Below are 44,420 nucleotides of genomic sequence, written 5' to 3' on the forward strand. Positions count from 1 at the left end.
TCCTCCTTGCAACGCGGGCTCGAAGCCCAATCAACCGTTCGAGCGAAGACATGGCGACGGAGATGCTCGCTGAGGTACGAGTTCGAAACCCAAGGATGACACGCATCCCCGCCGCGCAGCCCGTTTATACACCAACGGCAACGTACAAGGATGAGGCGGGGGAGAAGTCGCGGCCAACGTTCCTCATCCTGACGCGCAGGCCAAGGGCCGGAGCCTCGAAGGACACGCCCTGGCATTGCTTCCTGCATCCATCCAACCCCGCCTCGCAGAAAAACAAAAAATCGATTTTCATTAAGGATCCCGCGCAAATTGCGGACTGCCGACGTCTCGTGCCGGAGACGGGTGGTTCTTACCCGAGTTAGCGCCTTGCACTCGGTCGCATGGTCGGGCAGGTTGGCGGCGCGAAGATCGATTCAAGGAGGCCGATGTGGCGCGAAGCTACAGCGTCTATGACGTGTTCACCGATCGAAAGCTTGCGGGCAACCCGCTGGCGGTGGTTTTCGACGGCGACAATCTCAGCGACGAGGCGATGCAGGCGATCACCCGAGAGATCAATCTCTCCGAGACGGTTTTCGTGCAGCCTTCAACCAATCCCGCCTATGCGGCGAAGCTCAGAATCTTCACGCCGGGCCGCGAGCTGCCCTTTGCCGGTCATCCCACGGTCGGCACGGCGGTGGCGTTGGCCGAGCGGGCTCACGGCGCAGCGGCGCTCGATCTCGTTACGGTGCTCGAGGAAAATGTCGGGCCGGTGCGGTGCGCGGTGCGGCTGCGAGAAGGTGAGGCGAGTTTTGCCGAATTTGACCTGCCGCGAAAATCGCAGCAGGCGGTCATGCCGCTCGACAAGCTCGGTATTGCCGATGCGCTGTCGCTGAAGGTCACCGAAATTGGCTTCGAAAATCACGTCCCCTCGGTCTGGAGCGCCGGCGTTCCGTTTCTGCTCATTCCGGTGCACGATGTCGGCACGGCGCAGCGGGTGGAATTCGATCCGCAGCTTTGGGAAAAGATCGTGCCCTTCGCCGATGGCGCGCTTGCCTCGGCCTATGTCTATTGCCGCGGCGGCGTCAATCACGTGGCGAAGTTCCATGCGCGCATGTTTGCCAGCGGTATGGGCATCGTCGAGGATCCGGCCACCGGCGCGGCGGCGGCCGCGCTCTCCGGCGCAATCCGCCATTTTGACCGGCTGACGGACGGGCACCATCCGATCATGATCGAGCAGGGCGTCGAGATGGGCCGTCCGTCCTTCATCCACCTGCATATCGATGTTGAGGGCGGAACGATTTCCAACGCACGGATCGGCGGCCAGGCGGTGCGGCTGGCGAGTGGCACACTCGATCTTTGAGCTATGCGAGCGCCGCGCTCCGGCAGGCGGGACGCTCTATCATCTCGAATTGGCGCGTCATCCCTCTCCAAGATCGATTCCGATTTCAGGATTGTGCGCCGCATTTCGGCACTGCGGAAAAATGTTTGAGATTAACCAAAGAATTTTCGCTGATGCGCTGGACAAGCCTGCCGATCCTGTTTATACGCCCCGTCACACCGCGCAGCCAAGCGCGAACGGGTGATTAGCTCAGTTGGTAGAGCAGCTGACTCTTAATCAGCGGGTCGTAGGTTCGAGCCCTACATCACCCACCAAATCTCTTGATAAGATTGATTGAATCGCGTCAGGGCATGGTCTCGTTTCGAGGCCGGCGGCATGTTTCGGCATGACTGGCTGCGTCGACCTGCGCACCCTATCTCTCCCTCGTTAACGGGAGGGGTCCATGAGAACCGTCATCTTCGTCGTGGCTTTATCCTTGCCGCTGCCCGCCTTTGCTGTCAGCGCAATGGAGGTCAGAGCGGGGGACCACAGCAGCAGCAAGCTTGCGCAGATCATCCGGCAGAACAAGAAGGTCTTTGTCCGTGTCGGCTTCGGTGGCCGCAGCTTCCGCTACCCGCCGGCGCAGTGCGACATGGGAGACAAGCGCAGCACCACAAGCGTTCGCGATGCCGAAGGGAGGGCTTGCGTTCTGGACTATGCCTGCGTGTTCGACCCGGCGTCGCCCTATAATTTTCCCTGAAATCAGAATTCGTTCTCAGTTGCGTGGGATATCATCCAAAACCGCTCACGTTTCTGCCGTTCATCACGCTCTCACATTCAGGAGTTTCCATGAAAAGCGTCTTCTTGGTCTTCGCCCTGTTGTTTCCGTCCGCAGCCCTTGCCGTCGAGGCGGTAGAGGTCAATGCCAGGGATCACAGCTGCAAGGAGCTTGCGCAAATCATCCGTAAGGACAAAGCCGTTTTCGTGCGTATGGGCATCGGCGGTCGCAGCTTCCGTTATCCGCCGGCCCGATGCAACCTGGGTGACAAGTACGACACTGCAACGGTGAGGGATGGAGACGGGAACATGTGCGTTCTCGACTACGAGTGCGTGTACGATCCGCAATCCTTCTACAATAGAATTCCCAATTAATCGGGCTGCAGGTTCCGCTTCACGCGGCGACCGTGAAATCGCTCGGTCTTCCCCGATAGACCAAGAAAAAAGGCCGGGCGAAACTCGCACCGACCTTCCTCGATCTGTCTCAATGACGGCTGCCAGTACATCCGTGGTCAGCCGTCAGAGACAAATTTAATAATCTCTAAATAAGTGCCGATTGCGGTTATTCAAGGGCTGGCCGTAGAAAAGAAGCTGGTGCCGATCTCGACTTTGAGGTTAGGGTCGCCCCAGTATCTTACGCTATTCAATGCATAGATCCTCCTTGGCGTGTCCTGCAGGATACGCCAAGGAGGCATCTAGCGCGGCTTCTTACGACCGGAGCGGTTACTGCTGGGCAGGAGCGGCCGGCGGGGTGGCCGGTGCAGGTGCCGGAGCAGGCGTTGCGCTGTTATCGGTCGGAGCGATCGGTTTAGCCGGGGCCGGCTCGGACTGGGTCGTGGAGGCTGTCGTATCCGGCGAAGTGCCGGGAGATGTGCTGCTCCACTGCGAATAGGCGAATGCAGCAACAGCGATCACGGCCAATGCAGCAACCCAAACAACCCACGTATTGCTGGTGCGCGCCGGCGGCGTCGTGCGCAGGTCCAGGTTCGGGTTCAGCGGGCGATTCGGATCGTTGGGATTATTGGGGTCGTACGTCATGGTACTTTCTCCTCTTTCGGTAAGGGAAGAAATGGATGAGTGGGACTTTTGTTCCATTCCGGGGCCGAAGCGTTTGTATTGGCGTGGTTTTTGGGGCTGGAGGGGTTCCCGGAGCGCTAGCGACGAACGCCTTGAGCGGCAAGCGAAAGGCATTGCGGAGGAGACACCCGAAGAGATCTTCGGCTGCCATATGCACGGCACAGCCGCCGTATAGACGGAAACAACCGCAGCGGAAGCGTTGTCCTTGACAGGGCGGGGTGTCTTTGCCAATGCTTTGGGTCTGGGGCTGCGATCACCCCACGAGGCGACATGCTGAAGAATCGCGTCCGGTAAAACCGATCAACGGAGGGACGCGTCATGCCGTCATTTCTCGAAATATCTCCCGACAAGCTCAGCCGGCTCATCGGAACTCCTGGGGCGCCTTGCATCATCGACGTCCGCACGGACGAGGATTTTGCGCTCGATCCGCGCCTGGTGCCGGGTTCGATCCGGCGCGAGCACTCCGAGGTTGCGTCCTGGGCCGATAGCATCGATGCCGATGCCGTCGTCGTGGTCTGCCACAGGGGAGCCAAACTCAGCCATGGTGTCGCCGCCTATCTCAGGCATGCGGGAATTGAGGCGGAAAGCCTCGAGGGTGGCTTCGAAGCCTGGGCCGCGGCCGGACCAGCGGTGCCCGAGGCAAAGCTGCCGCGCCGCGACGCGCAGGGACGCACCGTCTGGGTGACCAGGGCGCGGCCGAAGATCGACCGCATCGCCTGTCCCTGGCTGATCCGGCGCTTCGTCGATCCGAATGCCGTCTTCCTGTTCGTGCCGGCGCCTGAGGTTGTCGCCGTCGGCGAGCGCTTCGGGGCTGCGCCGTTCGACATCGAGGACGTGTTCTGGAGCCATCGCGGCGAGCTCTGCACCTTCGACGTGATGGTCGAGGAGTTCGGGTTGGCGTCCGAACCGCTCTTGCGCCTGGCGCAGATCGTCAGGGCGGCGGATACGGCCAGGCTCGATCTCGCACCCGAGGCGTCCGGTCTGCTTGCCGCCTCCCTCGGCCTCTCCAGAATGTATTCCGACGATCTGGAGCAGCTCGAGGCCGGAATGCTTCTCTACGATGCCTTCTTCCGTTGGTGCCGCGATGCGACCGAAGAGACCCACAACTGGCCCGCGCCGAAAAAGAGGGCATGAGATGGTCGATATGACGGAGAATGCGCCCGCCGGACAGGCGGGCAAGAAGGACGCGGGCGAGGGGCATCACCACGGCGTTTCGTTCGGGGAGGCCTTCCGGGTGTGGCTGCGCGTCGCCGCCTTGAGCTTCGGTGGCCCGGCCGGCCAGATCGCCGTCATGCACCGGATCATCGTCGACGAAAAACGATGGATCGGCGAGCACCGCTTTCTGCATGCCCTGAATTATTGCATGCTGCTTCCTGGGCCCGAGGCCCAGCAGCTCGCCGTCTATATCGGCTGGCTGATGCATCGCACATTGGGCGGTCTCGTCGCCGGCGTGCTCTTCGTGCTGCCGGGCTTCCTGTCGATCCTCGGCCTCAGCTATATCTACGCGGCTTACGGCAGCATCGGCATCGTCGCCGGCCTATTCTTCGGCCTGAAGGCGGCTGTCCTGGCGGTCGTCGTGCAGGCCGTCATCCGCATCGGCAGCCGGGCGCTGAGGAACCGCGTCATGCTTGCCGTCGCGGCCGCAGCCTTCGTCGCCATCTTCTTCTTCCACGTGCCGTTCCCGCTGATTGTGCTGGCCGCGGGAATTATCGGCTTCTTCGGCGGCAGGCTCGGCCTCGACGCCTTCAAGGCGGGCGGCGGCCACAAGGCCGCAAGCGGCGCGGTGCTGTCGGATGCCGAATCGGCGCTGGGCGAGGGTATTCCGGCGCATGCGCGCGCCAACCTCGCCTGGTCGCTGCGCATATCGGCTATACTGCTCGCCCTCTGGCTGGTGCCGGTCGCCGCCCTTTACACGTTCTTCGGACCAGGTGACGTCTTCAGCCAGATCGGCCTCTTCTTCAGCAAGATGGCGGTCGTCACCTTCGGCGGCGCCTATGCCGCGCTCGCCTACGTCGCGCAGCAGGCCGTGCAGCATTTCGGCTGGCTGAAACCCGGCGAGATGCTGGACGGTCTCGGCATGGCCGAGACCACGCCGGGGCCGCTGATCATGGTGCTCCAGTTCGTCGGCTTTATGGCCGCCTTTCGCAATCCAGGCTCGCTCGATCCGATGCTTGCCGCCACCCTTGCCGCGATCCTGACGACATGGGTAACCTTCGTGCCCTGTTTCCTCTGGATATTCCTTGGTGCGCCCTTCATCGAAAAGCTGCGCGGCAATGTGGCGCTTGCCGGGGCAATGTCGGCGATCACGGCGGCGGTGGTTGGGGTCATTCTCAACCTCGCCATCTGGTTCGGGCTGCACACGCTGTTTGCCGAAGTCGCGCAGGTCAGTTTCGGCAACCTGCAGCTCGATATTCCCGAGCTGCAATCTGCCGTACCGGCGGCAATCGCGCTCGCCGCCGCCGCCGCCATCGCACTCTTCCGCTTCAAGACCTCAGTTATTGCGACGCTCTTCGGCTGTGCGATCGCAGGCATGCTCTGGACGCTGGCGATGAATTGATCAGGCCTCTGCTCCCTCGGCGGGAATGCGGGTCGCGAGCATCTTGTCGATGCGCATGCCGTCCATGTCGAGCACCTCGAAGCGCCAGTCTTCGAAGAGGAAGGTTTCACCGGCTTCCGGGATATGCTGAAGCTGATGCAGCGCGAAGCCCGCCAGCGTATGGAAATCGGCGTCGGGGCGATCCTTGAGGCCCAGCCGTTCGAAGGCGTCGAAGGCCGGCATCATCGCGTCGATCAGCAGCGAACCGTCTTCACGTACGACGATGTCGGGCTCCTCGTCGGCGCCCGGCAGATCGCCGGCGATGGCTTCGAGCAGGTCTGTCTGGGTGACGATGCCCTCGAGACTGCCATATTCGTCGACGACGATGGCAAGGCGCACGGGCGACGCCTTGAAGCTGTCGATGACGCGCACGACCTTGCTACCCTCATGCAGCACCAGGGGCTGCTTGATCACCTCCAGCGGCCTGACCTTGCCGCCGTCGAGGACCTGATCGAGAAGATCCTTCTTCAGCACCATACCGATCGGCTCGTCGATCGAGCCGCGGGCGACCAGCAACTGTTCATGGCTGCATTCTCGGATCGTCTTCAGAATCTCCGCCTCGCTGTCGTCGGCATCGAACCATTCGATGTCGAGACGCGGGGTCATGATGTCGGAGATCGGCCGGTCGCCGATATTGAATACCCGTTCGACGAGCTGTTGCTGCACCTGGTTCAGAAGACCCGCCTCCTGGCTCTCGGCGACCAGCAACTTCAACTCCTGGGGCGAGTGGAACGAGGATTCGCCGGTTCCGGCGCGCAGGCCGACCGCCCGCAGCACAAGGTTGCCCATACCGTTCAAGGTGAAGATCGCCGGCTTGAACAATAGCAAGAAAAGGCCGAGGGGGCGCACGACCGCAAGCGAGGTAGCCTCGCTGCGCTGCAGCGCCAGGCTTTTAGGCGCGAGCTCGCCGAGCACGATATGCAGCGCCGTGATGATGACGAAGGCGATGACGATGGCGATGGTATGGGCGCCGGTCGTTACCCATGGCTCAGGCAGCCAGGAGAGCAACGGTTCGATCAGATGGGCGAGCGCCGGCTCGCCAACCCAGCCCAGAGCCAGCGACGAGATGGTGATGCCGAGCTGGGTGGCGGCGAGATTGGCGTCGAGATTGTCGATGGCGCGCTGGAGCGCGGAGGCATTCATGCGACCGGCCGCGACAAGCTCGGCAACACGGCTGCGCCTCATCGAAACCAGTGCGAATTCGGCGGCGACGAAGAAGCCATTGGCAGCGACGAGAAAGAACACGGCTAGTATCCCGACAAAGTCGAAGAGCCCGCCCGCGGATTCGGACATATTTTGCTTACCCCTGAATTGATGCGAGTCCGAAACTACACGCTCGCGCAGAGCTGGCAAGGCGCGGCCGCCATTCTTGCGATGCCGCGGCGCTTATCGCTTCGGCGCTTCGAAGAGCTCGACAGGGTTTCCGGCCGGGTCTTCCAGCAGGATCTGCTTGCCGCCGATGCCCTGGACTATGTCGTTGCGAAAATGCGCGCCCGCCCGGCGCAGCTTGGTGACTTCGGCTTCGAGGTCGGCGACTTCGATCTGGATGCGGTTCCATCCGCCGGGCTCCGGCTTTCGTCCGTCGGGCATTGCCTGGGAGGCGCCGCCCGGTCCGGTCGTGCCGCTGACGAGCAGACGAAAACCGTCCCTCGTCAGAATGGCGAAGCTCGTGGCCGGGTGAAGCGCGACCGAGAAGCCGAGATGCCGCGTGTAGAATTCCAACGCGGCGTCGACGTCGTCGACGATATAACGCATGCTGATGCCGGGCATGATTTCCTCCATCATCTCTTAAGTCGGGCGATGCCATGCGGCGGGTCCAACGGCCCGGCGCTCGATCGAAAGCGCGGAGCAACGCTCCGTCGTTTGAATCTGCGCCCAATTCTGCAGAAAATCGAATCCGATCTTCGGAGTATGCGTCGATTGCGTCGTGTCGGAAAAAGCGGCTATTCACCGGGAAATATAAGATTAATCTAAAATATGAGACCCACCCCGCAGGCATTGGATTCGATTACGAAAGTTTAATTTAAGTTTCAGTTTCGGTTCATCTTTTTGGACCTAGTTTGCTCCTGTGCCCAACACGAGGAACCCCACATGAAAAAGCTCTTCGCAGCCCTTCTTTCCGCTTCCTTCCTTCTCTCGCCGATCGTCGCCTCCCAAGCCAGCGCGGATGATTTTCGCCGCCCGCCTGTCGTCGTCCAGAAGAAGGTGATCGTCAAGAAGACGGTCGTGCGGCCGCATTGGAAGAAGGGATATCGTGTCAATGCCCGCGAGCGCCGTCATTTTCGCGACGTCAACGACTACCGCCGCTACCGCCTGGCGCCTCCGCCCCGCGGCTATCGCTGGGTCCGCGCCGATAACGATTTCCTCCTGATCGGCGTTACCAGCGGGGTGATCTCCAGCATTATCGTCGGACGCTGATTGGCGCGGCTTCGGCCGCCCTTTCGGTCTTGAGAATGGGGTTTGGTGGCCCCGCTTCGCGAATAGAATGAGCGAGGAGAGGGCGTGCCGTGTGGCACCCCCCTCTGGCCTGCCGGCCATCTCCCCCACAAGGGTGGAGATAGGCAAGAAGCTTGGCCTTCCTGCCTATCTACGGTTTCGTCGACCGCCACTTTAATTGTTTGGGGAAGCAGTTACGCCCAGTCGATCTCCCCACTTGTGGGGGAGATGCCCGGCAGGGCAGAGGGGGGTGCCAAGCACACCGACCTTTGTCTATTTCTCCCACATCATCCCCGCCGGTGCAATGGCACTATCTGTTCCGCGATAACCCTGAGCAATCCCCTGGCTTTTCGCGGCGTCTCATCGACAACGTCATGCGTCAACGGATGCAGCCCCTCGATCGGCGGCAATGGATCGCATTCATCGCAGACGCAGCGATAGCGTTTGATCGCTGTCGCCTTCATGCCGCCCGCCGGCTCCAGCTGGCGAAGGGGTCGGGCAGGTTGCGCCAGCGTTTGGGCGTGAAGGCATCGCTTTGCACCAGACAGGCGTCGAGTTCGCTCCTGATCCAGGCCTCGTCCATCGGGTCGGCGCCGATGAAGACGATTTCCTGGCGGCGGTCGCCCCAGACGGGGTCGAGATAGGGGCCGATGGCGCTGAGGAAACCGGGCGCGTCGGGCCATTGTTCGCGCGACACGGAAGCCCACCACAGGCCCATCTTGCCGGTGCGCACGATCGCGCCGGCCTGACTGATCTCGCCGACATGGTGCGGTCGGGTCGCCAGCCAGAAGAAGCCCTTGGTGCGCACCACGCCCGGCCATGTCCGATCGAGAAAAGCCTGCAATTTTGCCGGATGGAAGGGCCGTTTCTCGCGATAGACGAAGGAGCGAATGCCGTATTCCTCGGTCTCCGGCACGTGATCCCTGAAGCCGTGCAGCTCCTTGTACCAGAGCGGGTGGGTCTCGGCCCTCCCGATGTCGAAACGGCCGGTGCCGAGCACTTCCGCGAGCGGCACCTCGCCGAAATCGGCCTCGATCAGCTTCGCATCCGGATTGAGGCCGACGATGATCTTGCGCGCGGCGTCGCGCTGTTCCTCGCTTGCCGTGCCGATCTTGTTCAGCACCACGACATCGGCGAACTCGATCTGTTCGACCAGCAGGTCGACGATCGTCCTGTTGTCGCCGTCACCTGCGGTCTCGCCGCGGTCGGCGAGGAAATCGGCCGAGGCATAGTCGGCCAGCAGATTGGCCGCATCGACGACGGTCACCATCGTATCGAGCTTTGCGACGTCGGAAAGGCTCTGGCCATTCTCGTCGCGGAATTCGAAGGTGGTGGCGACGGGCAGGGGCTCGGCGATGCCTGTGGATTCGATCAGCAGGTAATCGAAGCGGCCCTGATCAGCGAGAGCGCGCACCTCCTTCAACAGGTCGTCGCGCAACGTGCAGCAGATGCAGCCATTGGTCATCTCGACCAGTTGCTCCTCGGTGCGCGAGAGATTGGCGCCACCATCGCGCACGAGTCTGGCGTCGATGTTCACCTCGCTCATATCGTTGACGATGACGGCGACGCGCAGGCCCTCGCGATTGGTGAGCACATGGTTGAGCAGGGTCGTCTTGCCGGCGCCGAGAAAGCCGGAGAGCACCGTGACCGGAAGTCTGTTGTCCATGGGAACCTCATTGGTATTTATGTTATATCATTACATATCTGACGCCGAAAAAAGGCGGAACGGGGTCATCCGCCTCTTTCCGCCTCAGCTCTTTCCAGGGCGTCGCATGAATCTCATGCGCTGGAAAGGCAAGCCTTCATGCTATCGGCAATGCCGCGCATGAGGGTGAAGTAGAGATCTGGGCCGGCCTTGAGCGTTGCCGCTTCCGGGTCGAGCACGCCTGATTTGGCGCTCGTGCCCTCGATGACGACCTTGACGAGGCGCGGCTCGAATTGCGGTTCGGCAAAGACGCAGGTTGCGCCGAGTTCGCCGACCTTTCGGTGGATTTCCGAGACGCGCTCGGCGCCGGGAATGGTTTCCGGGCTGACGGTGATCGAACCGGCGACACGGATGCCGTAACGATGTTCGAAATATTGGTAGGCGTCGTGGAAGACGACGAAGGGCTTGTCCTTGACGGGGGCGACGGTGGCGGCGATCTCGTTGTCCAGCGCCGTCAGCTTGTCATCAAGCGCCTTGGCATTGGCCTGATAGGTCAGCGCATTGGCGGGATCAGCGGCGACCAGCGTGGTGGTGATGACGGTGGCCATCGCTTTCGCATTCATCGGGTCGAGCCAGAGGTGCGTGTCGAAGGCGCCATGCCCGTGCTCATGTTCTTCATGATCGTCGTGATGCGCTTGGTCACTGTCATGTCCGGGCTCAGCCGCATGATCGTGATCATGGTCATCTCCGGCGGCATCCGCATGCTCGGGGGCGCTTTCATGGTCTCCGTCGTCATGTGCCTCGAAGGCGCCGCCTTCGCGGAAGGGCAGCTTGGTCAAACCAGGCGCATGGTCGAGTTCGACGACACTGGCGTTCGAGCCCAGAGCCTCGAGCGGCTTTTCCAGAAAAGCCTCCAGGTTCGGGCCGACCCAGAAGATGACCTTGGCCTCCTGTAGCGACCGCGCGTTCGAAGGCTTCATGCTGTAGGTGTGCGGAGAGGAGGCGCCATCGACGATCAGTTCCGGCTCGCCGACGCCCTGCATGATCGCCGCAACCAGCGAATGGATCGGCTTGATCGAGGTGACGACGACGGGCGCATCGGCTGCCTGCATCGTGCCGGCAAGGAGCAACGCAGGGATCGCAAAGGCCGGGATGGCGAGGGTAGCCGGAATTCTGAGGGCCAGGCTGTGCAGGACAGGCCCTAAGGCGCGTTTCATCATATGCTCCGCTTGAATTGCAAGTGTTATGTTATTACATCAATTGCGTTATGCTATAACGTGTGCAATAGCAGGATGCAACAGCGCTTTCGGAAAATTTGATGCTCTCTCCCGCAAATGCCAAGGGCGAACGGCTGGTTTCGCTCGAAGATGTCGGTGTCCTGCGCGGCGGCCGCTGGCTGGTGCGCGGCGTCGAATTTTCGGTCTCGCGCGGCGAGATCGTCACGCTGATCGGGCCGAACGGCTCGGGCAAATCGACGAGCGCCAAGGCGGCGATCGGCGTGCTGAAGCCGGACGAGGGCAGGGTCGACCGTCTCTCCGGCCTCAAGGTCGGGTATGTCCCGCAGAAGCTTTCGATCGACTGGACGCTGCCGCTGACGGTGCGCCGGCTGATGACGCTGACCGGGCCGCTGCCGGAGCGCGATATGCAGGCGGCGCTCGAAGCCGCCGGCATCGCCCATATGATCGGCGCCGAGGTGCAGCACCTTTCCGGCGGCGAGTTCCAGCGGGCGCTGATGGCCCGCGCCATTGCCCGCAAGCCCGACCTGCTGGTGCTCGACGAGCCGGTGCAGGGGGTGGATTTCTCCGGCGAGATCGCGCTTTACGACCTCATCAAATCGATCCGCAATGCCAGCGGCTGCGGCATCCTGCTGATCTCCCACGATCTCCATGTCGTCATGGCCGAGACCGATACGGTGATCTGCCTCAACGGCCATGTCTGCTGCCGCGGCACGCCTGAGGCCGTCAGCCGCAGCCCGGAATATGTGCGCCTGTTCGGCAGCCGGGCGGCCCAGACGCTCGCCGTCTACAGCCATCACCACGATCATACGCACTTGCCGGATGGGCGCGTGCAGCACGCGGACGGCTCAGTGACCGATCATTGCCATCCCGAAGACGGGCATCACGCTCATGCCGCGCATGAGCACGCTCATGGGACTCATGAGCACGGGCATGACCACGCTCATGACGCTCATCATGGGCACGATCATGCTCATGAACACGCCCATTCCCGCAGCGGGGAGGGCCGCCATGCTTGACGATTTCTTCGTGCGCGCGATCCTTGCCGGCGTCGGCCTGGCGCTGACGACCGGGCCGCTCGGCTGCTTCATCATCTGGCGGCGCATGGCCTATTTCGGCGATACGATCGCCCATTCGGCGCTGCTCGGCGTCGCATTGTCGCTGCTCTTCGAACTCAACCTGACGCTGGCGGTCTTCGCCGTCGCCGCGCTCGTCTCGGTGCTGCTGCTCTTCCTGCAGAAGCGCCAGGCGCTGTCGGCCGATGCGCTGCTCGGCATCCTCTCGCATGCGACACTGGCGATCGGCCTCGTCATGGTCGCCTTCATGAGCTGGGTCAGGATCGATCTTATCGCCTTCCTGTTCGGCGATATCCTGGCCGTGTCCACCACCGATATTGCGCTGATCTGGGGCGGCGGGCTGTTCGTGCTGGCGGCGATCGCCTGGCTGTGGCGCCCGCTCTTGGCTGCCACCGTCAATGCCGAGCTTGCCGAGGCCGAGGGGCTGAGCCCCGAGCGGGCGCGGCTGTTCTTCATGCTGCTGATGGCCGTGGTCATCGCCATTGCCATGAAGATCGTCGGCATCATGCTGATCACCTCGCTGCTGATCATTCCGGCGGCGGCGGCGCGGCGCTTCTCGGTCACGCCGGAGATCATGGCGGTGCTCGCTTCGCTAATCGGAGCGGCCGCCGTCGTCGGCGGACTGTTCGGCTCGCTCACCTACGACACGCCGTCAGGCCCCTCGATCGTGGTCGCGGCGCTGATCCTCTTCATTCTCAGCCTGCTTCCCGTCAGGCGCCGCGCGCTCGCGCAAGGACAAGGCTCATGACAACACCGCAGCTCACCAAGAACCAGTCGCTGGTCTTCGAGGTGCTCGAGAAGGCCGAGGGGCCGCTCAGCGCCTATACCATCCTCGACAAGCTGCGCGACCATGGTTTTCGCGCGCCGCTGCAGGTCTACCGAGCGCTGGAGAAGCTTCTCGAATATGGCGTCGTGCACCGGCTCGAAAGCATCAATTCCTTCGTTGCCTGCGCCCATCCCGGCGACAATTGCCACAGCCACGGCATCGTCGCCTTCGCCATCTGCGAAAGCTGCGGCCAGGTGATGGAATTCCACGACCACGAGGTCGACCACCGGCTGATGAGCTGGGTGCGTGGGCAGAAGTTCAAGCCCGAAAAGACCACGATCGAAATCCGCGGATTGTGCCAGGCCTGCGCGGCGTAAGACGGGGAGCCCGTCCCGTTGCAAACGATAGGGCGATCAAAAAGATAAGGCCGGCAAACCGGCCCTGCATTTGTTGACAATCTTTTTCCGTCCGAGTCATCCTCGCGCTGGCTTCGAGGATCTGCTTCGTGTCGAACGCAGGGAGATGCTCGCGACAAACGCGAGCATCAGGATAGAGGGTTCGCCGCTCTGCCGGCCAGCGGAGTGGCGCTGGCAAACCGCCTTAACCGTTCCGATCAGTTTTTGCCCGAACCGCCTTTGCCGGAACCGTCATTACCGCCCTTTCCGGCCCCATCGCTGCCCGCGCCGTCGTTGCCACCCTTGCCAGCACCGTCATTGCCGCTGCTGCCCGCGCCCTCGTTGCCGCTCTTGCCGGCATTGCCATTGCCGCTGTTGCTCGCGCCGTCGTTGCCGCTGCTGCCCGCGCCGTCGTTGCCGCCCTTGCCGGCACCGTCATTGCCGCTGCTGCCCGCGCTGTCATTGCCGCCCTTACCGGCACCGTCATTGCCGCTGCTGCTCGCGCCGTCGTTGCCGCCCTTGCCGGCATCGCCATTGCCGCTGCTGCCCGCGTTGTCGTTGCCGCTCTTGCCGGCATCGCCATTGCCGCTGCTGCCCGTGCCGTCGTTGCCGCCTTTGTCGGGACCGTCGTTGCCGCCCTTGCCATGGCCGTGATCTTCCCCGTCCTTGCTGCCGCCGTGATGGTCTTCTCCATCCTTACCGGGTTCATCCTTGGCGTGGTCGTGATCCTTCCCGTCTTTGCCGCGGCCGTGATCATCGTGGTCCTTGCCGCCCTTGTCGCCCTTGCCGCCCTTGCCGCCCTTGTCGCCTTTGCCGCCCTTGTCGCCCTTGTCTCCCTTGTCGCCTTTGCCGCCTTTGCCGCCCTTGCCGCCTTTGTCGCCCTTGTCGCCCTTGTCGCCTTTGCCGCCCTTGTCCCCTTTGCCGCCCTTGCCGCCCTTGTCTCCCTTGTCTCCCTTGTCTCCCTTATCGCCCTTATCGCCCTTATCGCCCTTGTCGCCCTTGTCGCCTTTCTCGCCCTGGTCGCCCTGGTCACCGCTGCCGCCCTGGTCGCCGCTGCCGCCCTGGTCGCCGCTGCCGCCCTGGTCACCGCTGCCGCCCTGGTCGCCGCTGCCGCCCTGATCGCCGTTGCCGCCCTGGTCACCGCTGCCGCCCTGATCGCCGCTGCCGCCCTGATCGCCGCTGCCGCCCTGGTCGCTGCTGCCGCCCTGATCGCCGCTGCCGCCTTGATCGCCGCTGCCGCCCTGATTGCCGCTGCCGCCCTGGTCGCCGCTGCCGCCCTGATCGCCGCTACCGCCCTGATCGCCGCTGCCGCCATTTTGGCCGACGTCTTTGCTGTCCCCGTCATCGCCACGGTTGCCATTGCTGGCGTTCGAGCTGGTGCTGGATGTCTTCTTGTCGCCGGCGTCATGGCTGCTGCGATCTTTATCGTTCGGACCGAACTTGCTGTCGGTCTGTATTGCCCGCGTGGGCATGCACAGCCTGTATTCGAGCGTGCCGCGAACTGCGGCCTTGCAATTAACGACTGTGGGGGCTGCCGTTGCCAAGCTGCTGCTTGCCAGAAGGGACGCCACAGCGAGGCTGAATTTTGCTGCTCTGCTGATCATTTCACTCGTCTCCCAAGGTTAATTAACCGTTAATGGGAAGAACGTTTATACTAACAAGGGATTAACATGAAGAATAAACAATGGTTAATCTGTTCCAATCACCAAATACAGTTAAATTCACAAGTATAAAATTTTAATAAATTTTTATACTGGCTGTGCTATTCTCCCGTTACGAACAGAGGGAATCGGCCATGAAGCGTCTCCTTTCTCTTGCGGTATTTTTGGTGATTGTTCCGCATTTTCAGGTAGTTGCGGGATCGTCGCTGCCCGTGACGCGAAGCATCGGCGCACCGGTGGGATTCGCTGCGGCCTGCGCCAAGTACAAGTGGCTGTGCGGCAGGACGGTGGCGCAAGAGCCGAACGATCAGGCGGGAATAGCGCTTCTTCAAAAGGTCAATCGCTCCGTAAACGGACGTATCGTTTCGGCGGAAGATCGCTCGTCATCCGGAAATGGGGATGTCTGGTCACTTCCGGTTGCCGGCCGTGGCGACTGCGAGGACTATGCGCTGCAGAAGATGAAGGACTTGATCGAGGCGGGTTTTCCATCGAACAGGCTGGCGCTTTCCGTGGTGATCGGACCGCATGATCAGAACCACGTCGTTCTGATTGCCCGCACGGCCGGCGGCGATTATGTGCTCGACAATCTGACCAGCGCTGTGAAGCCCTGGCGCACGACGGGTTACACGTTTCTGGCCACCCAGGATTTCCAGTCCCGCACCGGCTGGCGCGTGACGCTTGCCGGCCCCCGCGCCGGCGAGTTCTCCTGAGCTGAAAGCCGCAAGGCGGCGCGCTCGCTGCCGAAGGCTTCAGCCGCGCAAGGAATTCGTCCGTGACCAAAACCGAACTTGCCGATCTCTACCGAGGCTACATCGCCTGCCTGAACCGGCAGGACTGGCCCGATCTCGGCCAGTTCGTCGACGAGGATGCGGTCCATAATGGCCGGCGGCTTGGGCTTGCGGGCTACGTCGCCATGCTGGTGCGGGATTTCGATCTGATTCCCGATCTTTCTTTCAATGTGCGGATGCTTCTTATCGATCCGCCTTACGTCGCCTGCCGGCTGGGCTTCGACTGTTCGCCGAAAGGAAAATTTCTCGGGCTGGATGTGAACGGCAGGCGCCTTTCCTTCACCGAAAACGTGATCTACGAATTTCGCGGCGGAAAAATCATCGAGGTCTGGTCGGTCATCGACAAGGCGGCGATCGAGGCTCAGCTTGTGGACGGGCTGTGACACGGCGGAGCTGGACTTCGTCAGAGGATGGCGACGCGCTCGCCGAAAGGCGTATCCTCGTCGAAATTGCGGGTGCCGATCCGCTCGCTTTCACCAGACAGGAGCGGCTGTTCCGCTGCTTCCCCGGCCTCTTCTCCTTCGCCCGATCGCGCATGCCCATGCTGCTTTCGTGGATGCTCCTCGTGGTCGACGAGCAGATTCGCATGCGGAACAAGATTGCCCGCACCATTCGTCTCCGCGGCTCCGTTCGATGCCTGCTGATCGGCAGTGATCTGCGACTGGCGGGCGGCAATCCAGGCATTGTCGGGTTCCGAGCCGATCGAGGTGCTGATGCCGACCTTGGTGGGCTCGGACGCGGCCGTGGAGGAGATGCGGTTGACGGCTTCGACCATGGGGCACTCCTGCTGGTGTGAACCGGCGGACCAGTTGAGCCGTCATCCGACGGCTGATTGGCCGATCCAAGATTCAAATATTGGGCCTCAGCGGGAAAACGCAAGGCGGCATGGCTGCCCTCTGGAAAAGGCGGATTCAGGTGCGAAGGCGGGAAATTCGACGATGGATTGCATGGGCGGCAAGCTGCCTAGCGCGTGCAAGATGTAAGAATCAGAAACACTTTGTGACTAAGCTACTACAAAAGCTGCACTTTTCGACTTGCGAGGGAAGTAGAGATAACGGATATTGCTCTCATGTTGAGGACGCTCTCATGATCCGAATGATAGAAGACCCTGCCGAACTGGCTGGCGAAGACATCACTGGCAAATATATTCTCCGTAAGCTGAATTATCATTGGTTCGCTTACGGCAAGGCGGCCATCGTGACCGCCTGTAAAGGCACGATCCTCCATCTCGATCGGGAGGAAACGGTCTATTCCGAGCGCTGGGGCCGTCGCGCCTATACAGGGACCGGTAAGCGTTATCCCGGCGGCATCTGTCCCATTTCAGCGGTCGCCTGTGTTTGCGATACCCCCGAAGACGTCAATGCCGTCATTCAGCTGGATGTCGAAGCGCAGGACGAGTTCTATCAGCTGATCGCCAAGACCGAAGCCAGGGTTCGGGCGCTTGCCGCTTCGTCGGGAGAGAACCAGTTTTTGGAAGCGGCCGAATAGGCGTTTTTCAACAATATCCAACACTGCCGCAACGGCAGTCTCCGGCCACGCAACTGCGGAAACACTGATGTCTGTTATTGGAGAGTTTCATTTGCCGCCTTGCCACGGTTGTTGCGCGCGTTTACTTCCTAAATCAGGCGTTGGACTGTCGGATTTTTGCCGCCGCTGCTGACAGCAGAAGGCGCTTGCCCGGTGGAGCGGAAAACGGTCATGACGCAGGAACACAGCCAGCTGCGTCGCTCGTTTGCGGCGGCGCCGTCGCTCGGATCGCTCGCGATAACCGTCGCAGTGATGGTTGTTGCACTGTTCTGGCCCGCCGGCACGTTCGCCTGGCCGCGCGGCTGGATTTTTCTCGGCCTCTTCCTGGCGCTGACTGCAATCGCGCTCGTCTGGATCTCGCGGACGAATCCGGAGTTGTTCGCGGCGCGCAGCCGATATCAGAAGGGAACCAAGCGTTGGGATGCCGTGGTCGCGACGCTGACGATCATTCTCTTTGCTGCCGTTCTTCCGGTCGGCGCGTTCGACGACGGCCGTTTCCACTGGGCGCCGCAACCCTGGTGGGTCGTTCTCCTCGGTTATCTCGTGATGAGCGCCGGCTATCTCGGCCTCACCTGGGCGCAATCGGTCAACCGGCATTTCGAGCCGACGGTGCGCATCCAGACCGACCGCGACCACAAGGTGATCGACAGCGGGCCCTACGCCGTGATCCGCCACCCTGGCTATGCAACCGCCATTCTGCTCGCCGCCGGGACAGCGCTGTCACTCGGGTCGCTCTATGCGTTGATCCCCGTGGGGCTGCTCGTCGTCGTGCTCGTCGGCCGGACGCTTGGAGAGGAGGCGGAGTTGCGCAAGGGGCTTGGGGGATATGCGGAGTATATGGCTCGGGTGCGCTGGCGGTGGGTTCCGGGTGTTTGGTGAGGGTACCGTAATATCCGATTATTTGCCCTTCAATTGCGCTCCGTGCACTCGCTCCTGTCGTCGCTCACCCCCTCATCTGCCTGCCGGCATCTTCTCCCCGCTGGGGAGAAGGGACTCGTGGCAGCGCCTCGAGCCATTCCGGTAGGAAACGATGGTCGGCGGCTCGCTCCCTCTTCGCCCCAGCGGGGAGAAGATGCCCGTCAGGGCAGATGAGGGGGTGAGGAGCGGAAGCGACGCACGCCTTGAGCGCAAGCGAAAGGCAAATAAGGCATATTTTCCTGGAAGAGGCGCCCTCTCAATCACCCAATCACCCTGAGATCCCGCGCGAACCGCTGCCAATTCGCCACATAATTTTCCGCCGAGCGGCGAATACCCTCGACAGCCGCCTCGTCAAGCACCCGCACCACACGGGCCGGTGCGCCGACGATTAACGAATTGTCAGGGAATTCCTTGCCCTCCGTCACCAGCGCATTGGCGCCGACGAGGCAGTTGTTGCCGATCTTGGCGCCGTTGAGAATGGTCGCGCCCATGCCGATCAGCACGTTGTCGCCGAGCGTACAGCCGTGGAGGATGGCGTGGTGGCCGATCGTGCAGCCCTTGCCCGTCGTCAGCGGGAAGCCCATATCGGTATGGGCCATCACCCCTTCCTGGATATTGGTGCCGGCGCCGATGGTGATCCTCTCATTGTCGCCGCGCAGCACCGAGCCGAACCAGATGCCGACATTCTCACCGAGTTCGATATCGCCGATCACATGCGCATCCGGCGCGATCCAGTGAAAGCCGGCGGGCGGCAGTTTCGGCGTCAATCCGCCAAGCGCGTAGACGGGCATGGACCTCTCCTCAGACGATGTCGACCGAGAGCCTCGCAACACCCTCGATGCCGCAGGTTACGCTGTCGCCCCTGGCAACTGCGCCGACGCCGGCCGGTGTGCCGGTCATGATCACGTCTCCGGGCGCCAGCACGAAGAGCTTCGACAGTTCGGCGATGATCTCCGGCACCTTCCAGATCATCTGGTTGAGGTCGCCGTCCTGGGCGCGCCTGCCGTTCTGCTCCAGCCAGATCCGGCCGTCGGCGGGATGGCCGAGGCGGCTTGCCGGCACGATCGCCGAGACGGGGGCGGAATGCTCGAAGGCCTTGGCGAGCTCCCAGGGACGGCCGAGCTTCTTGGCTTCGCCTTGCAGGTCGCGGCGGGTGAAATCGATGCCGACGGCATAGCCGTAGATGCAATCGAGCGCTTGCTCGGCCTGGATGTCCGCGCCGCCCGATTTCAGCGCCAGCACGCATTCCACCTCATAATGCACGTCGTTCGACAGCGGCGGGTAAGGGAAAGGGTTGCCCGCTGGCAGCAGATTATCGGCGTTCTTCTGGAAGAAGAAGGGCGGTTCGCGAGAGGGATCATGGCCCATCTCGATCGCGTGATCGGCATAATTGCGCCCGACGCAATAGACGCGGCGCACCGGGAAACGCTCGTCGCTGCCTTCGACCGGCAGCAAAACCGGTGCGGGACGCGGAATGACGGTGGCGGGATGGGGCATGGCGGGCCTTCCTGTTCAACGAGTCTTTGAGCGCATCCTAGACGGAAAACAGTGCGGCGGGGAAGCGTGCTTGGCGGATTGACGCTGTTGCCGGCGGGCGATAACTTACGTCTATGAGCAGGATTTTCGCAGTCTCCACGACGTCTACGACCACCGTTTGGCGGTGGGTGGCAGACGCGTGAACTGAATTCCATTCATTGCAGAAGACACCAACCCGCCGGAAACGAGCGGGTTTTTGTTGCCGCTCGTCTCCCGCATTCGAGGACGAGAACGTGGACGATATCCAGAAACAGATTGTTGCAGAGCGGGCGCTCGCCGCCGCCCGCCGCTCTCTCGCCAGCCGCTATGCCGGGGCTGCCTTCGCCTATGTCTCCGGCTCCATCATGCGCGGCGAGGGGACCGACTTTTCGGATATCGATCTCGTCGTCGTCTTCCCGTCGCTCGATAGGGCCTGGCGGGAATCCTTCACCGAAGACGGTTTTCCGGTCGAAGCCTTCGTCCATGATCCGCAGACGCTGGCGCATTATCTCCATCAGGACGCGGAGAGCGGCTGTCCCATCATGGTCAATATGGTTGCGACAGGCAGCATCGTCGGGCCTGACATCGAGCGTGCGCGCCTCATCCAGGCGAAGGCGGCGAGCGTTCTTGCCGCAGGGCCGAAGCCTCTCGATGGTCCGAGCTATGACATGCTGCGCTATCAGGTCACCGATCTCGCCGATGACCTGCGCGGCCACCGCCCGCCCGAAGAGATCGCCGCCATCGCGGCCGCTCTCTACCAGAAGCTCGCCGATCTGATGTTGCTTGGGCGCGGCGCATGGGCCGGCCGCGGCAAGTGGGCGCCGCGTCTCCTGAGGGAGCTCGATGTGGAGCTGGCAACAGACTTCGATGCCGCGTTCAGACTGGCGGTGCAGGGTGACGGCGCCCGGTTCCTCGCCTTGGCCGACCGGGAGCTTGCCTTGCATGGCGGGCGCTTTTTCGACGGCTTCAGGCAGGAGGCTCCGCTGGAGGCGCGGCGGCTGGAATAGGTGCGAGCGGTGCGCCGGCGTCGGATGTAGACAAGAAGCAGGTTGCGGCCTGTCCTTCGAGGCTCCGGCCTTTGGCCTGCGCGCCTCAGGATCAGGGGATGTTGGAGGATGCCGCGCCTAATAAAAAGCGTTGGAGAATGCCGCGCGTTAAAACAGACGTTGGGCTATCGCGTGACAGCCTTGGAAGCCGATGCCTCGCAAACAGGGATAGCTTTTTTGAGCGTATGTCCTGAATTGGTGCGGAGGCATATCTGGTGGGAAGGAAGGGTGATTATCATATCAGACCCATCAAGGGCTTGGAGGATGATTTCTACCGTGACGAAAAAGAAGCAATCAGCTGTGGGCCAGTTGATATCACTGGTGGGGATCGTGTGGGACATTTCGGTCACTGTTACAGCTACCGCAGCAGGTGCCTATTTCGGCTGGCAAAGTCACGGGCTTGTGGGAGCGTTGGCACTTGGTCTTGTAGGGCTCGTGATGGGAGGGCTCCTCCGTTCGCCCTCGGCTCTTTTGGAGATGCTGACTTAAATTCTTTCTGACCTTGAGCCTCAGCCCTAAAGAGCAGACCTAACCAAGAGCACTCTGCTCCGCACAAATCCTATCGATCAGCGCATCCAGTTCCCCCTTCGGTGGCCGGCTCTTCGCCAGGCGCTGCTTGAGGTGCATGATCGAGTCGGCCAGGATTTCATCCAGGCTTTCGGCGCAGGTGAAGTCGCCAGCCACACGCTTGACCTTCGAATTGTCGAAGATCGCAGTCCAGGCCTTGTCGCCGAGGAGCGGGCCGATCCATTCCGGATTGTATCTGATCAGTGTATCCGTTGGCACGTGGACGATCTTGGCCTCCACGCCGAGCAATCTTGCGATGGTCTTCTGGATATCGTTCCAGATGTGGGCGCGGTCCGAGGTGATGTGGAAAATCTCACGGAGCGCCGCCGACTTGCCGAAAAGGCCGACGAAAGGCACGGCGAAATCGACCGAGCGGGTGAGCGTCCAGGGCGTGTGGCCGTCACCCGCTACGATGATGGGCTCGCCGTCCAGCATGCGCCTCGCCATGATATCGCTGTCGCCCATCATGATCGGCAGGCCGGTGCGGACGGTGTGGCTGGGGCGGACGATCGTCCAGGCAAGGTTATCGGACTTCTTGAGTAGTTCCTCGCAGGCGATCTTGGCCTGGCTATAGGGCCAGTAGGGATTGATCGCCGGCGTCTCCTCCGTGATCACGTAGTGACGCGGCGGTTTTTCGTAGACCGAGGCTGAGGAGATGAAGATGTACTGGCCGCAATTGCCCGAGAACACTTCGATATCACGCACCACCTGAGCCGGCGTAAAGGCGATGAACTGGCAGACGACATCATAATGGGCTTTGGCGAGATCGGCATAGACGCTCGATCCAAGTTCGCCCACGATCGAGGTCACCCCGGCACGCAAGGCGGTGTTCCGCAAGCCGCGATTGAAGACGCTGACATGGTGGCCCTCGGCAACGGCGCGTTCGACGCACGGATGGGAGATTTGGCCGGTGCCGCCAATGAAGAGAACTTTCAAAGCCATGGGAGTGACCTCGGGGTCTATGGGCGGGAACTGTGATCACTCTTAATAGCGCGAAAGAAGGGGGGCGTCTCCCGCAAATCTCGTGCCATCGAGAGTACGGAATGCGTTGCCTCCGGCGGCGCCAATACCTTCAGTTTGCCGCCGCGCCGGCGCCTATGCATGTGCCTTGCGATGGGCTGCGACGACAAGCCAGATCGAGGATAGCAGGAAGTAGAAGGCGCCGAAGCCGGCATAGGGCACGATATCGAGGATCGTCGGCGGGGCGGCGGCAAAGGACTGGCTGATCATGTAGCCGCCGGCGAGGGCCGATTGTGCGCCGCTCAGGATCATGACCCATTGGGCGCCGTAGATGCGCCAGCGCCTTACGCCGGTATAGAGCTGCAACAGGCCGGAGAGGATCGCCCAGGTCCCGAATGCGGCCAGCACCGCGTAGGTGCTGTGGCCGAGCGCGATGGCGACGGCGAGCGCCGTGACGGTGCTGACCACGACATTCAACGTTTGAGACGGGTTTGTCTGCAGGCCGCCATTGACCCGGGCGTCGATCAGATTGGCAAGTGCGTCCCACAGGGGATAGACCACCAGCAAAAAGGCCGCGGCGCTTGGCTCCCCGGCAAGGAGAATGGCGGCGGCAATCCAGACCATCGAGAAGGCGGCGCGGGTAAAATAATAGGATCTCAGCCAGTTGGACTGGATAGCGGGGTGAGTTTGCATCGGCAGATTCCTTCGTTTTTGCCTTCCTACTAGTAGGTAGAATAAAAATGAGAGTCAACGCGCCCTCCGCACACCTTCTTGTGATGCCAACGGTGCAGCGAAAGACTTGACAATCAGCCTACCAGAAGGTAGGCGACGCTATGAAATCAATGGCTTCGACTTCCGACAAAATCCTCGACATCGCGAAGTCGCTCATCGTGGCGGGAGGCTATAACGGCTTCAGTTATGCCGATATCGCGGCTGCAATCGGCATCCGGAAGGCGAGCATCCACCATCATTTTCCGACAAAGGCCGAGCTGGTTTCGGTGCTGGTGGATCGCTATATCAAGCAGGCGGAGGCGGGTCTGCGCTCGCTGCGCGAGCAGGCTGCAAGCCCTGCCGATCAGCTGCAATTCTACATCGATTTTTGGAACGCATGCATCCGCGACGCCTCGCAGCCCTTTTGCGTCTGCGCGATGCTCGCCAGCGAAATGCAGATGCTGCCCGAAGAGGTCGCCTTACGCGTCCGCGCCCATTTCCAAGGCCTTGCGGCATGGCTGACCTCGGTGCTGCAGGCGGGGGTCGAGCAGGGTCTGTTCCGGCTGGACAAGCGGCCGGAAGAGCAGGCGCAAATGCTGATGGCCTCTGTTCACGGAGCCATGCTCTCGGCTAGGGCTTTCGGCGAGCCCGGGCTGTTCATTGCGGTCGTTGCGCCTGAAATTGCAAGGCTGCGGGCACCGGATCGCTACGGAACTGTCCGATAAAAATCAGCGCCTGATCGCCACCGAGGCCGCGGCTTATGGCTTCGAAAGTATGATTGTCACTCCTTGCCATCGGCGGCCAGCGCATCCCGGACGATCGCATAATAGCCGGCAAGCTCGGGAATATCGGCAGCCAGCTTGTCGAAGACCGGATCGGAGGGCGCGAGCGTGCCGGCATATTTGGCGTCGATGAAGGTTTGGTGCGCGGTCAGCGCTCCGGCGTCGGCCTTGTGCACGACGGTGAAGACGGGCGAGGGGACAGTGCGGCCCTTGACGATGATGCGGTCGAGTTCGACGGCGATGTAGGTGTCGGAGACCAGTCTTGCGGTTTCCTCGCCGAGCAGCAGCGCCACGCCATAATTCTTCGAGGCGCCTTCGAGGCGGGAGGCGAGGTTGACGCTGTCGCCGAGGCAGGAGTAGTCGAAGCGGCGGGTCGAACCCATATTGCCGACGATGCATTCGCCGGTGTTGATGCCGACGCCCATCTTCAGCACGTGCGGCTTGCGGCCAAGGGCTGCCGCCTCCCGCTCCAGCTGGCCGTTCAGCCGCGATATGGCCGCCTGCATGGCGAGCGAGGCGCGCACGGCGTGAAGCGCATGGTCGGGATCGTCGAGCGGCGCGTTCCAGAAGGCCATGATGCAGTCGCCCATATATTTGTCGATCGTGCCGCCGTGATCCATCACCACATCGGAAAGCGGCGTCAGCAGCCGGTTGATCAGACCGGTCAGTTGCTCCGGATCGTCCTTTAGCGTCTCGGCGATGGTGGTGAAGCCGCGTACATCCGAGAATAGCACCGAAAGCGTGCGCCGCTCGCCCCCGAGCTTCAGCTGCGTGGGATCGCTCGACAGGCGCTTGACCAGATCGGGCGAGATATATTGGGCGAAGGCGCGGGTGATCTGGCGCTTGTTGCGGCGCTCCTCGGCAAAATCGAAAGCGGCCTGACCGAAAACGACAGAGACATAGGCGACCGTCGGGCCGAGCGGCGAGACGAAAATATGGGCAAGCCGGATGCCCGCAAAACTGACGGCCGCAAAGGCGAGAAGGGCGGCCGCACTGGTGACGATCATCAGCCATCCGGTCGAGCGCCAGACTGTGGCAGCGGCAAGCAGCACTGATATCAGGATGCAGACGGCAACCGTCGGCAGGCGCGCCTCACGAATCGACAGGCCGCTCCGGATATTGTCGTAGATCGTCGCCTGGATCTCGACGCCGGAGACCAGCTTGCCGGTGTGGACGGTATAGGGTGTGGCAAAGGCATCGACGCCGCCTTTGTCGATTTCAGGCGCATTCTGCAGGCTGAGGCCGACCAGCACGATGCGGTCCTTGAAATAATCCGGCGGCAGCAGGCCCTTCGGGTCGAGCGCCTGATAATAGGAGACGGTGGGATAGCTGCGGGCCGGGCCGAAGGATTGGATGAGTTGGCCGGCCGGCAAGGTTTCCGTCGCTGCGCCCGAAGCCTTGGCGAGCATGGCGGCAAAACCGTCCTCGTAACCCGGAATGCGGCGGAAGATGCCGTCACCGCTGAGATCGATCGAGGCGATGCCGGTCACGGCGCCCGCTTCGGTCAGCGCTGGCAGCGGTGTGGCGCGGATCAGCTGTGAGGCCTGTGGTGTCTCGATCAGCGTCTCGTCGCCGGCTAGCACGACATCGGGGCCGACAGCCTTGGCTATCGCCGCATCATTATCGGGGTTGGAGGGTTCGGCCATAATGATGTCGAGGCCGATGACGCGGGCGCCGGCGGCGCGCAGCTGGCTGATGAGTTCGGCATGCAGGCTGCGCGGCCAGGGCCATTGCGCGTTGATATCGGCAAGCGAGGGTTCGTCGATCGCGACAATGACGGGCCCGCCGGGTGGCGGACGCGGGTCGTCGACGGTCGAGAGATAGTCGAAGCTTCTGAGCTCCAGCAGCGACCAGGCGGGTAGGCGCGACAGAAGCGAGATGGCGACCAACACGGCGAGCGACAGCACGAGCAGCCTGAGGCGACGGCTTGCGATCTGACCACCGTTCAGTCCGGTCTGCCGAGGCGCGCCCTGTGCTGGCATCAGAAGCGGACTTTAAGCGTGCCCTTGAAGGCGCGGCCCCAGCCGGGCACGCCGGGGGTGATCTCGAAGTCCTCGTCGAGCAGGTTATAGGCGGCCGCCTCCAGCTCCATGCGCTTGTCGAAGGGCTCCCAGACCAAGTGGGCGTCGAGGCTCCAGTAATCGTCGAGCTTGGTGCCGAAGCGATCGCCGTCGCGCTCGCCGATATAGTTGGCGGCAACTGTCGCCTTGACCTTGGCTTCGTTGACCCAGGTCAGGGCAATCTGACCTGAATTCTGCGGTATGAAGGGAAGGGGGCCGCCATAGATCGGCTCGAGCGGGTCCCTGTTCTCCGAATCCATATAGGCATAGGTGGCTGAAAGACCGAAACCGTTGCCGAGCGCGACGTTGGCAGTGACGGAAGCGCGATCGATGCTGCCGCGCGAGATCGGCAGGCTGGTATCGGACGGAAGCGAGATCAGCGGAAAATCGATTGAAAAATCATGCAGTTCCTGATGCTGGTATTCGACCGAAGTGAAGAAACGGTCGGTCCATTCTGCATCCCATTGCAGGGCGACCGTATCTGTATAACCTTGCAGATTGGTCGAAAACTGGTTGGCCTGCAGCCCGAGTATGCCGATCGGGGCAAGGGTCGGCACGGTGGTATCAAAGCTTTGACGCATGAAGGCGGCACGCAGCCAGTGGTTTTGAACCGGCGTCCAGGCGAGACCGAAGCGCGGCTCCAGCCGGCTGATATCGATGCCATCGCCCTCGAGGCGCGTGGCAAACAAGGCGTATTCGCCCTTGAGATCAGGCGTGATCTCATGCAGCACATCGACATAGCCGCGGCCGATATCAATGGTGTTCTCGGTGCGATCGGGAGGAGCCGTCAAACCTAGGAGCGTCGTATCGACGCTGCTGCTGGCATCCATCCAGCCGCCTTCGATCCCGTAGCGAAATGTCAAAGGTCCGGCACCGATAGAATGGCTCAAAGCGCCGATATAGGTGTGAGATTCGGCCTCCTGATTGACGTTGGTAAAGGGAATGATGAAGGGAACCCCTGCGCCGATAAACACTGGGTCCACGTCGACATCGAGCACGTCTTTCGTATTCGATTTGCTCCCTGAATAAAGCAGTGCTCCATTCAACACGTTTTCATAGGCAAACGTGTGACTCCAGCCGACGCCGGCATACGTGGCTTCTCGTTCGGTCTCTTCTGTCGTGTAAAGAGGCAGTGGGATAGGGACACGGAACAGGAGTTCCATGAACCCGGTGTTTGACGATAACGCGTCCAGCGTTCCGTCATTCTTGCCATGGTTGACGAAGGCTACCACGCGATCATCAGGCGTGACCGTTGCCGTCAGATAACCGTTGGCGCCCAGCAGCTTGTTATCCGTCTGGACATCGCCGAAATTCCGGTAGTCGCGGTCGAGCGCCAGCTCTTCCCAGGTCAGATTGCCGTAGAAGCTGATCGGGATCGTCTCGTTCGAATAGCCCTGAATATCGGCTTCGCCGATCCGTCTTGTATGGCCGTCGACGCTGTTGATGCCGCCACCGAGCGAACCTTCGATGAAGGGCACGTCGAACAGCGATGCCGAGCGCGAACGGCCGGAGAGCATGTGCGGAGAGATCAGCAAGCCCTGGATGAAGGATGAGTAGCTCGATGCGTTGCCGCGGTTCTGGATGATGTTGTCGTCGCTGAAACTCGTCGCGTTCACGAAAGGAAAGATGCTGCCCTTGATCAACTGATCGATATAGCCGCTGCCTTCGAAAGGATCGAAAACGGCATCGCCATAGTAGCGGCCCCAGGCATCCAGGCCCTGCAGTCGGAAGGCGTTGTTCAGCGTCGAGCCGGCGCTTGCATTGGCGCCAAGACCACTGTAATCGCCGCCGCGGGCACGCGAGCGACGCAGGAATTCCTGGGCATTGCGGATCGCACCATCGGCGTCATAGTCGTCGATATCGACGGCCGTGCGGAAGGCTGAAATCGCCGGATCGTTGTTGTCCAGTCGGTCGGCATTGTCGAGCGCCTGCTCGGAGGGGATGCGGTCGCCCTTTTCATAGTGGGCGGCGGCGAGCATCAGCTGCGATTGCGAATGGGTTGGGTTGGCGGTGCTGGCGGCGAGCAGGTCTTCCAGCGCCTTGTCGCGCTCGCCTATCTGCAGGTAGTAGCGGCCGCGGGCGAGAATGGCGATGTCGAAGCCCGGCTCGGCGGCGAGCGCCATGTCGATCTCGCGCTTGGCTTCCTTCATGCGCCCCTGATCGAGATAGAGGATCGCGAGATTGGCATGCGCCACTGGATCTTGCGGATCGAGCGCGATCGCCTTGAGGAAGGCCTCTTCCGCTTCGCCATTGGCGTCGCGCGAACTCTGCAGCAGGCCGAGCGAGTTCAGCGTGCCCGACGAGCCGGGGGCAAGCTCGATTGCGCGGTTCAGGTCCGCAAGAGCGCCGTCTATATCGCTTTCATAGGCTGCCTTGTATTCGGCGCGGGCGGAGAGCGCCATCGGATGGTCAGGGTCGAGCTCCAGCGAGCGTTCGATCGCTTCCTTCATCTGCTTACGGTCGTCAATGAGCTGCGCCAGCTCGGCGCGGACCGCCGGCAGGGTCGGGTCATCGGGATAGCGCTGTTCAGCTTTCTTTATTATCTCGAGCGCTGCGCGCGGGTTTTCCAGGAAGCCTGCCGTATAGGCCTGCATGATTGCGCCATAAGGGCCGGCGCTATTGGCCGGCGGCGGTTCGGCATGGGCGGGGTCGGCGAGCGAGCGGGCGAAATAGCCACCATATTGCGCCATGTTGCGACGTGTCGGGTCGAGATGCGGCAGGGCCTTCTGGAAGAGCTTTGCGGCATCGCCATAGCGCTTTTCGGAGCCGGCGATGGTAGCATCGAGCAGGTCGACGCGCGCCTGCTGGGCCACTGTCAGCTTGCGGCCGCGGATACTCTGCAGTGTTGCGGCGGTTGCCTGGCGTCCGTCGTAGGCGCTCTGCGCTTCGGCCAGTTCCAACCAGTTCTCGGTGGTGCGGCGCTCGGGAGGCAGCGCCAGCAGGCGGCGACGCTCGGTCGCCATGCGATCGGCTCGCAGTGGCGAAGTCGGCAGCAAGTCGAAGCCACCGCGCAGGTCCAGATAAAAGAGCATCTGTTCGCGGTCGTCAGGATTGACGCTGAGGATCTTGTGCGGCGCCTGGCCAATGGACGCCACGGCGCCTTCGCCCTCGCTTACCTCGACGCTGCCCTGCGGGTTGCTGAGCGCCACGCGGCCTTCGAGCACGATCATCGAGGTCTTGGCGCCCTCGACGGTCATCGTCCAGTCGGTGCCGCGGATGGCTGCTGCGGCAGCCGGTGTTTCCACAGTCAGGCTCTGGCCGCCGCGCTCGGCGCGTGCCCAGATGGTGCCGGATTGGAGATCGAGCACCGTATCGCCGGTCGCGGACATCTTCTTGACCTGCAGCGATGAATTGCGGCCGAGGCGGACCTGGGTGTGATCGGAAAAGACGATGGCGAGCTGGCCGTTGGCATTGGTGCGCAGCACGTCGCCGGTCAGGAGATCCTGGTTGATGTCGACGACGCGCCAGTCCGACACGTCGATGAATCGCACTTCCTCGCCGGTCTTTCGGGCAATGACCGAGCCGGCGACCGGCGTGGCACGCGGCAGGGGATCGGCAATCGCCGGCAGCCCGAAACCGGGTACGGCAAACGCAAGCGCCACCCCGATGCGACAGATGTTACTGGAATAACCCCGCATGTCCTCGACCCCATACCCCGCTTCCCCTTTGTCCGCGTAGAGTGGAAAAGTCAAGCATGTTGCACACGTGTTCTTGCTTTCGTCGAGAAGTGTAATATCAGGGAAACACTTTGGGGTATGGAGTATTCAGGTGAGCGAGTTTGAAAATGCCACTGAGGTAATGCTGAGCAATCCCTCGAGCGGGGACGTCAGCACCGAGTATTTCGATCATATCAAGAAAATCAACGACATATTTTATGATCAGATCAAGATATCCGATCAGAAGGCCGCCTATATCTTTACTTTCATGCTCGCCTTTTTGGTGAGCTCCAGCGAGGTGAGGGCGGTCTTCAGCCTGGCCCGCTACACCGGCGGCACGCCGGGCAGCATGTTGTTTTCCGGCCTGCTTGCCGCAGCCTCGGTCTTCTCCATCCTGTCGGCGATTCTCGTCGTGCTGCCGCGGCGTCTCGGCGCCTCCACCTCGCTGTTCTGGGGCTCCTGGCCCAGGCATCGCGACATGTTCTTCGAGGCCGCTGTCCGCCGTGACGAGCGCTACCTCTTCGACCAGTATTTTGAAAACGCCAATATCCTCTCCGCCATCGCCTGCAACAAGTACCGCTGCGTCACCTTTGCGTTTCGCGGGTTGATGGTAAGCGTGATCGCCTATGTGCTGCTCTTGGTGGCGGGGTGAGGGTGGAGAAGGCAGTGCTCATGGAGTTAGGTGCCTCGCAGCGGCCTCGAGGGGCGAGATGATGCGCTAACCTTCCCTCCCTCATCCTGTGCTCGTCACAGGAATTCAGCCACCGCGCGTCCGCGCGGTGAATGACTCAATACGAGAGTTGAAAAGTCTCTCGCGCCCAAGGACTTGGCGCACTGGATTCCTGCGACAGGCACAGGAATGAGGGAGGAGAAGGCAGTGCTCTCCAATGAAACGTCGCGGGAAGGCTGTCCAGATCACTGCAGCCACGAGTACAAAGGCTGGAGGCTCGAACGGCGGCGCGTGCACTCCTGATATCACCGAAAATTGAAGCCCCGCACACTGTCGGGCGTCCTGCGCGGGCCAAGCTGTGTTACAGTTTCCTCGCTTGATGGCGCGGGGATCTGTCGATGCTGACGACGCTTGCGGTGCTCATGGGTCTTACCGGAGTCGTGCCGACAGCTGGGGCGGGCGAAAACGAGGTCGACGTGACGCTGGTGCTTGCCGTCGACACTTCGCGGTCAATGGACTTCGAGGAGATCGGCATTCAGCGCGACGGTTATGTCGAGGCGCTCAAGCACAAGGAATTCATCGACGCGGTCAAGGGCGGGCTCACCGGCCGCATCGCCATCAGCTATTTCGAATGGGCGGGCTATGTCGTCCAGGATTCAAGGATCGACTGGCAGCTGATCGAGACGGAACAGGATGCGATCGCCTTTGCCGACAAGCTCGATGCCCGGCCGATTGCCACGCAACGGCGCACCTCGATCTCCACCGCCATCGATCAGGGTGCCAGCATAATTACCACGGGCCCCTTTCGCGGCAGGCGCGAGGTGATCGACGTTTCCGGCGACGGCCCCAACAATTCCGGCGATCCCGTCATGCCCGCCCGCGACAAGGCGGTGGCGTCAGGCATGATCATCAATGGGCTGGCCATCATGCTGCGTCCTTCCGATGCCCCCGGAGGGCTCGACAAATATTACGCCGATTGCGTGATCGGCGGCCCCGGCAGCTTCGTGCTGCCGGTCCACAAGATCGAGGATTTCGCCATCGCGGTGCGCCGCAAGCTGGTGCTCGAGGTCAGCGGCATTTCACCGTCGCCTGGGGTGGAGAGGATCGCTGCGGACGCGCCGACGACGGATTGTCTGATCGGCGAGAAGCAGTGGCGGGATATATTCGATCGGTGAGGCGTGGCTGTGGCGCGACTTGGGATGAGAGGACACGCCATGTGGCACCCCCCTCTGTCCTGCCGGACATCTCCCCCACAAGGAGGGAGATCGGCTGGGCGAGAGGGCTTCCCCAAACAGCTGAGCTTGTGATTGTCGCTGCCGTTAGTGAGGGAGCGATGGTCAAGCCTCCTGCTAATCTCCACCCTTGTGGGGGAGATGTCCGGCAGGACAGAGGGGGGTGCCACACGGCACGCCTAAAAGGAAAGAAGCCCCGCCCTGAGGGGCTCGAAGGCGAGGCGGGTGCTCCCAGCGTCTGCCGCTTCCACCTACAACGGCAGCTGCCTGCCGGCCTGCTCGCTCACCATGTAGTCGGCATACCAGTCCGGCCAGTTCTCGTCATACTTGCCGCCGTTGCGTTTCTCGTGTTCGCCGTGGGCCTGGGCGGCGCGGCGGAGTGCCGCCGCAAGGTCGCTCGATGTCGAGAAGGCCGTCTCATCGGCGTCAATGCGGCCGGGGAGGCGGGTGGTGACTTCCTGGAACAGCCAGCCATTGCCGTCGGGATCCTTGAACGAGGCAAAGGAACGGTAGCTGCGGTGCTCGGGGTCGCGGCCGGCGATGCGCAGGCGCCCGAAGAGATAGGGTTCGTCCTTGCCGGCATAGACGCCCGATGCGTCGTGGAAGGCCGCGCTCACCTCAACGCCGCGGGCGATGAGATCGCGCCGCGCGGCCTCGATGTCGGAGACGATAAGGTAGAGGCCCTGCGCGGAGCCGGGGGCGGCGGCCGTGACGTTCCTGCCGAAGATGATGGCGCAGCCGGAGCCCGGCGGGGTGAACTGGATCACCCGGAAATCGGCATCATTGGCAAAGTCGGCGTCGAGCCTCCAGCCCAGGCCGTCATAGAAACGTTTGGCGCGGTCGACGTCGGAAACGGGGATGACGACCACTTCGAGCTTGGTGTCGACCGGTCGCGTTCTCGCGGATTCGGTGGGGGTTTCACCGCGCATTGCATTGCTCATCTTCAGCTCCCTTAGGGTTTGGACGCATTAAGAATGGCGATACATGTCGGGTCGAGTGGACCACAACGCGGTAAGGGCGTCGAATCAATTATTCTGTCGGTGCAGAAGAGGCGGCGGGCCGATCCCGCCGCCTGTCTCGCGCAGGCTGCTAAAGCGCGTCACGATCTTTCAGATGCTCTCTTTGCGCTTTAGGTGTTTGTTTTCGCGCATGTCGTTGCCCGCGAAACCGCTGCACACTTTTGCGCGACCTGCTTCAGGCCGCAAGAGCGGCGCGCGTCTTGCCGATCATCAGGGCGGCGCGTGCCGCCTCGCGGCCCTTCTCGACGAAATGGGCGCGATAGATCTGCGTGTGATGCTCGGTTTCCTGATAGTGATGCGGCGTCAGCGAAACGGATAGCACCGGCACGCCCGTATCCATGCCGGCACGCATCAGGCCATCGACGACGGCCTGGGCCACGAATTCGTGGCGGTAGATCCCGCCGTCGACGACGAAGGCGGCGGCGATGACGGCGGCATAACGTCCGGTCGCGGCAAGATCGCGCGAGAACAGCGGCATTTCGAAAGCGCCGGGGACGTCGAATACGTCGATCTGCTCGGCGGGGACAAGCTGTTGGAAGCCTTCAAGCGCACGGTCGACGATATCGGCGTGCCAGCCGGCTTTGACGAAGGCATAACGGGTGGGTGTCATGGTAATCTCCTTTGGCGTACAGACACGTCACCCAAGGCGATCACGAGCATCCGCAGCCAGCCCCGGAGGGCAGCAGCAGCGCACGTTCTCTTTCATCCGGACTATAACCGTCGGCTCAGGCATCTCACCTGATCTGCTGACCCTTCCGAGGAAGGCGCTCGCGGGCTCGCAATCGAAACTGCATACCGCCGGTAGGGACTTTCACCCCGCCCTGAGAACGGCGCGGACAATAGGGGCAAGGCGGCGGGCTGGCAATAGGGTAAGATGGTTTCGTCGGTGAGTGCGGGTTGCAACCCCAAGAGAGCCTCATCCTGAGGGGCCCCGCAGGGGCCTCGAAGGACGAGGCGGATGCGCCGGCGTTGATCGATGCAAGGAGCGGCGTTGGAGCGCGTCCTTTGAGGCTCCGCCCTGCGGGCTGCGCGCCTCAGAATGAGGGGGTCGGAGGTTGCCGCGCCGAGGCCGATGAGGGTCTCACGCTAAGGGCGCGTTGCTGGATGCCCGCCCTTGCTAGGCGCATCCTCACGCCTACATGCTTCGCTGAGGGCACTCACGTCAAAACAGCAGGATGTGTCGTTCCCCCGAACCGGGGCCGCAACCATTGGAGAGAGACATGCCAGAATCTTTCGTCGTGCGTCGCGAGGCGCATCTTGCGGCGCCGCCGGCGGCGGTGTTTGCGCTGATGACCGATCCGGAGAAGATCCTGCGCTGGATGGGGACGGAGGCCGAGGTCGAGCCGGAGCCCGGCGGGCTCTATCTCGTCAACGTCACCGGCGCCCGCTTTGCGCGCGGCTCGTTTCGCGAGGTGGTGCCGGTGCATCGGCTTGCCTACAGCTTCGGCTGGGACGGCAGCGAGGTGGTGCCGCCGGGATCGAGTCTGGTCGAGATCGACCTGATCGAGCAGGGAGGCGGGACGCTTTTGCGGCTCACCCATAGCGGCCTGCCGAGTGCGGAGCAATGCGCCGGCCATGAGGAAGGCTGGGCGCATTATCTCGGACGGCTCACCGAGGTCGCCGCCGGGCGGAACCCCGGTCCAGATCCATTTTACGGCAGGAGATGAACGGTTTTCGGCAGGCGGCGGCATGTTCCTCAAGCGCTTGACGCTGCGGGAAGAACCGTCCGCCGCGGTCAAAAAGTGCTGCATTTTTCGCTCGTAAACATGAACGTGCAGTTCATCTCCAGTTCAATTTGGCGGTCCTAAGGTGATTGCGGCTGGATGAAATGGAGTTTTCGATGAAGGCACTTTCTATCGCGGCTGCCTTGCTCGCTGGCAGCCTCTCGATCGGCACAGCTCAGGCGATGCCGATCGGGGCAATCAAGGTTGAGAGCACTGTCACAAAGGTCGACTACGCCTGTGGTCGCGGCTGGCACCTGACCCGCTGGGGCGAATGCCGGCGCAACTGGCGCCGCCCGCCGCCTGTAGCTTTCTATGGCGGTCCGCCCCGTTGGGGCTGGGAGCGGCGTCATCGCGATTGGGATGGCCCGCGCTGGCGCTATGAGCGGCGCTGGGACCGCGAACGCCGCTGGCGGGACGACTACTAAAAGCCTTTGACAGAGGCAGACGAACGAGGGCCGGTGCGACGTTTCGCCCGGCCTCTATCTGTTGAAATAACGACGGCGCTCAGATGCGGCTGACGAGCCAGTGCTTTCCGTCGATCAGCTCTTCGAGCTCGGCCGGATCCTTGACGCCGAATTCGAACCATTCGACGAGTTCCTTCGCCTTCCGCTTGCTTTCCTCGGCCGTAAACTCAATCCCATAGCGCGCGCACCACCGCCGAAGTATCGACGTCAGCAGCGTCATGTCATTCCCGTCAAGCGGGTCTTTCGGCCAATATGTCGTGCCCATCGCAACCCCTCAATCGCTAATGACAAGCTGGCACATAATCGAATCAATGTCGCGCAATTTAAAAGTGTTTATTCGGTTGTTCTCCACCGTGGTGAATGGTTTTCCACAGAGTTGTTGGACGGTGGGGTTGACAGGGTTGTGGAGGGACTCGGCGGGAGCAAGTGCCGATAGGAAATCCCCCGGACGCCAGAGGTGTCCTCAGTTTGCCGACAAAGTCTCCTCCGTCATGCTCGGCCTTGTGCCGAGTATCTGACCAGGGCAATTGTTTGAGACGAAAACCATTTATTTTCAAGCCCTTAATTGAATCGTCGCATATCCTCGACGCAAGGCCGAGGATGACGTCGCGGGTTTTGGTTGCCAACAAGGCGGAGACTGGAGACCTCCTCAGGGGCCGCGGGAGTGTCCGTGGGCGGATGTCCCGGGGTTGCCCACGTCCTGTTGCAATGCCAATGTTAACCCATGGATCTGCCTCCCTCTCTCGCCTGGCTGATTGACGAGGCTGCGGCTTCGCCCGGTCCCGAACGGTTTCTGGCCGAGCTCGGGCGCCGGCTGCTGGCCGATGGTCTGGCGCTTTCCGGTGGTGCGCTGACACTTTCGGTGCCGCATCCGATCATCGCACGACGTACCTGGCTGTGGCGGGCCGAAACCGGAACCGTCATCGAGGCGCTGGGTTTTGCCGCCGCACCTCAAAGCGATGCCGGGCGCGAATGGCTGGCCGGGCTCGGGCCGGTTTGGGAGGAGAGGATTGGAGCTTCGCGGGACCGCGCCGTGCTCGGCTGGGCGGGCATCGGCAAGGAGGCAGGGGCGGGCGAATTCTCTGATGATGAAGCCGCGCGGCTGCAGGAGGTCGCACGTTTTGCCGCCGCGCCGCTCGCAGCCCTTGCGGCGCGGGAGGCGCGGGCGGCACTGCTTGAAGCCTATCTCGGCCGGCGCAGTGCGGCCCGGGTTCAGTCGGGTGCGCTTGCCCGCGGCACCGGCGAAACCATCCGCGCCGCTCTTCTCTGCGCCGATTTGCGGGATTTCACCGCACTTTCCCAGGTGACGGAGCCACAGGCGATGATATCAGCGCTCGACGCTTATTTCGACCGCGTCGCCGGCGCCGTGCATGCCTTCGGCGGCGAGGTATTGAAATTCATCGGCGACGGCGTGCTGGCGATCTTTCCCGTCACCGCCGCTTCCGATAATGGGGCCGGAGCTGATCGGGAGGCCTGCGAGGCGGCGCTTCGGGCTGTCGCCGCCTGCCGCGCCGGCATGGTCCATCTCGACCAGATGCGCCGGGCGCAGGGGCTGGCGCCGCTGCCCTTCGGTGCGGCGCTGCATTTCGGCGAAATCCTCTGGGGCAATATCGGCGCCGCCGACCGGCTTGATTTCACTGCCATCGGCCCGGCGGTCAATCTGGTCAGCCGGCTGGAAGGGCTCTGCAAGCGGCTCGGTTACAACGTGTTGATCTCGGGCGCCGTGGCGGCGAATACCGAGGCCGCGCTGACGCCGCTCGGCGAGCACGCCCTGCGCGGCATCGCCGAGCCCTGCACCGTCTTCACTTTGGCTGAGGATTGAGCCCTGAGATGGCGCTGCCCGAATGCGCCTGCCATGCCATGTTCGGCGCTCACAAGAATCATGATTGTTAATCGCTCGTCTGGCGCGCGATCATTCCTGGCCACTGCACCGGAGATCGTTTTCAAATATCCTTAGGAGAGAGTTTGCAAAGAAATCTTTGCAAAGATATGTCTGCGAATATATGATTGGATCATGAAAGAGCAGAACTCCGAACCTGCCGCAGATGCTGTTGCCTCGCGCACCGTCAGCCGTGTCGTGCCCGAACCGACCGCGCTTAAGGCGCTGGCCCACCCCGTCCGGCTGCGCCTGCTCGGCATGCTGAGGATCGACGGCCCCGCCACGGCGACGCAGCTCGCCGTTCGGCTCGGCCTGAACAGTGGCGCGACGAGCTATCATCTGCGCCAGCTCGCCCAATATGGCTTCATCGAGGAAGCGCCGCATGCCTCGCGACGCGACCGCTGGTGGCGTGCCAGCCACGAGCTGACCTCGGTTCCCCCGAGCGAAGCCGAAGGCGAGGCGCTCGATCTCGATATGGCCTTCAACCAGGCGGCCCTCTCGCTGCAGGTCGGCCAGATGCAGCAGGCGCTGGAGGAATATGCCGAGCTGCCGGCGGAATGGCGCAAGGCGACGGCGGCCGACGACATCATCATCCCGATGACGGCGAAACAAGCCGAGACCCTGACGAAGCGGCTGACCGACATCATCCTGGAAGCCATGCGGGCCGCCCCACCGCTGGGGGAGGCGGCGTCCCGGAATCCTGACATGGTTCCTTTCTATATCATGCTGCACGCTTTCCCCTATCCGGGCCGTCTGCCGCACCGCGTGCGGGAGGACGAGCCGTGAGAGAAGGCAAGCCTTTCCTGGCGCTTGCCGCCGCCGAGACGCTTTCGCTTTCCGGCACCCGGCTATCGACCATCGCCATTCCTTGGCTGATGCTGAGCGCCACAGGCAGCCCCGTGCTGACCGGGCTGACGGCGATGATGGAGATGCTGCCCTATGTGCTCGCCAAGGCGCTCGGCGGGCCGCTGATCGACCGCATCGGCGCCAAACGCATCGCCATCATCTGCGACACGGCCTCTGTCACCGCGGTCGGACTGGTGCCGCTTCTCGATCTCTTCGGTGTGCTGACCGTGCCGGTGCTGCTGCCCGTCGTTTTTGTCATGGGCGTGCTGCGAGGCCCCTCCGATGCCGCCAAGCAAGCGATGGTTCCCGATATCGCTGCGCTGGCAGTCGTGCCGCTCGAACGGGTGACCGGCGTCTCCAGCGCCATCGAACGGCTCGCCTCGACGGTGGGCGCTGCCGGCGCCGGCGCTTTGATCGGGCTGATAGGCCCGGGTCAGGCGCTCCTCGTCAACGCCGCCACCTTCGCCGCCGCAGCGCTGGTCGTCGCGACCGGCATACCCGGCATGCGGCGCGCTCCCGAGTTGCCCGCCGCGCTGGACGCTCGGCCGGGCGGGGTGCCTTCCTATATCGACGATCTCCGGGAAGGCTGGCGCTTTCTGCGCAGCGACGCCGTGCTCGTCAGCATTGTCTCCATGGTGGCGATCACCAATCTACTCGATCAGGCCTATCACGCCGTGCTGCTGCCCGTCTGGACGAAGAACGCCGGTCATGGGCCGGAGCTGCTCGGAGCGATGTTCGCCACCTTCTCCGGCGCCTCCATCGCGGGTGCGGCGATTGCCGCTGTTATCGGCGAGCGCATGCCGCGTCTGATCGTCTATACCGTGGCCTTCCTCCTGACCGGATTTCCGCGCTTCCTGGTGCTCGCGGTCGATGTGCCGCTTGGCTCCGTCTTTGCGACGCTCGCAATCGCAGGCTTTGCCTCCGGTTTCCTCAACCCCATTCTGTCGGCGGTGATCTTCGAGCGTATCCCCAAGCCGCTCACCGGGCGCGTCACCGCGATGAACACCGCCCTCTGTTTTGCTCTCATCCCCTTCGGCGGCCTCGTCGGCGGCGCGCTGATCAGTACGATCGGGCTTGGTTCAGCGATGCTTCTCTGCGGGCTCGCTTATCTCGCCGCCACCCTCTCTCCGCTGGCGCTCAAGAGCTTTCGCGGTTTTGACAAGGCCGTGGCGTAAGCCGCCCGCGCAGGCGCGTTCCTAGCCTTGTCCGATTTCTTCGATCATCAGATCGATGAAGCAGCGCACCCGCGGCTCCAGCACGCCTTTGTCGGGATAGAGCGCCACGATCTTCGTGTCGTCGGTTTCGAGGTCGGGCAGGACCTGCCGGAGTCGGCCGGCGGCCAAATCGCCGGCGGCAACGAAGTCCGGAAGAAGGGCGATGCCGAGGCCGGCCATGCAGGCGTCGCGAACGGCTTCACCGCTGTCGAACCTCAGGCGGCTGTGCCCCTGCGCCTTGATCCAGCCGCCGTGGCTGCGAAAGCGCCAGCCCTGGCTTTGGCCGCGGTTGGTGAAGAACAGGCAGTCATGGGCGGCGAGATCCTCTATATCAAGGGGGATGCCGCGTTCGGTGAGGTAGGAGGGCGAGGCGCAGAGCCGCGGCTTGTCACTGGTGATCACGCGTGTGACCAACCGGCTGTCGGCGGCCGACGACATCGCGCCAATCCCGATCGCCAGATCGAAGCCGTCCTCGAGGATGTCGGCCGGGCGATCGGTGAAGCTCACTTCGACCTGCACGTCGGGCCAGGTGCGAAGATATTTTTCGAGTAACGGGAGCATGACCAGCGGTCCGCAGACATCGGAAACGGCGAGCCTGAGAACGCCTCGCGGCACACCGCTTCGCCCCGCAATGCTCGCCTCCGCCTCGTCCACCGATGCCAGGATCTGCAGCCCCTGGTCATAGAACACTCGTCCTTCATCGGTCAGGCTGAGTGCCCTTGTCGTACGGTTGAGCAGGCGCGCGCCGAGCCGCTCCTCGAGGCGGGTGACGGCCTTTCCCGCCGCCGAACGGGAGAGGCCCATGGTCTGCCCGCCGGCGATAAAGCTTCCGGCATCGACGACGGCCATGAAGATCAGGATATCGTTCAGGTTCGTGCGCGGCATGAGGTAACTCGAGCGATTCGACTGCAGCCTTAAGTCGGTCGCGACGGGACCGATTCAAGGCTCGCATCATCAACGCCGACCGCGCCAGTTAGGTCCCGGGCGCATCGAAATGATGCCGGCCAACGACAGCTGCCGTTTCGCATCACCACCGCGCATATCGAAGGCTCGCGCCCAAGCCTCGCCGTCAGCGCCAGCCGAGCGCCGGAGCGACGTGAGCGAGGATCGCCTCGATGACGTGGGCATTGTAGGCGACGCCGAGCTGGTTGGGCACGGTGAGCAGCAGCGTGTCGGCCTCGGCAATCGCCTCGTCCTCTGCAAGCTGCTTGATGAGCACGTCAGGTTCGGCGGCATAGCTGCGGCCGAAGATCGCCCGGGTCTTCTCGTCGATGAAGCCGATCTTGTCGCCCTCGTCGTTGCCGTAGCCGAAATAGGCGCGGTCGCGGTCGTCGACCAGCGCGAAAATGCTGCGGCTGACCGAGATGCGTGGCTGGCGCGTGTGGCCGGCCGCCTTCCAGGCTTCGCGATAGGCGCGGATCTGGTCGGCCTGCTGGACGTGGAACGGCTCGCCGGTTTCGTCGTCCTTCAGCGTCGAGCTCTGCAGGTTCATGCCGAGCTTGGCGGCCCAGACGGCGGTGGCGTTGGAGCTCGCGCCCCACCAGATACGCTCGCGCAGGCCTTCCGAATGCGGCTCGAGACGCAGCAGGCCGGGCGGGTTCGGAAACATCGGCCGCGGGTTCGGTTTGGCAAAGCCTTCGCCGTGCAGCACTTCGAGGAAGACTTCGGCATGATGCCTGGCCATGTCGGCCTCGCTCTGACCTTCCGGTGGCGCATAGCCGAAATGACGCCAGCCGTCGATCACCTGTTCAGGCGAGCCGCGGCTGATGCCGAGTTGCAGCCGACCTCCGGCGATGAGATCGGCCGCACCCGCGTCCTCGGCCATATAGAGCGGGTTCTCGTAGCGCATGTCGATGACGGCGGTGCCGATCTCGATCCGGCTGGTCCTCGCGCCGACGGCTGATAGCAGCGGGAAGGGCGCGGCGAGCTGCCGGGCGAAATGGTGCACGCGGAAATAGGCGCCGTCGGCGCCGAGTTCCTCGGCCGCCACGGCAAGGTCGATCGACTGCAGCAGCGCATCGGCCGCCGAACGCGTCTGCGATTGAGGCGAGGGCGTCCAGTGCCCGAACGAGAGAAAACCGATCTTCTTCATGTCGCGCCTTTATCCGTTGCGTCATAGTGGATCGGTCATGGCATAGTTTCGGTGCGTAAGACAATCACAACCGGAGAGAACGGTGCGCTTGCCGGGGGGCGTTTGCTGGAGAAAGTTGCCGAGGCGTGCCGTGTGGTACCCCCCTCTGGCCTACCGGACATCTCCCCCACAAGGGCGGAGATCGGCAAGACGCAGGACCTCGTTCCCACTCGATCGTATCGCAGCACTGATGCGGCTGTTGTCTGGGGAAGCCATCGCGCCCAGCCGATCTCCCCACCTGTGGGGGAGATGGCCGGCAGGCCAGAGGGGGCAACCCAACTGCATAAACGGACTTGATAGGCGCCGAACCTTCATCTGCACCCCAGCCCCGGCCTGCCGGCAAGCCGCAGCCAGGGAGCCAGGTGAAAGGCGCTCATCAGCAGGTACATCGGCACCATCCCACTGATCGGCAAGGCATCCGGTGTAGTCATGCAGATCATATCGGCGCTGCCGGTTACGGCCGTCAGCAGCGCCATGATCGCAAATGTCGGGGCGGCGGCGAGAGACAGAAGATCGGCGGCGGCGAGAGCGGGCTTGACCGGCTCGCCGGCGGGTCCGTCAGCGGCGGCGAGCGACAGCCAACTGGCGGTGTCGAGGGAGGGGCTGACGTCGTCAGCCCGTTTCGAGGCGTGAGCGAAGAGCGCCATTGTTGTCACTCCTTGCCGTAGCGGTCGTGGTGGCGCCACCAGATGCCGGTTTCGTTGCGGCCCTTCGGGGCGCGGTCCAGCCATTGGTACATGCCCCAAAGCCCGTCGAGCCCGCGCGCATAGCTGGAATAGCTGTGGTAGACGCCGCCGTCGATGAGTTCGAAGGCGCTGACGCCGGGGCGGTCGCGGGTGTAGGTGGGAACGTCGGTGCCGGTCATCGAAGCGATCTGGACGATGGGTTCGTCGCTGCCGCGCGATTGCCATTCCGGCGCGGTCTTGCCCGCCGGGGGTTCGGGGGCGGGCGGTTCGCGACGGTAGTTGTATTCGATCTCGCCGAGACGCTGCTGCTCCGGGCTGAACCAGACGCTGAAATCGGCGTTGAAATCGCTGCCGGCCGAGGAGGCCCAGGGAAAGCTCCAATTCATGCGCCGCTTGAAGGCCTCAAGCTTTGCGAGCGGCGCGCGCGAGACCGCCCAGAAGGCGACGTCGTGATTTTCCAGGTGGACGAAGAAGCCGTTGAAGCCATCGGCGATCGAGGAGCAGGAGGGGCATCCGGCGCTGTAATCCGGCCCGAACATGAAGTGATAGATCAGGAGCTGCGAACGCCCGCCGAAGAGATCCTTCAGCGAAGCCTCGCCGCCTTCGGTGTCGAAGCGGTAGTCCTTGTCGATCCGCACACGCGGCAACTGCTGGCGTTTGGCCGCCAGCTCATCGCTTTGGCGCGTCAGTTCCTTTTCCTCCTTGAGCAGATCGAGTCTCGCCGCCAACCATTGCTCGCGGGTTGCGTTCAGCATTGCCGTCATGGGTCTTCTCCTTTGCCTATCTCTCGTCGTAGCATCCGGCTCGGTTGCCTGCCGTTGAGCGAAGATTACGGCGGGAGGAACAAATGCCGGGAGTGACAAGTGTGACGGGATTTGGATGGACTCGCTGATTACGGCTGCTGCGCAAGCGCTGGCATCGGGCGATACGCTTGGCGCGCTGAAACGGGTGGCGCTGCGCGACGATGCGCCGGCGTTGGCGCTGCGCGGCATCGCCATGGCGCAGCTCGGTGACCTCATCCGCGCCAAGGCGCTGCTGAAGAGTGCGGCGCGTGGCTTCGGACCGCGGGAGGCGGTGGCCCGCGCCCGCTGTGTGGTCGCCGAGGCCGAGATCGCGCTCGTCTCGCGCGATCTCAGCTGGCCGCCGAAGGCGCTGGAGGCGGCGCGCCGGGTTCTGGAAGCACATGGCGATGGGGTCAACGCCGCCCATGCCGGCAATATCGCCATTCGCCGGCTGGTGCTGATCGGCCGCCTCGACGAAGCCGAGCAGGCGCTGGCCGCGCTCGACCCGACGCCTCTGCCGCCGGCCTTGCGGGCCGCCCATGAGCTTGTTGCGGCCGGCATCGCCGTTCGGCGCCTGCGCACGCATGCGGCGCGCGCAGCACTCGATCGAGCCCAGCTTGCGGCCGAGCGGGCGAATATGCCCGTGCTGACGGCGGAGGTTGAAACCGCTGGACATGTGCTCAGTATGCCGGCGGCGCGGATGGTTCTGCGTGGCAACGAACGTCCGCTGCTGCTTGCCGAGGTGGAGGCGCTCTTTTCCGGCGGCACGCTCGTCGTCGACGCCTGCCGCCATGTCCTGCGCGCGGGCGGTGTGGTGGTGCCGCTCGCGAGCCGGCCGGTGCTTTTCGCGCTCGCTCGTGCGCTTGCCGAAGCCTGGCCGGTGGATGTTTCGCGGGGCGCGTTGATCGCACGCGCCTTCCGCGGCAAGCATGCCGATGATTCGCATCGCGCCCGGCTGCGCGTCGAGATCGGCCGGCTGCGCGCGGAATTAGCCGGGCTGGCGGAAGTCTCGGCTACCAAGCGCGGTTTTGCCCTTTCCCCTGCCGGTGCTTCTGAGGTTGCAGTGCTTGCCCCGCTCGTCGAAGGGCCGCATGCGGCGGTGCTCGCCTTCCTCGCCGATGGCGAAGCGTGGTCGAGTTCGGCGCTGGCAATCGCGCTCGGCGCCAGTCCGCGCACCGTGCAGCGGGCGCTGGATGCGCTCGCCGGCGAGGAGAAGGTGCAAGCGATCGGGCGCGGGCGGGCGCGCCGCTGGATGAGCCCGCCGCTCTCCTCTTTCCCGACGATCTTGTTACTCCCGGGACCGCTGCCGAGCGACTAGTATGGGTCAACCGACATGGAGGAAGACATGAAGACATCGGTTGCGACCATTCTGCGTGAATATGGACCCTTTCCAGGTGCGGAGCGCGTTCACGGCGTCACCTTCGACGGCCGGCATGTCTGGTTCGCCTCGGGCGACAGGCTGAACGCGCTCGATCCCGACAGCGGCGAGGTGGTGCGGTCGATCGAAGTCGCCTCCCACGCCGGTACGGCCTTCGACGGCGAGTTCCTCTATCAGATCGCTGAAGACGTCATTCACAAGATTGACCCCAAGACCGGCCAAATCCTTTCCACGATCCCGGCACCAGGCAATGGCGGCGATTCCGGCCTTGCCTGGGCCGAGGGCACGCTCTGGGTCGGCCAGCATCGCGGCCGCAGGATCCATCAGATCGATCCTGAAACTGGCAAGATTCTGCGCACCATCGAATCCAACCGCGTTGTGACAGGCGTCACCTGGGTCGACGGCCAGCTCTGGCACGGCACCTGGGAGGGCGACAACAGCGACGTCAGACGCATCGATCCGAAGACGGGCGAGGTGCTTGAACGGCTCGACATGCCGGACGGCGCCGGCGTCTCCGGGCTCGAATCCGACGGCGGCGGCTGCTTCTTCTGTGGCGGAGGCAACAGCGGCAAGATCCGCGCGGTGCGCCGGCCGTGAGCGCTGCGCCGCCGGGTTGGGGGCTGCTCCTTACAAGAAGCCGACGTCAGCGCACCCGCCTCGCCCTTCGAGGCCGCTCGCGGGGCGCCTCAGGATGAGGCTCTCTTGGAAGCCGGCGTGGCCCTCCTTGGCGTTGCGGCGAGATATTCTCTGATGCCCCGCTGTTGTGGCGCGGCAACTCCAACGCTCCCTCATGCTGAGAGTTTGTGAAGCTTTTGAAGCTGGCGCGTTTCTGGCCGGTCTTGGTTTGCCGATGTAATCGATCGTCAGACGATTGCGCGGTGCGTTCGGATGGTCGCTTGTTGGC

The 44,420-nt window shown here is 62.9% G+C and carries 45 protein-coding genes, 1 tRNA gene and 1 riboswitch; of the genes, 26 read left to right on the forward strand and 20 right to left on the reverse strand.

The window, feature by feature from the left end:
- From QWJ46_RS27735 to QWJ46_RS27755, 5 genes are all read left to right on the forward strand, one after another.
- A partial coding sequence (locus tag QWJ46_RS27735) for a hypothetical protein (RefSeq protein ID WP_302755435.1) occupies nt 1-362 on the forward strand: 362 nt, incomplete at its 5' end.
- 65 nt (nt 363-427) lie between these two features.
- A complete protein-coding gene (locus QWJ46_RS27740) occupies nt 428-1,339 on the forward strand; it encodes a PhzF family phenazine biosynthesis protein (protein ID WP_064803601.1) in 912 nt (303 codons plus the stop codon).
- Between the two features lie 217 nt (nt 1,340-1,556).
- Nucleotides 1,557-1,632 (forward strand) — tRNA-Lys (locus tag QWJ46_RS27745).
- A gap of 128 nt (nt 1,633-1,760) precedes the next feature.
- Nucleotides 1,761-2,057 (forward strand): hypothetical protein, encoded by a 297-nt coding sequence (locus QWJ46_RS27750; RefSeq protein ID WP_302755439.1) that lies wholly within the window; start codon nt 1,761-1,763, stop codon nt 2,055-2,057.
- An 89-nt stretch (nt 2,058-2,146) separates the two neighbouring features.
- Entirely contained in the window at nt 2,147-2,449 is a 303-nt protein-coding gene (locus QWJ46_RS27755; RefSeq protein WP_302755440.1) for a hypothetical protein, read from the forward strand.
- Between the two features lie 348 nt (nt 2,450-2,797).
- Here the strand turns inward: QWJ46_RS27755 and QWJ46_RS27760 are convergent, their stop codons facing one another.
- Nucleotides 2,798-3,112 (reverse strand): hypothetical protein, encoded by a 315-nt coding sequence (locus QWJ46_RS27760; RefSeq protein ID WP_302755443.1) that lies wholly within the window; start codon nt 3,110-3,112, stop codon nt 2,798-2,800.
- Between the two features lie 357 nt (nt 3,113-3,469).
- On the opposite strand from QWJ46_RS27760, the gene QWJ46_RS27765 reads away from it, so the two are divergent.
- Both QWJ46_RS27765 and chrA read left to right on the forward strand, forming a co-directional pair.
- Nucleotides 3,470-4,285, forward strand: coding sequence for a chromate resistance protein ChrB domain-containing protein (locus tag QWJ46_RS27765; RefSeq protein WP_302755445.1), 816 nt, complete (start codon nt 3,470-3,472; stop codon nt 4,283-4,285).
- A 1-nt stretch (nt 4,286) separates the two neighbouring features.
- Entirely contained in the window at nt 4,287-5,708 is a 1,422-nt protein-coding gene (chrA, locus tag QWJ46_RS27770; protein ID WP_302755447.1) for a chromate efflux transporter, read from the forward strand.
- Here the strand turns inward: chrA and QWJ46_RS27775 are convergent, their stop codons facing one another.
- Together QWJ46_RS27775 and QWJ46_RS27780 are read right to left on the reverse strand one after the other, a co-directional pair.
- Nucleotides 5,709-7,040 carry a hemolysin family protein gene (locus QWJ46_RS27775; protein ID WP_184460148.1) on the reverse strand — a complete coding sequence of 444 codons (1,332 nt, stop codon included), beginning with the start codon at nt 7,038-7,040 and terminating at the stop codon, nt 5,709-5,711.
- A 93-nt stretch (nt 7,041-7,133) separates the two neighbouring features.
- Nucleotides 7,134-7,517 (reverse strand): VOC family protein, encoded by a 384-nt coding sequence (locus QWJ46_RS27780; protein WP_302755448.1) that lies wholly within the window; start codon nt 7,515-7,517, stop codon nt 7,134-7,136.
- A 321-nt stretch (nt 7,518-7,838) separates the two neighbouring features.
- Between QWJ46_RS27780 and QWJ46_RS27785 the strand changes: the two genes are divergently transcribed.
- Nucleotides 7,839-8,165: an RcnB family protein gene (locus QWJ46_RS27785; RefSeq protein ID WP_302755449.1), complete on the forward strand. Its 327-nt coding sequence runs from the start codon at nt 7,839-7,841 to the stop codon at nt 8,163-8,165.
- A 478-nt stretch (nt 8,166-8,643) separates the two neighbouring features.
- On the opposite strand, the gene zigA is transcribed toward QWJ46_RS27785, so the two are convergent.
- The gene (gene zigA, locus QWJ46_RS27790) at nt 8,644-9,849 is read right to left on the reverse strand and encodes a zinc metallochaperone GTPase ZigA (protein WP_302755450.1); all 1,206 of its coding nucleotides are present in this window, start codon (nt 9,847-9,849) and stop codon (nt 8,644-8,646) included.
- A 113-nt stretch (nt 9,850-9,962) separates the two neighbouring features.
- Nucleotides 9,963-11,045 carry a zinc ABC transporter substrate-binding protein ZnuA gene (gene znuA / locus QWJ46_RS27795; protein ID WP_302755512.1) on the reverse strand — a complete coding sequence of 361 codons (1,083 nt, stop codon included), beginning with the start codon at nt 11,043-11,045 and terminating at the stop codon, nt 9,963-9,965.
- 101 nt (nt 11,046-11,146) lie between these two features.
- Between znuA and QWJ46_RS27800 the strand changes: the two genes are divergently transcribed.
- The 3 genes from QWJ46_RS27800 to QWJ46_RS27810 are packed head-to-tail and all read left to right on the forward strand — an operon-like array spanning nt 11,147 to nt 13,282.
- Nucleotides 11,147-12,082 carry a metal ABC transporter ATP-binding protein gene (locus tag QWJ46_RS27800; protein WP_302755451.1) on the forward strand — a complete coding sequence of 312 codons (936 nt, stop codon included), beginning with the start codon at nt 11,147-11,149 and terminating at the stop codon, nt 12,080-12,082.
- A complete protein-coding gene (locus tag QWJ46_RS27805; protein WP_184460144.1) occupies nt 12,075-12,887 on the forward strand; it encodes an iron chelate uptake ABC transporter family permease subunit in 813 nt (270 codons plus the stop codon). The genes QWJ46_RS27800 and QWJ46_RS27805 overlap by 8 nt, the downstream gene beginning before the upstream one ends.
- Entirely contained in the window at nt 12,884-13,282 is a 399-nt protein-coding gene (locus QWJ46_RS27810) for a Fur family transcriptional regulator (RefSeq protein WP_302755455.1), read from the forward strand. The genes QWJ46_RS27805 and QWJ46_RS27810 overlap by 4 nt, the downstream gene beginning before the upstream one ends.
- Nucleotides 13,283-13,518: 236 nt before the next feature.
- Here the strand turns inward: QWJ46_RS27810 and QWJ46_RS27815 are convergent, their stop codons facing one another.
- Nucleotides 13,519-14,904, reverse strand: a complete 1,386-nt coding sequence (locus tag QWJ46_RS27815) for a hypothetical protein (RefSeq protein ID WP_302755457.1) — start codon at nt 14,902-14,904, stop codon at nt 13,519-13,521.
- Nucleotides 14,905-15,095: 191 nt separating this feature from the next.
- Between QWJ46_RS27815 and QWJ46_RS27820 the strand changes: the two genes are divergently transcribed.
- Entirely contained in the window at nt 15,096-15,671 is a 576-nt protein-coding gene (locus QWJ46_RS27820) for a transglutaminase-like cysteine peptidase (RefSeq protein ID WP_302755459.1), read from the forward strand.
- Between the two features lie 62 nt (nt 15,672-15,733).
- Nucleotides 15,734-16,132, forward strand: coding sequence for an ester cyclase (locus tag QWJ46_RS27825; protein WP_064810726.1), 399 nt, complete (start codon nt 15,734-15,736; stop codon nt 16,130-16,132).
- Nucleotides 16,133-16,152: 20 nt separating this feature from the next.
- On the opposite strand, the gene QWJ46_RS27830 is transcribed toward QWJ46_RS27825, so the two are convergent.
- Nucleotides 16,153-16,524 (reverse strand): hypothetical protein, encoded by a 372-nt coding sequence (locus QWJ46_RS27830; RefSeq protein WP_184460141.1) that lies wholly within the window; start codon nt 16,522-16,524, stop codon nt 16,153-16,155.
- Nucleotides 16,525-16,835: 311 nt separating this feature from the next.
- Between QWJ46_RS27830 and QWJ46_RS27835 the strand changes: the two genes are divergently transcribed.
- Nucleotides 16,836-17,237, forward strand: a complete 402-nt coding sequence (locus QWJ46_RS27835) for a hypothetical protein (protein WP_184460140.1) — start codon at nt 16,836-16,838, stop codon at nt 17,235-17,237.
- A gap of 210 nt (nt 17,238-17,447) precedes the next feature.
- Nucleotides 17,448-18,155, forward strand: coding sequence for an isoprenylcysteine carboxylmethyltransferase family protein (locus QWJ46_RS27840; RefSeq protein ID WP_302755467.1), 708 nt, complete (start codon nt 17,448-17,450; stop codon nt 18,153-18,155).
- 299 nt (nt 18,156-18,454) lie between these two features.
- Here the strand turns inward: QWJ46_RS27840 and QWJ46_RS27845 are convergent, their stop codons facing one another.
- Together QWJ46_RS27845 and QWJ46_RS27850 are read right to left on the reverse strand one after the other, a co-directional pair.
- The gene (locus tag QWJ46_RS27845) at nt 18,455-18,985 is read right to left on the reverse strand and encodes a gamma carbonic anhydrase family protein (protein WP_302755469.1); all 531 of its coding nucleotides are present in this window, start codon (nt 18,983-18,985) and stop codon (nt 18,455-18,457) included.
- Between the two features lie 10 nt (nt 18,986-18,995).
- Nucleotides 18,996-19,691: a fumarylacetoacetate hydrolase family protein gene (locus QWJ46_RS27850; protein ID WP_302755470.1), complete on the reverse strand. Its 696-nt coding sequence runs from the start codon at nt 19,689-19,691 to the stop codon at nt 18,996-18,998.
- Nucleotides 19,692-19,963: 272 nt separating this feature from the next.
- Here QWJ46_RS27850 and QWJ46_RS27855 point away from each other — a divergent pair, with 272 nt between their 5' ends.
- Nucleotides 19,964-20,716, forward strand: a complete 753-nt coding sequence (locus tag QWJ46_RS27855) for a nucleotidyltransferase domain-containing protein (RefSeq protein ID WP_302755472.1) — start codon at nt 19,964-19,966, stop codon at nt 20,714-20,716.
- 567 nt (nt 20,717-21,283) lie between these two features.
- Here QWJ46_RS27855 and QWJ46_RS27860 read toward each other — a convergent pair.
- Together QWJ46_RS27860 and QWJ46_RS27865 are read right to left on the reverse strand one after the other, a co-directional pair.
- Nucleotides 21,284-22,264 carry an SDR family oxidoreductase gene (locus QWJ46_RS27860; protein WP_302755474.1) on the reverse strand — a complete coding sequence of 327 codons (981 nt, stop codon included), beginning with the start codon at nt 22,262-22,264 and terminating at the stop codon, nt 21,284-21,286.
- A 153-nt stretch (nt 22,265-22,417) separates the two neighbouring features.
- Complete coding sequence (locus QWJ46_RS27865; RefSeq protein WP_302755477.1) at nt 22,418-22,975, reverse strand: DUF308 domain-containing protein; 558 nt, start codon at nt 22,973-22,975, stop codon at nt 22,418-22,420.
- A gap of 140 nt (nt 22,976-23,115) precedes the next feature.
- Between QWJ46_RS27865 and QWJ46_RS27870 the strand changes: the two genes are divergently transcribed.
- The gene (locus QWJ46_RS27870; RefSeq protein WP_184460134.1) at nt 23,116-23,718 is read left to right on the forward strand and encodes a TetR/AcrR family transcriptional regulator; all 603 of its coding nucleotides are present in this window, start codon (nt 23,116-23,118) and stop codon (nt 23,716-23,718) included.
- Nucleotides 23,719-23,774: 56 nt separating this feature from the next.
- Here the strand turns inward: QWJ46_RS27870 and QWJ46_RS27875 are convergent, their stop codons facing one another.
- Together QWJ46_RS27875 and QWJ46_RS27880 are read right to left on the reverse strand one after the other, a co-directional pair.
- Nucleotides 23,775-25,757 carry a CHASE2 domain-containing protein gene (locus tag QWJ46_RS27875; protein ID WP_302755480.1) on the reverse strand — a complete coding sequence of 661 codons (1,983 nt, stop codon included), beginning with the start codon at nt 25,755-25,757 and terminating at the stop codon, nt 23,775-23,777.
- On the reverse strand, nt 25,757-29,473 hold the full coding sequence (locus QWJ46_RS27880; protein WP_302755483.1) for a FecR domain-containing protein: 3,717 nt from the start codon (nt 29,471-29,473) through the stop codon (nt 25,757-25,759). The genes QWJ46_RS27875 and QWJ46_RS27880 overlap by 1 nt, the downstream gene beginning before the upstream one ends.
- 130 nt (nt 29,474-29,603) lie before the next feature.
- On the opposite strand from QWJ46_RS27880, the gene QWJ46_RS27885 reads away from it, so the two are divergent.
- Complete coding sequence (locus QWJ46_RS27885; RefSeq protein ID WP_184460131.1) at nt 29,604-30,143, forward strand: Pycsar system effector family protein; 540 nt, start codon at nt 29,604-29,606, stop codon at nt 30,141-30,143.
- A gap of 416 nt (nt 30,144-30,559) precedes the next feature.
- Entirely contained in the window at nt 30,560-31,336 is a 777-nt protein-coding gene (locus tag QWJ46_RS27890) for a DUF1194 domain-containing protein (RefSeq protein WP_302755485.1), read from the forward strand.
- Nucleotides 31,337-31,644: 308 nt separating this feature from the next.
- On the opposite strand, the gene QWJ46_RS27895 is transcribed toward QWJ46_RS27890, so the two are convergent.
- Both QWJ46_RS27895 and QWJ46_RS27900 read right to left on the reverse strand, forming a co-directional pair.
- Nucleotides 31,645-32,334, reverse strand: a complete 690-nt coding sequence (locus tag QWJ46_RS27895; protein WP_302755487.1) for a VOC family protein — start codon at nt 32,332-32,334, stop codon at nt 31,645-31,647.
- A gap of 253 nt (nt 32,335-32,587) precedes the next feature.
- Nucleotides 32,588-33,022 (reverse strand): 6,7-dimethyl-8-ribityllumazine synthase, encoded by a 435-nt coding sequence (locus tag QWJ46_RS27900; RefSeq protein WP_184460128.1) that lies wholly within the window; start codon nt 33,020-33,022, stop codon nt 32,588-32,590.
- Between the two features lie 80 nt (nt 33,023-33,102).
- Nucleotides 33,103-33,245, reverse strand: a riboswitch (FMN riboswitch).
- 387 nt (nt 33,246-33,632) lie between these two features.
- On the opposite strand from QWJ46_RS27900, the gene QWJ46_RS27905 reads away from it, so the two are divergent.
- Nucleotides 33,633-34,079 carry an SRPBCC domain-containing protein gene (locus QWJ46_RS27905; RefSeq protein WP_064803540.1) on the forward strand — a complete coding sequence of 149 codons (447 nt, stop codon included), beginning with the start codon at nt 33,633-33,635 and terminating at the stop codon, nt 34,077-34,079.
- A gap of 173 nt (nt 34,080-34,252) precedes the next feature.
- Nucleotides 34,253-34,561, forward strand: a complete 309-nt coding sequence (locus QWJ46_RS27910; RefSeq protein ID WP_011425935.1) for a hypothetical protein — start codon at nt 34,253-34,255, stop codon at nt 34,559-34,561.
- A 79-nt stretch (nt 34,562-34,640) separates the two neighbouring features.
- Here the strand turns inward: QWJ46_RS27910 and QWJ46_RS27915 are convergent, their stop codons facing one another.
- Nucleotides 34,641-34,865, reverse strand: coding sequence for a hypothetical protein (locus QWJ46_RS27915; protein WP_064803538.1), 225 nt, complete (start codon nt 34,863-34,865; stop codon nt 34,641-34,643).
- A gap of 459 nt (nt 34,866-35,324) precedes the next feature.
- Between QWJ46_RS27915 and QWJ46_RS27920 the strand changes: the two genes are divergently transcribed.
- The 3 genes from QWJ46_RS27920 to QWJ46_RS27930 all read left to right on the forward strand — a co-directional run bounded on the left by QWJ46_RS27920 (nt 35,325) and on the right by QWJ46_RS27930 (nt 38,500).
- Complete coding sequence (locus tag QWJ46_RS27920) at nt 35,325-36,422, forward strand: adenylate/guanylate cyclase domain-containing protein (RefSeq protein ID WP_302755493.1); 1,098 nt, start codon at nt 35,325-35,327, stop codon at nt 36,420-36,422.
- Nucleotides 36,423-36,614: 192 nt separating this feature from the next.
- Nucleotides 36,615-37,265, forward strand: a complete 651-nt coding sequence (locus QWJ46_RS27925; protein WP_302755495.1) for a helix-turn-helix transcriptional regulator — start codon at nt 36,615-36,617, stop codon at nt 37,263-37,265.
- A complete protein-coding gene (locus tag QWJ46_RS27930) occupies nt 37,262-38,500 on the forward strand; it encodes an MFS transporter (RefSeq protein WP_302755497.1) in 1,239 nt (412 codons plus the stop codon). Before QWJ46_RS27925 ends, QWJ46_RS27930 begins: the two co-directional genes overlap by 4 nt.
- A 21-nt stretch (nt 38,501-38,521) precedes the next feature.
- Here QWJ46_RS27930 and QWJ46_RS27935 read toward each other — a convergent pair whose 3' ends face one another.
- The 4 genes from QWJ46_RS27935 to QWJ46_RS27950 form a co-directional block, all read right to left on the reverse strand.
- Entirely contained in the window at nt 38,522-39,424 is a 903-nt protein-coding gene (locus tag QWJ46_RS27935; RefSeq protein ID WP_302755500.1) for a LysR family transcriptional regulator, read from the reverse strand.
- Nucleotides 39,425-39,608: 184 nt separating this feature from the next.
- The gene (locus QWJ46_RS27940) at nt 39,609-40,631 is read right to left on the reverse strand and encodes an LLM class flavin-dependent oxidoreductase (RefSeq protein WP_302755502.1); all 1,023 of its coding nucleotides are present in this window, start codon (nt 40,629-40,631) and stop codon (nt 39,609-39,611) included.
- A 350-nt stretch (nt 40,632-40,981) separates the two neighbouring features.
- Nucleotides 40,982-41,317, reverse strand: coding sequence for a hypothetical protein (locus tag QWJ46_RS27945; protein ID WP_302755505.1), 336 nt, complete (start codon nt 41,315-41,317; stop codon nt 40,982-40,984).
- Between the two features lie 5 nt (nt 41,318-41,322).
- Entirely contained in the window at nt 41,323-42,120 is a 798-nt protein-coding gene (locus QWJ46_RS27950; RefSeq protein WP_302755507.1) for a thioredoxin family protein, read from the reverse strand.
- A gap of 115 nt (nt 42,121-42,235) precedes the next feature.
- On the opposite strand from QWJ46_RS27950, the gene QWJ46_RS27955 reads away from it, so the two are divergent.
- On the forward strand, nt 42,236-43,456 hold the full coding sequence (locus tag QWJ46_RS27955) for a helix-turn-helix domain-containing protein (RefSeq protein WP_302755508.1): 1,221 nt from the start codon (nt 42,236-42,238) through the stop codon (nt 43,454-43,456).
- Nucleotides 43,457-43,483: 27 nt separating this feature from the next.
- A complete protein-coding gene (locus QWJ46_RS27960) occupies nt 43,484-44,113 on the forward strand; it encodes a PQQ-binding-like beta-propeller repeat protein (RefSeq protein ID WP_302755510.1) in 630 nt (209 codons plus the stop codon).
- Nucleotides 44,114-44,420 lie beyond the last annotated feature (307 nt).

The sequence above is a fragment of the Rhizobium sp. CBN3 genome (assembly GCF_030518245.1).
In the GTDB taxonomy this organism is placed as follows: Bacteria; Pseudomonadota; Alphaproteobacteria; order Rhizobiales; family Rhizobiaceae; genus Rhizobium; species Rhizobium aethiopicum_A.

Excerpts from the sequence above, each read along its gene's own strand:
- QWJ46_RS27750 (WP_302755439.1), top strand. The coding sequence starts at position 1,761 with ATGAGAACCGTCATCTTCGTCGTGGCTTTATCCTTGCCGCTGCCCGCC.
- QWJ46_RS27755 (WP_302755440.1), top strand. The coding sequence starts at position 2,147 with ATGAAAAGCGTCTTCTTGGTCTTCGCCCTGTTGTTTCCGTCCGCAGCC.
- QWJ46_RS27760 (WP_302755443.1), bottom strand. The coding sequence starts at position 3,112 with ATGACGTACGACCCCAATAATCCCAACGATCCGAATCGCCCGCTGAAC.
- QWJ46_RS27765 (WP_302755445.1), top strand. The coding sequence starts at position 3,470 with ATGCCGTCATTTCTCGAAATATCTCCCGACAAGCTCAGCCGGCTCATC.
- chrA (WP_302755447.1), top strand. The coding sequence starts at position 4,287 with ATGGTCGATATGACGGAGAATGCGCCCGCCGGACAGGCGGGCAAGAAG.
- QWJ46_RS27775 (WP_184460148.1), bottom strand. The coding sequence starts at position 7,040 with ATGTCCGAATCCGCGGGCGGGCTCTTCGACTTTGTCGGGATACTAGCC.
- QWJ46_RS27780 (WP_302755448.1), bottom strand. The coding sequence starts at position 7,517 with ATGCCCGGCATCAGCATGCGTTATATCGTCGACGACGTCGACGCCGCG.
- QWJ46_RS27785 (WP_302755449.1), top strand. The coding sequence starts at position 7,839 with ATGAAAAAGCTCTTCGCAGCCCTTCTTTCCGCTTCCTTCCTTCTCTCG.
- zigA (WP_302755450.1), bottom strand. The coding sequence starts at position 9,849 with ATGGACAACAGACTTCCGGTCACGGTGCTCTCCGGCTTTCTCGGCGCC.
- znuA (WP_302755512.1), bottom strand. The coding sequence starts at position 11,045 with ATGAAACGCGCCTTAGGGCCTGTCCTGCACAGCCTGGCCCTCAGAATT.
- QWJ46_RS27800 (WP_302755451.1), top strand. The coding sequence starts at position 11,147 with ATGCTCTCTCCCGCAAATGCCAAGGGCGAACGGCTGGTTTCGCTCGAA.
- QWJ46_RS27805 (WP_184460144.1), top strand. The coding sequence starts at position 12,075 with ATGCTTGACGATTTCTTCGTGCGCGCGATCCTTGCCGGCGTCGGCCTG.
- QWJ46_RS27810 (WP_302755455.1), top strand. The coding sequence starts at position 12,884 with ATGACAACACCGCAGCTCACCAAGAACCAGTCGCTGGTCTTCGAGGTG.
- QWJ46_RS27815 (WP_302755457.1), bottom strand. The coding sequence starts at position 14,904 with ATGATCAGCAGAGCAGCAAAATTCAGCCTCGCTGTGGCGTCCCTTCTG.
- QWJ46_RS27820 (WP_302755459.1), top strand. The coding sequence starts at position 15,096 with ATGAAGCGTCTCCTTTCTCTTGCGGTATTTTTGGTGATTGTTCCGCAT.
- QWJ46_RS27830 (WP_184460141.1), bottom strand. The coding sequence starts at position 16,524 with ATGGTCGAAGCCGTCAACCGCATCTCCTCCACGGCCGCGTCCGAGCCC.
- QWJ46_RS27835 (WP_184460140.1), top strand. The coding sequence starts at position 16,836 with ATGATCCGAATGATAGAAGACCCTGCCGAACTGGCTGGCGAAGACATC.
- QWJ46_RS27840 (WP_302755467.1), top strand. The coding sequence starts at position 17,448 with ATGACGCAGGAACACAGCCAGCTGCGTCGCTCGTTTGCGGCGGCGCCG.
- QWJ46_RS27845 (WP_302755469.1), bottom strand. The coding sequence starts at position 18,985 with ATGCCCGTCTACGCGCTTGGCGGATTGACGCCGAAACTGCCGCCCGCC.
- QWJ46_RS27850 (WP_302755470.1), bottom strand. The coding sequence starts at position 19,691 with ATGCCCCATCCCGCCACCGTCATTCCGCGTCCCGCACCGGTTTTGCTG.
- QWJ46_RS27860 (WP_302755474.1), bottom strand. The coding sequence starts at position 22,264 with ATGGCTTTGAAAGTTCTCTTCATTGGCGGCACCGGCCAAATCTCCCAT.
- QWJ46_RS27865 (WP_302755477.1), bottom strand. The coding sequence starts at position 22,975 with ATGCAAACTCACCCCGCTATCCAGTCCAACTGGCTGAGATCCTATTAT.
- QWJ46_RS27870 (WP_184460134.1), top strand. The coding sequence starts at position 23,116 with ATGAAATCAATGGCTTCGACTTCCGACAAAATCCTCGACATCGCGAAG.
- QWJ46_RS27875 (WP_302755480.1), bottom strand. The coding sequence starts at position 25,757 with ATGCCAGCACAGGGCGCGCCTCGGCAGACCGGACTGAACGGTGGTCAG.
- QWJ46_RS27880 (WP_302755483.1), bottom strand. The coding sequence starts at position 29,473 with ATGCGGGGTTATTCCAGTAACATCTGTCGCATCGGGGTGGCGCTTGCG.
- QWJ46_RS27890 (WP_302755485.1), top strand. The coding sequence starts at position 30,560 with ATGCTGACGACGCTTGCGGTGCTCATGGGTCTTACCGGAGTCGTGCCG.
- QWJ46_RS27895 (WP_302755487.1), bottom strand. The coding sequence starts at position 32,334 with ATGAGCAATGCAATGCGCGGTGAAACCCCCACCGAATCCGCGAGAACG.
- QWJ46_RS27900 (WP_184460128.1), bottom strand. The coding sequence starts at position 33,022 with ATGACACCCACCCGTTATGCCTTCGTCAAAGCCGGCTGGCACGCCGAT.
- QWJ46_RS27905 (WP_064803540.1), top strand. The coding sequence starts at position 33,633 with ATGCCAGAATCTTTCGTCGTGCGTCGCGAGGCGCATCTTGCGGCGCCG.
- QWJ46_RS27910 (WP_011425935.1), top strand. The coding sequence starts at position 34,253 with ATGAAGGCACTTTCTATCGCGGCTGCCTTGCTCGCTGGCAGCCTCTCG.
- QWJ46_RS27915 (WP_064803538.1), bottom strand. The coding sequence starts at position 34,865 with ATGGGCACGACATATTGGCCGAAAGACCCGCTTGACGGGAATGACATG.
- QWJ46_RS27920 (WP_302755493.1), top strand. The coding sequence starts at position 35,325 with ATGGATCTGCCTCCCTCTCTCGCCTGGCTGATTGACGAGGCTGCGGCT.
- QWJ46_RS27925 (WP_302755495.1), top strand. The coding sequence starts at position 36,615 with ATGAAAGAGCAGAACTCCGAACCTGCCGCAGATGCTGTTGCCTCGCGC.
- QWJ46_RS27935 (WP_302755500.1), bottom strand. The coding sequence starts at position 39,424 with ATGCCGCGCACGAACCTGAACGATATCCTGATCTTCATGGCCGTCGTC.
- QWJ46_RS27940 (WP_302755502.1), bottom strand. The coding sequence starts at position 40,631 with ATGAAGAAGATCGGTTTTCTCTCGTTCGGGCACTGGACGCCCTCGCCT.
- QWJ46_RS27945 (WP_302755505.1), bottom strand. The coding sequence starts at position 41,317 with ATGGCGCTCTTCGCTCACGCCTCGAAACGGGCTGACGACGTCAGCCCC.
- QWJ46_RS27950 (WP_302755507.1), bottom strand. The coding sequence starts at position 42,120 with ATGACGGCAATGCTGAACGCAACCCGCGAGCAATGGTTGGCGGCGAGA.
- QWJ46_RS27955 (WP_302755508.1), top strand. The coding sequence starts at position 42,236 with ATGGACTCGCTGATTACGGCTGCTGCGCAAGCGCTGGCATCGGGCGAT.
- QWJ46_RS27960 (WP_302755510.1), top strand. The coding sequence starts at position 43,484 with ATGAAGACATCGGTTGCGACCATTCTGCGTGAATATGGACCCTTTCCA.